At 67.2% G+C, this 47,785-nt stretch carries 41 protein-coding genes (1 of these 41 only partly in view); 22 read left to right on the top strand and 19 right to left on the bottom strand.

Annotated features, from left to right (window positions below; genetic code table 11):
• Positions 1 to 230: hypothetical protein (locus tag EB75_RS29755; protein WP_217267722.1), on the bottom strand; the 230-nt coding region annotated here is incomplete at its 3' end.
• A 384-nt stretch (positions 231 to 614) separates the two neighbouring features.
• Between EB75_RS29755 and EB75_RS29405 the strand changes: the two genes are divergently transcribed.
• From EB75_RS29405 to EB75_RS21875, 3 genes are read left to right on the top strand one after another with little or no spacing between them, the layout of a single operon-like run.
• On the top strand, positions 615 to 1,160 hold the full coding sequence (locus EB75_RS29405) for a tyrosine-type recombinase/integrase (RefSeq protein WP_286150282.1): 546 nt from the start codon (positions 615 to 617) through the stop codon (positions 1,158 to 1,160).
• A 47-nt stretch (positions 1,161 to 1,207) separates the two neighbouring features.
• Entirely contained in the window at positions 1,208 to 7,438 is a 6,231-nt protein-coding gene (locus EB75_RS21880) for a DEAD/DEAH box helicase (RefSeq protein WP_073697357.1), read from the top strand.
• The gene (locus tag EB75_RS21875; RefSeq protein WP_073697356.1) at positions 7,438 to 9,630 is read left to right on the top strand and encodes a UvrD-helicase domain-containing protein; all 2,193 of its coding nucleotides are present in this window, start codon (positions 7,438 to 7,440) and stop codon (positions 9,628 to 9,630) included. Before EB75_RS21880 ends, EB75_RS21875 begins: the two co-directional genes overlap by 1 nt.
• Positions 9,631 to 9,645: 15 nt before the next feature.
• On the opposite strand, the gene EB75_RS21870 is transcribed toward EB75_RS21875, so the two are convergent.
• Genes EB75_RS21870 through EB75_RS21860 form a run of 3 tightly spaced genes read right to left on the bottom strand, consistent with a single transcriptional unit; the run spans position 9,646 to position 12,718 of the window.
• Entirely contained in the window at positions 9,646 to 10,359 is a 714-nt protein-coding gene (locus EB75_RS21870; protein ID WP_073697355.1) for a type 1 glutamine amidotransferase, read from the bottom strand.
• On the bottom strand, positions 10,356 to 11,582 hold the full coding sequence (locus EB75_RS21865; RefSeq protein WP_073697354.1) for a Mur ligase family protein: 1,227 nt from the start codon (positions 11,580 to 11,582) through the stop codon (positions 10,356 to 10,358). Before EB75_RS21865 ends, EB75_RS21870 begins: the two co-directional genes overlap by 4 nt.
• A gap of 56 nt (positions 11,583 to 11,638) precedes the next feature.
• Positions 11,639 to 12,718, bottom strand: a complete 1,080-nt coding sequence (locus EB75_RS21860) for an SDR family oxidoreductase (RefSeq protein ID WP_217267721.1) — start codon at positions 12,716 to 12,718, stop codon at positions 11,639 to 11,641.
• Between the two features lie 123 nt (positions 12,719 to 12,841).
• On the opposite strand from EB75_RS21860, the gene EB75_RS21855 reads away from it, so the two are divergent.
• Both EB75_RS21855 and EB75_RS21850 read left to right on the top strand, forming a co-directional pair.
• Complete coding sequence (locus EB75_RS21855) at positions 12,842 to 13,840, top strand: DEDDh family exonuclease (protein WP_073697353.1); 999 nt, start codon at positions 12,842 to 12,844, stop codon at positions 13,838 to 13,840.
• 98 nt (positions 13,841 to 13,938) lie between these two features.
• Positions 13,939 to 15,345, top strand: a complete 1,407-nt coding sequence (locus EB75_RS21850) for an HNH endonuclease signature motif containing protein (RefSeq protein WP_073697352.1) — start codon at positions 13,939 to 13,941, stop codon at positions 15,343 to 15,345.
• A gap of 59 nt (positions 15,346 to 15,404) precedes the next feature.
• Here EB75_RS21850 and EB75_RS21845 read toward each other — a convergent pair whose 3' ends face one another.
• The 5 genes from EB75_RS21845 to EB75_RS21830 all read right to left on the bottom strand — a co-directional run bounded on the left by EB75_RS21845 (position 15,405) and on the right by EB75_RS21830 (position 20,597).
• Complete coding sequence (locus EB75_RS21845; RefSeq protein ID WP_073697351.1) at positions 15,405 to 16,856, bottom strand: carotenoid oxygenase family protein; 1,452 nt, start codon at positions 16,854 to 16,856, stop codon at positions 15,405 to 15,407.
• A 69-nt stretch (positions 16,857 to 16,925) separates the two neighbouring features.
• Complete coding sequence (locus EB75_RS21840) at positions 16,926 to 18,206, bottom strand: hypothetical protein (RefSeq protein ID WP_073697350.1); 1,281 nt, start codon at positions 18,204 to 18,206, stop codon at positions 16,926 to 16,928.
• Positions 18,203 to 18,613, bottom strand: coding sequence for a hypothetical protein (locus tag EB75_RS21835; RefSeq protein ID WP_073697349.1), 411 nt, complete (start codon positions 18,611 to 18,613; stop codon positions 18,203 to 18,205). The genes EB75_RS21840 and EB75_RS21835 overlap by 4 nt, the downstream gene beginning before the upstream one ends.
• On the bottom strand, positions 18,610 to 18,777 hold the full coding sequence (locus EB75_RS29400; RefSeq protein ID WP_168176090.1) for a hypothetical protein: 168 nt from the start codon (positions 18,775 to 18,777) through the stop codon (positions 18,610 to 18,612). Before EB75_RS29400 ends, EB75_RS21835 begins: the two co-directional genes overlap by 4 nt.
• The gene (locus tag EB75_RS21830) at positions 18,774 to 20,597 is read right to left on the bottom strand and encodes a hypothetical protein (RefSeq protein WP_073697373.1); all 1,824 of its coding nucleotides are present in this window, start codon (positions 20,595 to 20,597) and stop codon (positions 18,774 to 18,776) included. Before EB75_RS21830 ends, EB75_RS29400 begins: the two co-directional genes overlap by 4 nt.
• Positions 20,598 to 20,735: 138 nt before the next feature.
• Between EB75_RS21830 and EB75_RS21825 the strand changes: the two genes are divergently transcribed.
• Positions 20,736 to 21,377, top strand: coding sequence for a TetR/AcrR family transcriptional regulator (locus EB75_RS21825; RefSeq protein WP_073697348.1), 642 nt, complete (start codon positions 20,736 to 20,738; stop codon positions 21,375 to 21,377).
• 62 nt (positions 21,378 to 21,439) lie between these two features.
• Positions 21,440 to 24,196, top strand: a complete 2,757-nt coding sequence (locus EB75_RS21820) for a helix-turn-helix transcriptional regulator (RefSeq protein WP_083612492.1) — start codon at positions 21,440 to 21,442, stop codon at positions 24,194 to 24,196.
• A 45-nt stretch (positions 24,197 to 24,241) separates the two neighbouring features.
• Here the strand turns inward: EB75_RS21820 and EB75_RS21815 are convergent, their stop codons facing one another.
• On the bottom strand, positions 24,242 to 25,945 hold the full coding sequence (locus tag EB75_RS21815; protein ID WP_073697347.1) for a hydroxysqualene dehydroxylase: 1,704 nt from the start codon (positions 25,943 to 25,945) through the stop codon (positions 24,242 to 24,244).
• 98 nt (positions 25,946 to 26,043) lie between these two features.
• Here EB75_RS21815 and EB75_RS21810 point away from each other — a divergent pair, with 98 nt between their 5' ends.
• On the top strand, positions 26,044 to 26,493 hold the full coding sequence (locus EB75_RS21810) for a hypothetical protein (RefSeq protein WP_073697346.1): 450 nt from the start codon (positions 26,044 to 26,046) through the stop codon (positions 26,491 to 26,493).
• Between the two features lie 3 nt (positions 26,494 to 26,496).
• Entirely contained in the window at positions 26,497 to 27,069 is a 573-nt protein-coding gene (locus EB75_RS21805) for a TetR/AcrR family transcriptional regulator (protein WP_073697345.1), read from the top strand.
• Here EB75_RS21805 and leuA read toward each other — a convergent pair.
• The gene (gene leuA / locus EB75_RS21800; protein WP_073697344.1) at positions 27,066 to 28,904 is read right to left on the bottom strand and encodes a 2-isopropylmalate synthase; all 1,839 of its coding nucleotides are present in this window, start codon (positions 28,902 to 28,904) and stop codon (positions 27,066 to 27,068) included. The genes EB75_RS21805 and leuA overlap by 4 nt on opposite strands.
• Positions 28,905 to 29,153: 249 nt before the next feature.
• Between leuA and EB75_RS21795 the strand changes: the two genes are divergently transcribed.
• Positions 29,154 to 29,654, top strand: a complete 501-nt coding sequence (locus EB75_RS21795; RefSeq protein WP_286150281.1) for a hypothetical protein — start codon at positions 29,154 to 29,156, stop codon at positions 29,652 to 29,654.
• 31 nt (positions 29,655 to 29,685) lie between these two features.
• On the opposite strand, the gene EB75_RS21790 is transcribed toward EB75_RS21795, so the two are convergent.
• A complete protein-coding gene (locus tag EB75_RS21790; RefSeq protein ID WP_073697343.1) occupies positions 29,686 to 30,282 on the bottom strand; it encodes a nitroreductase family protein in 597 nt (198 codons plus the stop codon).
• A gap of 106 nt (positions 30,283 to 30,388) precedes the next feature.
• Between EB75_RS21790 and EB75_RS21785 the strand changes: the two genes are divergently transcribed.
• From EB75_RS21785 to EB75_RS21775, 3 genes are read left to right on the top strand one after another with little or no spacing between them, the layout of a single operon-like run.
• A complete protein-coding gene (locus EB75_RS21785; protein ID WP_073697370.1) occupies positions 30,389 to 31,654 on the top strand; it encodes an aspartate kinase in 1,266 nt (421 codons plus the stop codon).
• A 34-nt stretch (positions 31,655 to 31,688) separates the two neighbouring features.
• The gene (locus EB75_RS21780; RefSeq protein WP_073697342.1) at positions 31,689 to 32,723 is read left to right on the top strand and encodes an aspartate-semialdehyde dehydrogenase; all 1,035 of its coding nucleotides are present in this window, start codon (positions 31,689 to 31,691) and stop codon (positions 32,721 to 32,723) included.
• A 2-nt stretch (positions 32,724 to 32,725) separates the two neighbouring features.
• Entirely contained in the window at positions 32,726 to 33,838 is a 1,113-nt protein-coding gene (locus EB75_RS21775; RefSeq protein ID WP_073697341.1) for a DUF4185 domain-containing protein, read from the top strand.
• 1 nt (position 33,839) lies between these two features.
• Here the strand turns inward: EB75_RS21775 and EB75_RS21770 are convergent, their stop codons facing one another.
• Both EB75_RS21770 and EB75_RS29630 read right to left on the bottom strand, forming a co-directional pair.
• Entirely contained in the window at positions 33,840 to 34,115 is a 276-nt protein-coding gene (locus EB75_RS21770; protein ID WP_073697340.1) for a barstar family protein, read from the bottom strand.
• Positions 34,112 to 34,576 carry a guanyl-specific ribonuclease gene (locus tag EB75_RS29630; protein ID WP_083612491.1) on the bottom strand — a complete coding sequence of 155 codons (465 nt, stop codon included), beginning with the start codon at positions 34,574 to 34,576 and terminating at the stop codon, positions 34,112 to 34,114. The genes EB75_RS21770 and EB75_RS29630 overlap by 4 nt, the downstream gene beginning before the upstream one ends.
• A 162-nt stretch (positions 34,577 to 34,738) precedes the next feature.
• Here EB75_RS29630 and EB75_RS21760 point away from each other — a divergent pair, with 162 nt between their 5' ends.
• Entirely contained in the window at positions 34,739 to 35,179 is a 441-nt protein-coding gene (locus EB75_RS21760; protein ID WP_073697339.1) for a hypothetical protein, read from the top strand.
• Positions 35,180 to 35,241: 62 nt separating this feature from the next.
• On the opposite strand, the gene EB75_RS21755 is transcribed toward EB75_RS21760, so the two are convergent.
• Positions 35,242 to 35,859 carry a TetR/AcrR family transcriptional regulator gene (locus EB75_RS21755; RefSeq protein ID WP_286150279.1) on the bottom strand — a complete coding sequence of 206 codons (618 nt, stop codon included), beginning with the start codon at positions 35,857 to 35,859 and terminating at the stop codon, positions 35,242 to 35,244.
• Between the two features lie 118 nt (positions 35,860 to 35,977).
• Here EB75_RS21755 and EB75_RS21750 point away from each other — a divergent pair, with 118 nt between their 5' ends.
• The 7 genes from EB75_RS21750 (at position 35,978) to egtE (ending at position 43,457) form a co-directional block, all read left to right on the top strand.
• On the top strand, positions 35,978 to 37,159 hold the full coding sequence (locus EB75_RS21750; protein ID WP_073697337.1) for an NADH:flavin oxidoreductase: 1,182 nt from the start codon (positions 35,978 to 35,980) through the stop codon (positions 37,157 to 37,159).
• A gap of 47 nt (positions 37,160 to 37,206) precedes the next feature.
• Positions 37,207 to 37,851, top strand: a complete 645-nt coding sequence (locus tag EB75_RS21745) for a sensor domain-containing protein (protein ID WP_073697336.1) — start codon at positions 37,207 to 37,209, stop codon at positions 37,849 to 37,851.
• A 180-nt stretch (positions 37,852 to 38,031) separates the two neighbouring features.
• A complete protein-coding gene (gene egtA / locus EB75_RS21740) occupies positions 38,032 to 39,321 on the top strand; it encodes an ergothioneine biosynthesis glutamate--cysteine ligase EgtA (protein WP_073697368.1) in 1,290 nt (429 codons plus the stop codon).
• Positions 39,318 to 40,625, top strand: a complete 1,308-nt coding sequence (egtB, locus tag EB75_RS21735; protein WP_073697335.1) for an ergothioneine biosynthesis protein EgtB — start codon at positions 39,318 to 39,320, stop codon at positions 40,623 to 40,625. The genes egtA and egtB overlap by 4 nt, the downstream gene beginning before the upstream one ends.
• Positions 40,625 to 41,308 carry an ergothioneine biosynthesis protein EgtC gene (egtC, locus tag EB75_RS21730; RefSeq protein WP_073697334.1) on the top strand — a complete coding sequence of 228 codons (684 nt, stop codon included), beginning with the start codon at positions 40,625 to 40,627 and terminating at the stop codon, positions 41,306 to 41,308. Before egtB ends, egtC begins: the two co-directional genes overlap by 1 nt.
• A gap of 23 nt (positions 41,309 to 41,331) precedes the next feature.
• Entirely contained in the window at positions 41,332 to 42,327 is a 996-nt protein-coding gene (gene egtD, locus EB75_RS21725; protein WP_073697367.1) for an L-histidine N(alpha)-methyltransferase, read from the top strand.
• Positions 42,324 to 43,457, top strand: a complete 1,134-nt coding sequence (gene egtE / locus EB75_RS21720; RefSeq protein ID WP_073697333.1) for an ergothioneine biosynthesis PLP-dependent enzyme EgtE — start codon at positions 42,324 to 42,326, stop codon at positions 43,455 to 43,457. The genes egtD and egtE overlap by 4 nt, the downstream gene beginning before the upstream one ends.
• Positions 43,458 to 43,461: 4 nt before the next feature.
• On the opposite strand, the gene EB75_RS21715 is transcribed toward egtE, so the two are convergent.
• Genes EB75_RS21715 through EB75_RS21705 form a run of 3 tightly spaced genes read right to left on the bottom strand, consistent with a single transcriptional unit; the run spans position 43,462 to position 45,653 of the window.
• Positions 43,462 to 44,157, bottom strand: a complete 696-nt coding sequence (locus tag EB75_RS21715; protein ID WP_073697332.1) for a class I SAM-dependent methyltransferase — start codon at positions 44,155 to 44,157, stop codon at positions 43,462 to 43,464.
• A gap of 10 nt (positions 44,158 to 44,167) precedes the next feature.
• Positions 44,168 to 44,911 (bottom strand): class I SAM-dependent methyltransferase, encoded by a 744-nt coding sequence (locus tag EB75_RS21710; protein ID WP_142239752.1) that lies wholly within the window; start codon positions 44,909 to 44,911, stop codon positions 44,168 to 44,170.
• Between the two features lie 19 nt (positions 44,912 to 44,930).
• Complete coding sequence (locus tag EB75_RS21705; protein ID WP_073697331.1) at positions 44,931 to 45,653, bottom strand: PadR family transcriptional regulator; 723 nt, start codon at positions 45,651 to 45,653, stop codon at positions 44,931 to 44,933.
• Between the two features lie 145 nt (positions 45,654 to 45,798).
• Between EB75_RS21705 and EB75_RS21700 the strand changes: the two genes are divergently transcribed.
• Positions 45,799 to 46,944 (top strand): cation:proton antiporter, encoded by a 1,146-nt coding sequence (locus tag EB75_RS21700; protein ID WP_073697330.1) that lies wholly within the window; start codon positions 45,799 to 45,801, stop codon positions 46,942 to 46,944.
• Here the strand turns inward: EB75_RS21700 and lfrA are convergent.
• Positions 46,941 to 47,785, bottom strand: the 3' portion of a protein-coding gene (gene lfrA / locus EB75_RS21695; protein ID WP_073697329.1) for an efflux MFS transporter LfrA. The gene runs 676 nt beyond the window's last position; 845 of the gene's 1,521 nt are visible here — the last part of the coding sequence; its start codon lies off the right edge, out of view; the stop codon is at positions 46,941 to 46,943. The genes EB75_RS21700 and lfrA overlap by 4 nt on opposite strands.

The following is a 47,785-nucleotide window of genomic DNA, read 5'->3' as shown; positions in this document are numbered from 1 at the left end:
TACGTGACGGACAACCCCTCAAACCTGGGGAAATACGTGACCGCTGACACGAAAGTTGGATTGCGCTCTGAGCCGTAGATGCTCACCCCATAGATCTTGTGGTGTTCGATCTCGAACAATTGCAGTTCGTTGATGAACTGCCAGTGCCGCCGCAGCCGTCGGTACGTCGCGGCCCTCAGCAAACCCGCCTTCTCGTCCGTGAAGTGCGATTCGAGGGAAATCAACCCCACAGCCGAACCTGTTGTTCCGGCTTCGATTAGGTGGGCGTCTGTCGGTACAGGCGACTTGCCGCCTGTTGGGGCGTGCAATCAGTCATGACTACTACCCAACCTTCGATCGCACCGTTGTGGACCTCCGAACTATCCGCCTGGCAGTTAGCTCTCCAAGCGATGCGGCAATCGCCCCAGACCATCGAGCTTCGGATGTATCACGTGCGGAGACTCGGCAGAGCAAGCCAGTCTGGGTCTCCCTGGACGTTGTGCCCCAGCGATCTCCTGGAGTGGGCTGGCGGCCACCAGTGGGCACGAGAGACAGCCCGCGCTGTCCGGTCGTCGCTGCGCCGATTCTGGGCTTGGGGGGTCGAGACCGGTCGAACTGATGTGAACTTGGCCGACGTGCTGCCACCGATTCGTCCCGGTCAACCGTTGCCACGTCCCGCAGCACCCGCGGTTGTCGTCGGCGCGATCAGTTCTGCGGACGGCAGGGTTGGCATGATGCTCCGGCTCGCGAATGAAATGGGCATGCGCCGTGGGGAAGTCGCGCAGGTCCGCCCTGAGGACGACCTCGTCCACGACCCCGTTGGATGGTCCCTCGTCGTACACGGCAAGGGCACGAAGAACAGGGTCCTGCCGCTCCCGGACGACTTGGCCGATGCGCTGCGCGGTGCCCCGACCGGCTACCTCTTTCCGAACCAGACCGGTGGGCATTTGTCGCCACACTGGGTTGGGACGCTGGTATCCCGCGCGCTCGCAGATGGCACGACGATGCATCAACTTCGGCATCTGTGTGCAACCGAAATCCACGACGCGACTCATGATCTACGCCTCGTTCAGACGCTCCTCGGCCATGCGTCCGTGGCGACCACGCAGCGCTACATCGCCGTCGACGATTCCAAGGTGCGGGATGCGATTCTCGAGCGGTCCCGCAAATGGCGGCCATAGCGTGAGACTGGCAATTGCCTGTCAGACCGCAGACGTAGAATCCGGCGATGCGACAGGCGCAATCTGGCACCTCCACCGACACAGACGCCGACGTGGACGCATTTGAGCTGCTCCCGATCTCACAAGCCGCGTCGATCCGGGACAGTCTGCTCGATTACCTGGGAACGACGTTCGCGCTTGCGGATCCGGACGCGCGCTATGCGCTGGAGGAATTTCTGCAGCATCCGGAAACCGGGTTGTTCCGGGGACCATATGTGCGTCTCCGCCTGCCGTTCGGTCCCGCCGATCCAGGATGGCGCGACAGTCTGGAGTGGTACGAGGGATTCACACCCTACGGCCATCAGGCGGCGGCCTTTGACCGGTTGAGCAGTTTCAACCTCACGGCCGACAAGCCCCGTCCTTTACCGACGTTGGTCACGACGGGCACCGGGTCGGGTAAGACCGAGTCGTTTCTGTATCCGATCCTCGATCACGTTCAGCGCGCCAAGCGTCAAGGCATCACCGGGACGAAGGCGATCATCCTGTATCCGATGAACGCGCTGGCCAACGACCAGGCGAGCCGTCTGGCGTCGATGATCGTTTCCAACGAGCCGATCAGCGGCGTCACCGCGGCCCTTTACACCGGCCAGGAGGGTCCCGAGCGCTCGAAAGTGAGTGCCGACGGCCTGATTACGAGCCGCGACATCATCCGCGACTGCGCACCCGACATCCTGCTCACCAACTACAAGATGCTCGACCAGCTGCTGCTTCGGCACGCCGACGCAGGCATCTGGCGGCAAAGTGCGCACAGCCTGCAGTACCTGGTGCTCGACGAGTTCCACACCTACGACGGCGCCCAGGGCACCGACGTGTCAATGCTGTTGCGCCGTCTCGGGTTAACGCTGAAGAGCTACTGGAACGCCGCCGATCAGAGCCTGACTGAGGACGACTGGAAGCGGCCGCTGGGCCGCATCACACCGATCGCGACGTCGGCGACCTTGGGGGACAAGGGCGATCCACGCACCATGCTGGACTTCGCTGAAACCGTATTCGGCGAGCTGTTCGACCAGTCGGCAGTCGTCACCGAGTCGCGGTTCGGCATCGACGAATGGGCGGCGGGTGCACCTCCGCCGTGGCCTCCGAATGATGTTGACGCATCGGTGATTCGCGAGGTTGCTGACCAGGTTCGGGCCCTTCCGAAGCCGACATCTCCCGCCGCTATTGCGGTTGAAGTCCTTGCAGCGCTGTATGATTCGGCGCCGCGTGAGGCGATCGAGGACGTTGACGCTGATGCGTTGCTCAGCCTGGCCAAACAGCATCCGTTGGTCCAAGCGGTCGTTTCGGCGTCGGGAGATGCGATCTCGTTGGCTGACCTCGCGGCGGCGACCGTGAATCCTCGCGAGATCGCGGTGGCCAAGCCGGCCGATGTTGAGGTGTTTTTCGAAGCGGTGCTGGCGATGCTCAGCCACCTGCGCAAAGAGTGTGGCCGCGAAGCTGTTTCGGTCGAGGCCCATCTGTGGATCCGTGAGCTGACCCGTGTTGGGCGCGAGGCGGCCGGTTCGCCGCGACTGATCTGGGAGGACGACGGGGTCGTAGCCGACGCCTCGGGTCACGCGCTGCCGACGTTCCCGGCGATCTACTGCCGGCACTGCCACCGGTCCGGCTGGGGAGTGATCCTGGCGCCCACTGGCTGGGAACTGGAATCCAGCGATGACGCGACCCGCGCGAAGCACATGAAGGGCGACGAACGGTTCCGGCCGCTGATCCACGCTCCTGCTGAAGGGGACCGGGAGTCGGAAGCAGGCGAAGATTCCAACCTGATGTGGTTCGACGTCGAGGCGCGCCAATTGGTACCGGCGTCCGGCGGCGGCGAAGAGTCCGTCGTCCTTCCGGTGCTGACGCATAAGGGAGACAACGCGGGAGAGCTCTCGAAGAAGGACACCTGCCCGTCATGCCTTCGTGCGGAGGGGATTCGGTTCCTGGGTTCGGCGATCGCGACCATGTTGTCGGTGTCCCTGTCGGGGCTTTTCGGTACTCCAGGGTTGGATCCGAAGGAGAAGAAAGCCCTGGTGTTCACTGACAGCGTGCAGGACGCGGCGCACCGGGCTGGTTTCGTCCAGGCCCGTTCGCACGCGCTGACTCTGCGCTCGCTGGTGCGCCAGGCGATCGGCGACGACGACATCGACCTCGCGAAACTGGCCGCCCGCGTCGTGGACCTGGCCGGCGATGACCAAGGCAAGCGCTATCGCGCGCTGCCGCCCGAACTCGCCGCGCGGGAGAAGTTCGAGCAGTTTTGGTCGGCGCCGACTCTGCGGCAGGTACCTCGCCAGGTACTTGGCTGGGTGGAGAAGCGGCTGCTGCTCGACATCGAGCTGGAATTTGGTTTACGCTCGAATGTGGGTCGCACGCTTGAGCTTTCGGGCAGTGTTGTCGCCGGACTCGATGCGAACAGTGGCCTCCTGACGCGCTGCGCGCGCGCCGCGTGGGAGGCCGCCGCGGGAACGCAGTCGAGCATCATCGATACAACCGACGATCTGCTGCTGCGGTGGGTCGTCGGCGTCATCGAGCGGATGCGCACTCGTGGCGCGATCGACCACGAATGGTTCGCCAAGTTCCGGCAGGAGGACGGGAACCGCTGGTGGATCACCGGTGGCCGCAAACGCCAAGAAGGCATGCCCGGTTTTGGCAAGGGCAACTCCACGCCCGGCTTCCCGGTGGCGGGCAGGCGAGGCAGTGGTGATACGGATCTGGAACCAGTGGGCTCAGTCCGGGGTTGGTACTCCGCCTGGACCAAGAAGGTTCTCGGCCTGGACACCGCCAACGATGGCGCCACCCTCTCTCGCCTGCTGTTCGAGCAATTGGCGGATCGTGGCGTCATCGGAACCGTCACCTCCAAGTCCGGTGCCACCACCTACCACCTCGATCCGCGCGCCGTGATCGTGCGCGCTGTCATACCCGAGGAGATGACGGGCGGCGAAGTGGCGCTGCAGTGCGATGACTGTCACGCGGTGACCGTGGCCGCGCCGGATGCGGTGGCCCGGCTGGCCGGCGGCCCCTGCTTTGTCCCGCGCTGCGCCGGTTCGCAACGCGCCTTTGCATTGCAGGACAACTTCTATCGCCAGATGTACGAATCGTCCGACATTCAGCGGGTGGTGGCACGCGAGCACACCAGCCTCTTGGAGGACAAGGTTCGGCTGGAGTACGAGAACCAATTCAAGGCAAACAATCCCGCGCCGGATGCGCCCAACGTTTTGGTTGCGACACCCACGCTGGAGATGGGCATCGACATCGGCGACCTGTCGGCGGTCATGCTGGCGTCACTGCCCAAGACCGTCGCCAATTACTTACAGCGAGTGGGCCGGGCCGGCCGCATCACCGGCAATGCGTTCAACCTCGCGTTCGTGACCGCCCGCGGCGACCAGTTACCGAGGTTCTACCGGCCGCTGGACATCATCAACGGCACGGTGCGACCACCCGCCACTTACCTTGACGCCGAAGAGATTCTGCGCCGCCAGTTCGTCGCGTCGGTCGCCGATCGCCTAGCCCGCGACAAGGACATGCCGCACCCACGCAACACCGTGGAGGCGTTGTCATCCACCGTCGCCGGGACCTATCTCGGGACGCTCGTCGACGAGGCCGAGACCAACCCCGCACTCATCGACGCATTCGTCGGCGGGTTCGGCTCACTCGATCGTGATGTGGTCGAGCGGTTGCGCGAGTGGGCCACGCCCGGCGGCGGCCTCGGGGACCGCTGCCATCAAGCATCGTTGGCGTGGTCGAAACGCCTTGAAACACTAGGACATCGGCGTACCCAGGTTCAGGGTGTGCTTCCCGCGTTGCAAGAAAAAGCGAATTCTGCGGCCGCCACCGAAGACGACCGACGCGAATACCGCACCGCGCTCGCAGCGTTGAACCTGACCAACCGCCAGATCAGCGATCTGCGCAGCGAATACTGGATCAGTACGCTGGAAACGTTCGGGCTATTCCCGAACTACACACTGCTCGACGACTCCGTGACCCTCGCCGTGTCGGTGTCGTGGATGGACCCCGAAACTCAGTCCTACGACGACACCTCCTTCGAGCTCTCCCGTGGATCGGCAGCCGCGCTACGCGATTTTGCGCCCGGCTCAACGTTTTACGCCAACGGATTCGCGATCGCGATCGACGCCATCGATTTGGGCGTCGAGGGTGAGGCGATCCGGGCGTGGGCGTGCTGCCCGGACTGCGGATTCATCGACGAGGAAGCCTCGCCCACGATGTGCCCACGCTGCCAGGCCACGGGTATCGCCGACGTCGGGCAACGAATTCCCGTGGTGGAGTTGACCGCGGTGTCTTCGGCGATCCGCCGCGAAGAAGCCACCATCGACGATGTGCGCGATGAACGCACCCGCGAGCGCTTCGACATCGTGTTCGCCGCCGACATCGACGGCGCCGGTACGTCACGCACCTGGTATGCCGACGATATCGGCTTGGGGGCCAAGCACATTCGTGGCCTGACTCTGCGGTGGCTCAACATCGGCAAGACTCACGCGCCGGGCACTTCGCGGTTCATCGCTGGGGACGAGTGGAACGCGGCGATGTTCCGGCTGTGCTCCGAGTGCGGCAAGCTCGACCTCGCCACCGGCTCGAACTCGCCCCGGGAGCACCGGCCGTGGTGCTCGTTGCGTACGGCTCAGAACGAGAAGACCGTCAGCATCGCGCTGGGCCGCAAGATGGTCACCGAGGGGCTTGTCATGCGACTGCCCATCGAATGGACCGTCGGCGCAGACCCTTTCGCGATTCCGTCCATGACCGCCGCGCTGCTGCTCGGGCTGCAACAACACATCGGCGGCGCGCCCGACCACCTGCAGGTCCAGCCGATCCGCGATCCCGACAGCGGAGCCCGTACACTCCTGATCCACGACATCGTCCCGGGCGGGACCGGATATCTGGCCGAGCTCGCCAACCCGGAGATTGTGTGGACGATCCTGCGGTTGGCACTCGACGTTGTCGCGGCGTGCCCGTGCCAGGATGACGGCAAGCTGGCCTGCGACAAATGCCTGCTGCCGTTCGCGTCGCTGCATCAGGTGAAGTACACCGACCGTGCGTACGCGGAGAACCGGCTGCGCGAACTGCTCGGCGCCCCCACCACAATGACGTGGAACTTGAAGGAAGAGTGGCCGGACACGAAGTCCCACGAATCGACTCTCGAACTCGAATTCCGTCGGGTACTGGAAGAACGGCTCAAGACTCTCGGCGCCACCATCGAACCGTTCTGGACCGGCTCTGGCATCGCGTGGAATTTCTCGCTGGGAGCCGGACGAGAGTGGACACTTCAGCCGCAGCAGAACATTTCCGGGTGCAAGCCCGACTTCGTGCTTCGGTCCAAAAAGCCCGGCGTGCCGCCGGTCGCGATCTTCACCGACGGATTCGACTTCCACGCCAGCATCACCAATAACCGACTGTGGGACGACGCCGAGAAGCGGCAAAATCTGCGCGGCCAAGGATATTTCGTGATGGCTTTCACTTGGGATGACCTCAAAGAGGCGAAACCGCCGTCGTGGTACTCGGCGCAGACCGTGTCCCCGGTGTTGGCCGCAGCCGGCGACAAGCTGTCAGCGAAAGCGGTGGACCTCATTCCGCGCGGGCCGATGGAATCCCTGTTGGCCTGGATTCAGGCGCCCTCGGCAGACGAGCGTCGAGACCTGGCCCACTGGGTGCCGTTCTTCCTCGTCCCCGACGGTGTCACACAATTGCCAATGCGGTCGGATGCCGACCTGGCGCAGGTGGGTCTTGACGTCCTCGATGGGGGTGCGCCTGCGGCAGGCGATGCCGTCGCCACGGTATGGCGACGCGACCGACTGGCCGTCGTCCTTCGTCACGTCGACCAGGCAACGTTCACATTCGCCACCGCCGTCGTGCTCGACGACGCGGAAGCCGGACCCGACGGCAAGGCCTCCTGGCAGGAATGGCTCTGGCTGTCCAATCTGCTCAGCCTGCGGCAAGCCGAAACCGTCATCACCACGCGTAACCACATGAAGCTCGGGTCGGTTGTGGTGCCAGAGGCGGAAAATGCAGACGGTGCAACAGAAGTCGAGGCCAGGCTGCTGGCGCGGATCGACGAGTTGAAGCTGCCGAAGCCGACCGTCGGCGCCGAGGTGGAAGGAATAATGACCAGCATTGCGTGGCCCGAGTACAAGATCGCTGTGGACTTGGAGCTGTACGACGAGGACCGCACAGATTTGGTCGATCTCGGTTGGCGGCTGGTTGCAGCCGAGGCGTCAGAGATTTCAGCGGTGATCGGAAAGGTGTCCTCGTAATGCCGCAGATCGTTTTCGGTCCCCAACTCGGTGATGTCGACGGCAGTACCCAGAAGGCGGTGTATGCGTTTCTGGCCAAACTCCAAAAGGACGACACCGCACCGGGACTGCACATCGAGCCGATCAACAATTGCATCGACCCGAGAGTACGAACGGGCCGAGTCAACGACTTCTACCGCGCAGTTATGGTCAAGGTCCAGGGCTCTGGCGCCGAGGCACACTACGTCTACCTCGGCACCCTTCCGCACGACGACGCGATCGAGCAGGCGCGCAAGGTCAAGGTGTCGATCAACCCGCGCAATGGAATTGCCGAGCTGATCAAAGCCGACCAGGACGCCGAGGCGGCGGCACCAAAGCCGCCGACGCCCCAGCCGGCGACGACCGAAGTTGTATCCACGGTCGAAAAGTCGTTGCGTGAACGGGAATTCACCGTCGATATGTTCACCGACCTCGGCATCGACGCCGACTTCGCCGAAGGCGTGCTCGACATCACCGACTCTTCAGAACTTCTCGACTATGCAGCCACAGCGTCTGCCAAGTGGCAGGGCGAAGCGCTGCTCGACATCTACACCGGCAAGCCACTGTCGGACGTCCGCGACGCCTACTCGATTCGTGACATGAAGACCGATGACGAATCAGACGACGACCTGCTCGAGGCGTTGAAGCATCCCGCGGCCCAGATGGAGTTCGCGTTCATCAACGGTGACGACGACTCGCTGCGGGACATCCTGGAGAAGAACGACTTTCATGCATGGCGGGTTTACCTGCATCCCGAACAGCGGATGTTCGTCGACAAGCCCTACAACAGCTCCGCTCGATTATCCGGTGGCGCCGGAACCGGCAAGACCGTCGTTCTGTTGCATCGAGCCCGTGCGCTGGCCAAGGCGAATCCGTCTGCACGAATCGTGCTGACAACGTTCAACAGAACACTCGCCGATGGATTGCGCGACCAGTTGAAAGTGCTCGACCGTGACCTGCCAATCGCCAGTGCGCTGGGGGAGCCCGGTATCTATGTTGGCGGCGTCGATGCGATCGCGCATCGTGTGCTGACGATGGCCGACAGCGCTGCCGTCACATCGGTGCTCGGCCCACGGGGCGCGGATGTTCTGGGTGTCGTCGGTGACGGGGAGTGGGCCAATGCGGCGGCGGGGTCGGACCTGTCGGCAGAGCTTCGTTCGCCGGGTTTCTTGGCGGCCGAGTACGGAATGATCGTGCTGCCCAACCGAATCACCTCGCGTGAGCAGTACTTGAAAGTCCGCCGACCCGGGCGCGGCGTTGCGCTCGACCGCGGCAAACGTGGGCAGGTCTGGGACATTATCGAGGCGTACCGTTCCACCGCAGCCGCCAACGGCGCGACCGACTGGGACGAGCGGGCCGTCATCGCCGCGACCTACCTGGACACGACGGGCCTGCGGTTCGCTGACCACATCCTGGTCGACGAGGCGCAGGACCTCAGCCCGACCCGGCTGATGCTCTTGCGGGCTCTGGTGGCCCCCGGGCCGAATGATCTTTTCCTGGCAGAAGATTCGCATCAACGGATCTACGGGAACCAAGTGGCACTCAAGCGGTTCGGCATCAACATCGTCGGGCGGTCCAAACGACTCACCTTGAACTACCGGACGACTGACCAGAATTTGCGGTACGCGCTCGGGATTCTCAGCGGCGAGCAATTCGTGGACCTGAACGAAGAGGCCGTGTCATCTGATGGCTATCGGTCTGCGCGCAGTGGGCCGAAACCGTTTGTTGTGCAATGTGAATCGCTCAGCGCGCTCTATGAGCGGGCAGCGGGCTTCGTGAAGGAGTGGGGCGATGCCGTTGGTCCGGTTGGCCTGCTCGTGTCGACGCGCAATGAAGGTGAGCGACTGCCGCGGGTGCTGGCCGAACACGGCGCCGAGGTGCGGTTCGTCGACCGCGACGGCCAGGCCGCGTCTGGGAAAGCTGCTGTGATGACCATGCACCGCTCGAAGGGCATGGAATTCTCCCGGGTGATTCTGGTTGGCGTAGGGAAGGACAGTCTGCCGTCGGAGTACCGGCTGAAGTCGCTTCCGGAAGCCGAACGCGCAGATGCACTTCGGCGTGAGCGGTCGCTGCTATACGTCGCAGCCACTCGCGCGCGAGATGTGTTGGTGGTCTTGCACACTGGGGCTCCGAGTGAGCTACTGCCGGATACCGGTGCGCCATCGGTCGGCTAACCTGCGCGGCAGGGATTAAGCGCGACGGGGCGCGGCCAGGCGCTCGCGGCGGAGCAGGTCGACCTCGGGCAGGTCCAGGGGCGGCAGGTCGCCGACGACCTGGGCCAGCAGGTAGTCGGCCAACTCCGGATTGCGGGCCAGACACGGGCCGTGGAGATAGGTCGCCACGACACTGCCCTGGACGACGCCGTCGTAGCCGGAGCCCGCGCGGTTGCCTGCACCCTTTTCGACGCGCGCCAACGGTTTGGCCAGGGGGCCGAGATCGGTTCCGCCGCGGTGATTTTCGAAACCGGTGAGCTTCTGGGTGAGGCCGTCGACGACCGGAACCGACGCCACCTCCCCGATGGTGCGCTCGGGCTGCGGCGACGTCGTCACGTCCAGCAGGCCGACGCCGTCGACGCGCTCGCCCGACGACGTCTCGTACCAGTGCCCCAGCACCTGGATGGCGGCGCAGATCGCCAGCACCGGAGCGCCGCGCTCGACCGCCCGCTGCAGCCCCGGATACTGCAGCAGATGCCGCGTCGCCAGGCGCTGCGCGTAGTCCTCGGCGCCGCCGAGGGTGTACAGATCCATTGAATCCGGCACCGGGTCGTTGAGCGTGATCTCGACGATCTCCGCGTCAATTCCCCTGAGCTGCAAGCGCTGTCGCAGGACGACGGCATTGCCGCCGTCGCCGTAGGTGCCCATGACGTCGGGCAGCACCAGACCGATACGTACGGGCGAGCTCATGCCAGCTCCCGGCTCAGCTGCAGGAACGCCGTGTAGTTCGCGATGACCTCGACGTGTCCGGGCGGACAGGACTTGATGGCAGCCAGCGTGTCGTGCACCAGTGTGTGGTCGACGCCGGCGTAGCCGAGGCGGACGGCAAGGTCGGTGCCGCGTTCGCCGGCCGACACGATGGGCGCCGGGAAGTTGACGAAGTGCTCGAAGTTCACGTCCCACAGCCAGGACAGGTCTTCGCCGTCGGGCACCTGGCCGTTCACCGAAATAACAGCTCCCGCAACATTACTGGATACCATCGACAGCGCCTCCTGCCAGCCGGCGGGGTTCTTGGCCAGCAGCATGCGCACGGTGTGCTCACCGACCTGCAGGGTCCGGTAGCGGCCGGCGACCTCGTCGACCGTCGACACCGCCGCCACCGCGGCGGCGGGCGACGCGCCCAGCGCGACCGCCGCGGCCACGGCCTGCGTCGCGTTGCCGCGGTTCACCGTACCGGGAAGGGCCAGCGTCATGGGTGCGGTAAAGCCTTCGGGCCCATAGATATTGGTCTCGTCGTACCACCACTGCGGCTCGGGGCGCGCAAAGTCGGCGCCGGTCGAATGCCAGTGCCCGTTCTCCCGGACGATCACCTCGCCACTGCGCGGACAACTCACCGAGTCGCCCGACCAGCCGCCGCCGGCGGCCACCCACACCACGTTGGGACTGTCGTACGCCGCCGACGTCACCAGCACGTCGTCACAGTTGGCCACGACGACGGCCTTGGGATGGCGGGCCAGCCCGGCCCGAAGCGTCCGCTCGATGTGGTTGATCTCGCCGACCCGGTCCAGCTGATCGCGCGACAGGTTGAGCAACACGATCACCGACGGGTCCACCGCATCGGAGACATGCGGCACGTGCATCTCATCGACCTCGAGGGCGGCCAACTCCGCCTTGCGTGAGCCCGCCAAAGCTGCGATGAGGCCCGCGTCCATGTTGGCGCCCTCGCTGTTGGAGGCCACCGGCCCGATGGTCGCCAGCGCCGCGGCCGTCATCCGCGTCGTCGTGGACTTGCCGTTGGTGCCGGTGACGACGACGGAACGCCGCCCGGAACCCAGCTGTCCCAGGATCGACGGGTCCAGCTTCATGGCGACGAGCCCGCCGATCATGGCGCCGGCACCACGGCCCGTCACGCGCGACGCCCAGCGGGCGGCAGCGCCCGCGCCCAGCGCCACGCGTCCTCGTGCGGTGATCATCCCCGGAAGTCTAAGAGGGCCGCCCCGGATGTGACGACACGTGTGAGGGTGCCCACTTACGGCAGACGGATGCTCGGCCGCTTGCGCACGATGCCGTCGTCCAGCATCTGCTGGAAGTGGTCGATGACAGTTTGCTCGATGGGCCGGTACACCAATCCCAGCTCGCTCTGGCTGCGGCTGGCATCGAAGACCAGCGGGTATCCCACGTTGGTGTCCACGAACTCACGCGTCAGTCCGAGGACCGGCGCGACGGCCTTCACGGCCACCTTGGGCACGTTCAGCCACGGGAACGGGTAGAGCACGCCGAACTCGCCGCGCAGGATCTGGCCGATCTCCAGCAGGCTCAGCGAGGCGGCGTTGACGAGGTAGCGGTCATGAGCCTCGGGGGTGAAGCCGGCGCGCACGTGGGCGTCGGCCACGTCGCGGACGTCGACGACGCCCGAGGTCAGCTCCGGTGCCCCGGTCAGCATGGTGCCGTCGGCGAACTGCTTCATGGTGGCCAGGCTGGCCGAGTCGCTGGCGCTGGTCAGCGACGGTCCGAGCACCAGGCCCGGGTGGATGGTGACCAGGTCCCAGCGGTCCTGTGCCTTCTGGTACTTCCAGGCCTCCTGCTCGGCCACGGTCTTGGAATACGAATACGGCTGGTGGTCGACACTGCTGGTCGTGTTCCACTGGTCCTCGGTGAAGACGCCGCCGGGGACGTCGCGGGATTCGCGGGCGTCACCGTAGATCGCCACCACGCTGCTGGTCAGCACGACGCGCTTGACGCTCTCGGTGCGGTTCACCGAATCCAGGACGTTGCGGGTGCCCTCCAGCGCGGGGCGGACCAGCGCCTCGGCCGCGTCGGTCACGCCCTGGAGCAGGAACGGCGACGCCGTGTGCATGACGAGTTCGCAGCCGGCCATGGCCTCGTCGAAGCTGCCGGTGTCGAGCAGGTCCGCCTTGAAGAGCTTGAGCTTGCCGGGGTGGTCAGCCGACAGCTTATGGAGGTGCTCCAGGCCCGTCGGCTTCTGTGGATTGCGCACGGTGCCGTGCACGGTGCGGCCTGCTTCGAGCAGATAGCGGACGATCCAGCTGCCGATGTACCCGCTGGCGCCTGTGACGAGAACCGGTGCGCCCGGGTCGATCGTGGTCATGCCCGTGACGATAGCCGCGACCACATCGCCGAGGGGGACCAACGCCTGATTCGCGCGGCGACACGCTGCGAGGGCCCACCGAAACTGGCTCGACTTGTCGGGGGGCCGTGCCATCCTTGCCACGTGGACGAAACCAACCTCGGCTGGGGCCGACCGGCCACCGAGCCGGGGGCGGGTTGGGCTGTCGTCGACGTCGAGACATCGGGCTTCGACCCCGGCCACGCCCGGGTGATCAGCGTCGCGGCGCTGGCCCTCGGTGACGACGGCAACGTCGAGCACTCATTCAGCAGCCTGCTCAATCCGGGTGTCGACCCCGGCCCCACCCATGTGCACGGGCTGACTCCCGAGATGCTTGCGGGCCAGCCGACCTTCGGTGACGTGGTCGGCGACCTCGCCGCAGTGCTCTCGGGCCGCACCCTGGTGGCCCACAATGCCGGGTTCGACTACGCCTTCCTGGCCGCCGAATGCGAGCGCGTCGGCGCCGTGCTGCCCGTCGACAGCGTCATGTGCACCGTCGAGCTGACACGTCGGCTCAACCTGGGCACCGAGAACCTGCGCCTGGAGACCCTGGCGACGCACTACGGCGCGACGCAGATTCGTCCGCACGACGCCCTGGACGATGCCATGGTGCTGGCCCAGATCCTCAAACCGGCACTGGCGGCGGCGCGCGACCACCGGCGCTGGCTGCCGATCCGCAACGTGGGCCGCAAGCGCTGGCCCAGTGGCGCCGTCACGCACGACGAACTGCGGCCACTGAAGGTCCTGGCGGCCCGGCTGCCGTGCGCCTACGCCAACCCTGGCCGGTTCGTCACCGGCCAGCCGTTGGTGCAGGGCATGCGGGTGGCGCTGTCGGGGGAGATGCTGCGCACCCACGAGGAGATGATCGAGCGCATCGTGCACGCGGGGCTGTCGTACTCCGACAGTGTGGACGCGCACACCTCGCTGGTCATCTGCAACGACCCTGCGCCGGCTCAGGGAAAGGGCTACCAGGCCCGCGAACTCGGCGTGCCGCTGGTGTCCGACGAGGACTTCATGACGCTGCTGGGGCACGTCGTCGGCGGCTCGGATGTCGAGGAATTCGTCGACCGGACCCCGGCCGGCGATCAGTTCATGTTGTTCTAACTGCTGCTCGCTCAAAAACCTGCTGCTCGCCCAAAAACCCTGGTCACTTCGGCACACCGGCGACCAGTTTTGTCGGTGGTTCGTACTAGTGTTCGAATATGGACATCGCCAGCACGCTCACCGTCGACGAGGTCTACGTCGGCCTCGACACGGCGCTGGCGCAGGTGGCGTCCCTGGACTACAGCCGATTGTCGGTGCCTGAGTTGTTGGCGTTGCAGTCCCGTCGCGAACAGCTGCGCTGCGCCGCCGAAGCCGTGGACCACGCGATCGTCGCCGCCACCCAAGCCCAGACCACCGCCACGGCGATCGGGGCGAAAAACTGGGCCGACGCGCTGCGGTTCCGGGACCGGCTCAGCAGCGAGGAGGCCCGCCGCCGGGTGCGGCACGCCGAACTGCTGGGGCCGCGGCGGTCGTTGACCGGGGAACCGTTGCCGCCGCTGCGGCCGCATGTCGCGGCCGCGGTCGCCGAGGGCGCGATCAATGGTGATCATGTTGATGTCATCGAATCGTTCTTCGCCAAACTGCCCACCTGGGCCGACCTGGCCAGCCTCGACGAGTGCGAACAGGCGCTGGTGGCCGCCGCCCGCAATCTCACGCCTGAATCGCTGCGGTCGGTGGTCCGGCGCAAGCTCTACGAGTTGGATCAGGATGGTCCCGAACCTGATGACCGGGACCCGGAACCCCACCGGGACCGGGCGCTGGTGGTGTCCAAGCAGGCTGCTGATGGCACGTCGCAGTTGCGTGGGGTGCTGACCCCGACCGCCCGCGCCGTCTACGAAGCGTTGATGGCCAAATACGCCGCGCCGGGCATGTGCAACCCCGCCGACCCGGTGCCGTGCACCACGGGCACACCGACCCAGGAGCAGATCGACAATGATCACCGCACCCTGGCGCAGCGTCAGCATGATGCCTGGGAAACCATCGGCCTGCTGCTGCTATCCACCGATCTGGGGGAACACAACGGTTTCCCGGTGACCATCGTGGCGACCTGCACCCTCGAGCAGCTCGAGCAGCGGGCCGGGGTCGCCGTGACCCACACCGGCAGCCAGCTCCCCGTCAAGGACCTGCTGAACCTGGCCGCCCGCACCGGCGCATCCTGCTACCTCACGGTGTTCGACAACCATGGTGATGTGCCGCTGTACCTGGGTCGGGCGCGGCGCACCGCCACCACCGGCCAACGCCTGGCCCTGTTCACCCGCGACCACGGCTGCACCCGCCCCGAGTGCACCGTCCCGGCCGCGGGCTGCCAGGCCCACCACATCCCCGGATGGAGCCGCGGCGGACAGACCGACATCACCGCCATGGCCCTGGCCTGTGGCTGCGACAACCGCCTGGAAGACACCACCAGCTGGAGCACCACCATGAAAAACGGCCGCCCCCACTGGACCCCACCACCACTGCTCGACACCGGCCAACCACGCACCAACCAATACTGGCACCCCACGCTCTACCCACCCGAGAGCGGAGGCGACGATGACGGCGAAAGTGACAGTCCCGCAGTCTGATTCACTGCCGCTGTCACCGATCGGGGTGCAGTGTGGCGCGCGGCTGCCGGGAACCGGGTTCAGCCCGCGATGCGCCGGCTGAACGTCCCGTGGAACCCGATGGGCAAGTGGTGTTCCAGATGCGCGGTGGCCAGTGGCCCGTCCTCGATGGTGCGGGCGTCGAAGATCACCAATTGCGAACGATGGCTCCGCAGATCGTGATTGAGCACCAGCAGCCAGCCATCGTCCTCGGCGGCCGTGCGCGAGCGGGGCACGAACAACGGCTCGCCGGTCTGGGCCAGGCCGAAATCGAACGTGGTCTGCGCGCCGGTGCGGTGGTCGATGCGCGTCACCGCGTTGTAGTGGCCCACGTCCTCGGTGGCCTTGCAGGCGTACGTGACGTTGTGCTCCAGTGTCGAGCGGCGCCAGTCATATTGCGGGAATTCCATTGGCGCCGTGGCTGATAGCACGGTCTCGGTGATCCGTCCGGACTTGCTGATGCGGAAGCGCGAGAGGTGTCCGCGCGGCCACTCATCGATGGTGAGGTGCGCGCGGGGGTCGGTGGGATCGGACGGGTCCTGCCACGCCTTGCCGAGCTTGCCGAAGATGTCGGAGTCCTCGAACCGGAAGAACTCCACCACGGTGTCGGAGCCGTCTTCGAAGGCATTGGTGACGTGGACGTGCGTCAGCGCCTCGTGCTCGATGATGCGGGGCTTGGACCCGTCGCGCGGTACCAGGGCGAACCGCGTCGACCCGTTGCGGGTCTGGTATTCCAGGGCTTTCGCCAGCGAGCGGGTGCGCAACAGCGTCGGGATGTTGGGCCGCAACGGATCCAGGACGAACACCATGTGGTTCTCGGTGAGCGCGAAGTCATGGTTCCACACCATGTCCCACAACTTCAGCGAGCTGATCTGGTGGCTGCGCCCGGCGCGGTCCACCTTGAAACACCGCAGCCGGGGCGTGGGCAGCAGGTCGAGGCCGAAGTTGTAGACCTCCCCGGTGTGCGGATCCCACTTGGGATGGGCGGAGAACGAGCCGAGGTAGCCCAGCCGGTCACCGTCAAAACGCTTGTAGCCCAAGGTGTCCAATGAGTCCGGATCGATCTTGTAGGGCGGGCCGCCCTCCCACAGGGCGAGCAGTTCGCCGCAGATGGTGGCCATGTTGGTGTTACCGGTGTTGGCCGGCGGCAGCAGATTGCCGCGCAGGGTCGGGGCGTTGGTGGTGATACCGCGCTGGCTCATCACATCGCCGCCGCGGTACTGCTTGGTGCGTACGTAGCGGTTGGTGAAACGCACGGACTGCCCGTCGAGGACGAAACGGGAGACCATGCCGTCGGCGTCGAACATGGTCTTGAGCACGGTGTCGCCGACCTCGAACTTGCCGGGGCCGATGCGGAACAGCGTGCCGGTCAGCTCAGGTGGCAGGGTGCCGTCGATGCGGGAGACCTGGTAGTCCATCTCGTCGTAGAGGGATGCGAAGGCGCGGCCGTGCAGCTGCTTGAGCGTCGGTTCCGCGGGCGCTGTGGCTGTCATTCAACCTCCATCTGAGGACGTGTGTCCTCAGTTTTGTGCCGCGCCCCGGCGATGTCAAGGTTTCGGGCGTTAACCGCCGAAGAGCAGGTACAGCCCCGTAAAGGTGTAGCCGACCATCACCAGCATCATCGCCAGCTGACCGGTGAGCTGATGCCGCTTGGGCAGGATGCGCAGCGCGCAGTCATGCGCCGCGACCACGCCCGCGATATGCCCGGCCACCACGAACAACACTTTGGTCGTGGCCAGCACCGAAGGGTGCATGGACAGCACGTAATACACGTGCCCATCGGGCATTCCCAGGAGCTGGAAGACGGTCTGCTGACCCTTCTCGACGAGATAGGTCAGGTAGTGCGCGAAGACGTAGCCGATGACGATCGGGATGAGGGAGTGCGCCATCAGTCCCGGCAGCTGCCGGCGCCGGGCCCGGTCGACGCCTCCGGTGGCGCGGGCGGCGAGGCTGAACGACAGTGCGACCGTCGTGACAAACACCGCCAGCCCAACGGTTTTCAGCCCTGTGGCCTGCCAGGTGCCGCTGGAATGCGCCTCGACGAAACCACGCCAGGCCGGCGTCGCCGAGAAGCTGTCGAACGCCGTCGAGCCCAGCAATACCGCGAGCACCGTCACTGTCGCGGGCCGTACCGGCAATGTGGGCAGGTGATTGAACGGGTTGCCGACGGCGACCTGCCCATCGGCGTTGCGGCGCACCGGCGCGCACCGGGAGGCGACGACGCTGTACACCTCGAACGGGTCGGCGTGCGAGCACCAGCGGGTGCCGCACACGACCGCCCCGGTCAGCGTCACCGCAAGGTAGATCAACAGCCAGATCCGCACCGCGCCAACCGAACCCGGGTCGGGGCTGGCCAGCTCGAGCCAGACGAACGCGAACAGCCCGGCCGCCGCCGGCCAGTAGCCGAGCCGTGTGGGATACGCGTCCCGGCCCAGCCGCAGCAGCCGGGCGATGGTCCGCACCGGTGACAGCACCCGCCACACCGGGCCGAAAAGCACTGACAGCGCGACGATTCCGACCCACAACAGCACGTAGAACGCACCCGGCAGCGGGTTGCCGGACCCGGTGGGCCTGACGACGGATGCCACCGCGACCCACCCCGCGAACGCCAGGGCCAGCAGCCCGGCCGTCCACCGCGTGGCGGGCGCGTCGACGGCTGCCGTCACCCAGCGCGGCAACGGGCGTCCCGGCGTTTCCGGATCGAACCGCGGCTTGCGCCAGGCCAGTGCCACCACTGCGAAGGTGAAGGTCAGCGCCCATGCCGCGCCGATCAGGGCGTACGTCACGGGGATGGGCAGATCAGTCGATCCGCCCAGCCCGTGTGCCAGGACCGAAGAGGTCACTGCACCGTGATGGTGGCGACCGTCTTGTCCAGATGGTGCAGTTCGACGTCCACCTTGCCCGGCACGTCAACGGTGAACTGGAACTGCTGATCCTTCTCCGGCTTGACGTTGAAGGTGTGCTCGGGATTCGAGTGCACGTGCAGCTGGTCCTCGGTATCGCTGTTGACGCGGATGATGATCGGCTGGCCCCGCTTGGCCTGCACCTGCTGGTTGAGCGGCTTTGCGGTGCCGCCCGCGATGGTCAGGTCGACGTAGACGCGTGCCGGTGGGGCCTGCGGGTTGCTGAGTTGCGTTGTGGCCGTTGACGTGCCGCTCGAGGAGCTGCCGGCTGACTTGTCGTCGCTGCCGCAGCCGGCGAGTGCCAGGGCCACGGCGCCCACCGCGGCGAGCGTCTTCACAAAGGTCACGCGGAACCATCCTCATCGGTCGAATCTGTTGTCTGCGAGCCGGTTTCGTCTCCATGGGAGCGCCGGTCTTTCATGGCGACCCAGGCCACCACCCCGGCCACGACGAACGCGGGGGCAAACGCCGGCAGTGCCAACAATAGCGAGTGATCGGCGAGATAGGTCACGGCTGCCCGACGGGTTCCCTCGTCTCGGTGGCGCTGAACTGCTCGCGCGAATTGATCCGTCCCGCACCCCAACTCAGCAGTGCGATCAGGATCAGCGAGCACGCCAGCACGACCAGCGACGCTGCCGGGTACAGCCACGACGGCACGTCGAGGTTGCGTTCGCGCTGCAGGACCTTGATCTCCTCCATGAAGTCGCGCGTGGTCGAGAGCGCCGGCGTCTCCTCGGCGCCGATGCCCGGATCGGCGGGCAGGAAGATCGGCACGGCGGCCATGGTGCGTCCATCTTGCACGCGCAGCACCGTCTTCCAGGTACCCCATACCGGGATCGGGCGGGTGGAGCGGTAATGGCCGGGTCCGACCTGCTTGAGGTGGTCGACCACCAGGCCGCGGTCGTTGGCGAGCTTGCCCTGCCACGCCATCAACGTCACCCACTCGGGATTGTCGCTGATCAGGTTGGCCGGCGTGATCTGGATGTCGGCGTTCACCAGCCGCTCACCGGCCGGGCTCGGTGCTTCGCTGAGGGTGATCTGCGCGCGGGCGTGCTCCGGGACCGTGACATTCAGGCCATTGGTGACGGCGGCGCCGATCACCAGGACAGTGGCGACCACGATGCCGATACCGATCGGCCGCGCCGGCAGGCGCTGACCGGACAGCACGATGGCCAGCAGCGCGCCGCACATGCCCATGCCGATGGCGACGGGCGTCGACATCGTCAGCGCCTCGCCCCACATGCTGCTGGGCCATGGGGTGCGGAACATGGCGTCGACCCAGAACGATTCCAGCCACATGCCGACGGTGCCCACGCCCAGACCCGCGACCGCACCGAACAGGATGGGGCGGTTGGCCAGGGGCGTCAGCCCGATCAGTTCCACGAAGACGGCCGAGCCGAGGTAGAGCGCGAACCAGCTGTAGGGCGAACCGAGAATCGGCCCGACCGCCAGGATGACGAGGCCCCGGATGAACCAGGAGAAGGCGATGGCGCCGAAGGTGGAGAACCGTCCGAGCGTGAGCCGCGTGGCCACCAGCGACATGGCCGCGGCGGCGGCGATCAGCATGGGGTGCAGCACCAGCCGGAACTGCTCGACGCCGAAGTCGTATTCCACCGGGAACACCGACAGGCCGATCACCAGACCGCCGAAGGCCAGGTACGGCAGCACCTTGTTGCGGGCGGCCGGGGCGTCGGAGCCCATCGCGATATCGCCCTCGCGCTCGAGGAGCAACGTGGCGACCAGGGACAGCCCGGCGCCACCGATGAGCATCAAATGTGTTGGGCCCCAGAGGGTGACGTCCTGACCGAAGATGCGGTGCCAGATGTCGTCGAGCGGGAAGCCGATGAGTGCGTACAGACCGCAGCCGGCCATCAGCACGCCGCCCACGGGCGCGTACCAGGTTTTGGTGATCTTGATGGCGGCCGGGCCGGGTTTGTCGTACGGCAGGATGATCGACAGCGAGCCGGCGATGAACAGCAGGAACAGCCCGACCAGGATGAAGTAGTGCGCCGGGTTTGCCAGTGGGCCCGCGTCACGGCCCTTGCCGATGTGCAGGCTCACGTCCCAGATGAAGCCGAACATCGCGCAGATGATGGTCGAGATGAACAGCAGCGAGGGCAGCGCGACCCAGCTGGGCCGGTTCATCTTCTGACCGGCCTTGTCGGCCAGGTCCTTCAGCCAGGTGATGCGGCGTTGCCGATGCAGATAGCCGATCCACAGCAGCCCGGCGGTGATGATGCCGGTCGCGATGGACATCCCGAGAACCTGGTCGAGGGCGGCGCCCCCGCCTTCGGTTCCGGCCGCGGCCAGTACGGCGAGCTGTGCTGCCATGTTCCACCCCACTATGTAGATGAACCCTGAACCTTACTCGTCGGTAATATTGCCAGAAGACCGCGTTTGAAACCGGTGTCCGTCTTCCTTCTTCGGATTTTGACATCATGTGGCAGTCGGAGGGAGAGGTTGCGCCAGATGGCTGACGACGGCAGTGCGCCGCAACGTAGATACTCCGGCAGGTCTGCAGAGGAGCGCCGCGCTGATCGGCGGCGGCTGCTGCTGGACGCGGCCGAGGAGCTGTGGCGCGAAGGCGGGTTGACGTCCTTGAGTGTCCGGGCCATCGCGGCGCGCGCCAAGCTGACCGACCGTTATTTCTATGAGCAGTTCGCGGGGCTGGGCGCGCTGATCGGCGCGGTGATCGACGACGTGCTGGAGGGGCCTTTCGCCGCCATGCTGGCCGGTGGCAGTGCGCCCGAGTCGGCAAGTGTCCAGACCCGGCTGACGCTGGGGCTGGCCGGGTTCATCGAGCACGCCGAGGGCGACCCGCTGGCCGTCCGGATTTTCCTGACCGATGCCCGGCACATCGAGTCGGTGGCCGAGCACATCCGGATCGCGCAGCACCGCGTGGCCGCCGCGATCCTGGCATTGCTGCAGCCCGACCGGGACGCCGACCGGGAGAGCTTCGACGCCGCGCTGTTCTGCGTCGGCGGTGTCGCCACCCTGATCAACGAGCGTCTCCTCGACGACGTGAAAACCGTTACCGCACAAGACTTTGCGGCGCAGGCCGTCGGCTGGTGCGCCCGGGTGCTGCAGGTGACGGAGGGGTCCGGGGCCTGACTGGCCCAGGTGATCGCGTTGTTGGCCCTGCTGGAGGACCCGCCGGCTGTCATGATGACGGCGTGAGGCACGGTGCCATCGCTCGCCCCGAGGCGCAACGCGCCCTGGATGCCTTCGTCGACGACGTTCGCACCGGACCGCACGTCCTGGTCATCGAAGGCGACGCGGGTATCGGCAAGACCACCGTCTGGATCCAGGGCTGCGACACCGCACAACGCGGCGGACTGACGGTCCTGACGGCGCGCGTGGGTCAGGCCGAATCCGTGATGTCCTACGCGGCCCTCGCCGATTTGCTGGGCGCGGTGGACCACGCCGTCATCGACGCCCTGCCGGAACTGCAACGACTCGCCGTGCGCCGCGTACTCCTGATGGCCGACGACGGTGGCCCCGCTACCGATCAGCGCATCGTCGGGGCGGCATGCGTGGCTGTCCTGGAGGCGCTCGCTGCCGACGCGCCCGTTCTGATCGCGATCGACGACGTCCAGTGGCTCGACTCCGCAAGTCAGGCGGTCATCGCGTTCGCCGCGCGCCGCATCACCGGCCGGATCGGTCTGCTGGTCAGTGAACGCTGCGAACCCGGCAACGGCACCGCCCCCACGTGGTTGCAGGTCAACACCCCTGGGCGGGTGAGGCAATTGACCGTCACGCCGATGACCCTCGGCCAACTGCAGCTCCTGGTCTCTACCGAACTCGGACACTCGCTGCCGCGTCCGACCATGGTGCGAATCCACGAAGTGGCAGCGGGCAACCCCCTCTATGCGCTCGAACTCGCGCGACACGTGCCGTTCTCGGACAGACTGCCCGGCAGCCTCGCCGAGCTGGTGCGCCTGCGCATCGCCTCGATAAGCCCCGAAACCCGTGACGTTCTGCTGACCGCCGCGGCGGCGGGCGCACCGACGGTCGAACTGCTGGCCGCGGCGCACGACACCGGGGTGGAACAAGTGGTCGAGGCTCTCAAACCCGCCGAAGACAAGAACATCATCACCCTCGACGGACATCGCGTGCACTTCACTCATCCGCTGCTGTCCAGGGGCATCTACACCGGCGCCGTCGCTGCCCGGCGGCGTGCCGCCCACCGCGCGCTGGCCCCGCACGAGCCCCAGCTGGAGGTGCACGCCCGGCATCTGGCTCTGGCCAGCGTCAGTGCTGACAAAACCACGCTCGCCGCGCTGGATCAGGCCGCTGACTCGGCGCGTACGGCCGGTGCGCCGTCGACCGCCGCCGAGCTGCTGGAATTCGCGATCAGGCTTGGTGGCGACACCCCACTGCGGCGACTGCGCGCCGCCGGCGACTACTTCCAAGCCGGCGACACCGCGAACACCCGCGCCCTGCTCGAGCCGCTGCACCGCGAGCTTTCCGGTCCACTGCGTGCGATCGCCCTGAATCTGCTGGCGGCGATTCACATTTACGACAACGACTTCGCCACCGCTCGGCAGCTCCTCACCGAGGCGGCCGAGCACGCCGAAACGGCTCCGCCGCTGTTGGTGCAGACCCTGATCTCCCTGGCGTACGTCGAATTCACCGACGGCGCGGCGCCGGCTGACAGCTACGGACTGGCGCTCGAGCACGCCCGCAAAGCCATGGAACTGGCACTCATGATGCCCGGACGCTCACTCGCCGGCAGGGCGCTGGCGATGTGGGTACACACGAACTTCGCGTACGGGAACGGTGTCGACCAAGCGAATCTGCAACGGGCACTCGAACGTGAAGGCAGACACGACGACGTCGCCCTGCCGTTCAGTCCCTCGGGGGTGCGGGCATTGATCCTGGCCTGGACGGGAGAACTCGCCGAGGCACGTGAGCAGATGCGTCAAGTGCACCGGCGCTACCGGGAACGCGGCGACGACCGCAACACGATGGGCGTCACGGCGTACCAGGCCCTCATCGAGTTGTGGAACGGACAGTTCGGCGCGGCAACATCTTTCGCGGACGAAGCGGTGCAACAGGCAGATCAGCTCGGCGGCGGTCACATTGCGATCATTCCGCTGAGCGTCCGCGCGACAGTCAATGCTTTCGCCGGGCGGGAACAGTCCGCCCGCGACGACATCACCGTCGCGCTGGAGTTGGCCGATCAATGCGGCGCACCCCGAATGGCGGAGTGGCCCAACATGTGTCTCGGCTTCCTGGAGCTGTCTCTGGGCAACCCTGCCGCTGCGGTCGCCGCACTGGAGCCGCAGTGGACCCGGTTGGCGGAGCTGCCCGGCTTCGAGATCATGCACTGCTGGTTCCTGCCCGACGCCGTGGAGGCGATGATCGCGATCGGCAGGCACGACGACGCCGTGCCACTCATCGAGGCGCTGGAGGAGCGCGGCACACGCCTCGACCGGGCCTGGATGCTCGCTGCGGGTGCCCGCAGCCGCGCCCTGTGGTTGTCAGCCCAGGGTGAGGTGCAGGCCGCGCTGGAGGCTGTGCAACAGGCGATCACCCACCATCATCGGGTGGCAATGCCCTTCGAGCAGGCTCGGACCGAGCTTCTGCTCGGCCAACTCCAGCGGCGGACGCGCAGCAAGGGCGAGGCGTCGGCAACGCTGCTGACGGCGTTGACGACGTTCGAGCAGTTGGGGTCGCCGTTGTGGGTAGATCGGGCCCGAGCGGAGCTGGCGCGCACCAACGTCACCGGTGCCGGGAACCCATTGCTCACCCCGACCGAGCAGCGTGTCGCCGAACTGGCCGTCCAGGGGATGACCAATCGGGACATCGGCTCGGCGCTGTTCATCAGCCCAAAAACCGTGGAGGCGAACATGACTCGGATATACCGTAAGTTGCAGATCCGCTCGCGGGCCGAATTGGGCCGCAAGATGGCGCGCCTCGACACGTAAACCGCCAACAACCTGTAGGTGATGCAGGAGCGCTACCGCCGACCGTCAGTGCGGCCACCACCGCGCGGCTGTCAGCAGCGCGCGTGCCGCGAACCCGCCCGGCACCAGGGCGCCGTCGAGACCGACCGTCACCGGGGGTTTGGCCGGACCACGGCCGAGCCGCCACCGGATGCGGTCCAGCGCCCGGAACGGCCCCAGCACCGCCGGCTCCCGCAACTCCCAGACGCCACAATGCTTTTGGCTGGATCCGCTGGCTACGAGGATGCCGTTGACGGCGCGTCGGGCGGCTTCGTTGGCGGCCTCCATGGTGGCCAGGTCGGTGTGGGTCCGCACGAAATCCGCGGCGAGGAAGAAGTTCTTGATGGCAGTGCCGGCATCCGGCCGGTCCGCCCACGATCCGGAGGTGTTCACCAGCAGCGGCTCGGCGTTGACCGCCGGACCCGGATTGGGGAACGTGACCGCTGGGTCGATGAACCAGGCTTCGATGTTGTCCTCACGCAGGGACCCGTCGTCGATGGCGTCGGTGAGCTGCCCCCACACCTCGGTGCGGATCTCGTCGGGGGTGCAGGCTGCCGCCACCTTCCCGGTGCGCCGCCCGGGTCGCTGCCATTCCGAAACATCCACGGACAGAATGCCTCTGACGCGCCCGTTGCCCCGATCGGCGAGGTCGACGCCGGCCCAGAACTGTTGCTGTGAAATGGCGGTGAGGGCCCATTCCGAGTCGATGAACAGGGCGTGGCCGGGTTGCAGCGGCACATCGTGTTTCAGATAGAACATCACCCCGTTCATCCACCTCGTCACGAGGCGTGGCAACCGGGCCAGCCGGGGGTCGGCGGCCCGCAGCTCGGGGGACAGCAGTTCGCACAGCCGCTCGACCGGCATCGCCGCGATGTAGTAGTCCGCGGTGACAGACTGCGGCCCGTCCGGCCCGTCCACCGTGACGCCGGTGATTGTGCCGCCATCGCAATGGATTCCGGCCACCCGGTGGTCGGGGCGCAGTGTGACGCCGGAGCCCCGCAGGTGGTCGATCCAGGGATCGATCCACACCTCGCTGGTGGGACCGTCGAGTACCCGGTCGAGGCGACTGTCGATGCGGGCCATGTCGAACATCAGTTGGCACAGGATGGACCCGCCGGTGCGCGCCGACATCTCCCGCGCCCGGGCCGCGACCAGCGTGCGGGTCATCCCGTCGGCGAGGAACTTCCGGTAGGTCTCCGAATGCTGTTCCGCGCCAACGAATTCCCACCAGCTCTGCTTCTCGTACTGGCCCAGCCGGCGCTCGTCGCACGCGGTCATCAGGCCCAGTAGGCGATTGGCGAAGTCGGCCAGCTCGGCCGGGGACAACCCGACCTGGGTCGCGAATCCCCACATGAACCGCACCACGGTGGCGAGGTCGTCGATCGAGGCGGGCAGCTTGGCGGGCGCGATCAGCTCGGCGCGACCGCCGGACTGTGCCATCAGGATCCGGGAGGCCTGGACGAGGTGCCGGTCGGCGGTCGTCGCACCCGACGGTATCCGCGCCATGGTGTCGATGACATGGCGGTAGAAACCGGGGAAGAATCGGAAGCCGTGTTCGGCCGGGAGGTCGGCGCGGCCGTCGGTTCCCGACCCCGGGACCGGTATGGACCGGGCCTTGCCGCCGAACACGTCCCTGGCTTCGTACACCGCCACATCGAAGCCGCGCTCGGCCAGTTCGTGAGCCGCGCTCAGTCCACCTACGCCGCCGCCGAGCACCGCTACCGATGTCACGGGCCGACGATACCGTCCACCGTCGCGCGTCCCACGGTTTTGCGGCCGCATGCAGCCGGCTCTTGTAACCACTACGTCCGTAGTGATAGCGTCAGCTCATGACAACCACTACCGATGTAGTACATCGATCTTTCCGGCAGCTCTTTCGTGACCGCGGCTACTTCTTCCGCGAAGCGGCGATGCTGACCATCGCCATGGGCGTCTGCCTGCACCTGTTTCGCGTCGTCTATGGCGACGCGGCCACGTTGCGGTACGCCGTGACTCCGCTCACCGATGCGATCCTGCTGGTGCCGATGACCTATGCGGCGGTCACCGGCATCCTGGCCCGGCCGCGCATGGTGTTCGTCAACCGGCCGCACCTCATCGCGGTGACGGCCGCCATCGCGTACATCAGCGTGAGCGTCCCGCTACACCTGTACGTGCTGCTGGTCCTGAAGGACGTCTCGTTCTATGTGGGTATGGCCGGGCCGTGGTTCAGCTATCTGCTGTTGTGCGCCGTCTACCCGGTGTTCTTGGCGATGCTGTGGCGGGTGCGGTACAAGAACTGATCAATGGCTCCCAACCCTGAACGACGCGCCCAACTTCTCGATGCCGCCATCGAGGTGCTGGGCGACGTCGGCGTCGGCGGCTTGACGCACCGCGCCGTCGACGGCAGAGCCGACCAGCCGGCGGGCACCACGTCCAACTACTTCCGCACGCGCGGTGCGCTTCTCGAGGCGACGGCGCAGCGCATCGTCGACCTGCAGTCGCAGTACGTCGGCACCCTGCAGGCGCGCCTCGGACCACTCACCCGCGACACCCTGGCCACCCTGATGACCACCATGGTCTCCGACCTGGGCGGGGCCAACGGCCGCCGGCAGCTGGCCCGCTACGAGCTGTTCAACGAAGGCGTACGCCGCCCCGAACTCAGGCCGCTGATCGCTGAAATGCAATCGGGTGCACTGCGTTTCGCGCGGATCATCCTCGAAGCGGCAGGTCTGACGCCGTCCGATGAGCAGGTCGGTGAGATGGCGCGATTGCTCAACGGACTGGCCTACAGCAACCTGACCTATACCGCGGACCAGCCGGGTCGCGAGGACCTGGCCGGTCTGATCGAGCGGCTGCTGACGACGGTCTTCGGTTAGCCCCGCGCGGCCCGGTTCACCGCGGAGACGACGGCCCGCAGCGACGCCGTGGTGATCGACGGCGCGATGCCGACGCCCCACACCGTCTTGCCGCCGATCGAGGCCTCGACGTAGGCCGCGGCCTGCGCCTCCTCGCCGGCCGACATGGCGTGCTCCGAGTAGTCCAGCACGCTGACGTGGAAACCGACGGCGCCGATCGCGTCGATGAACGCCGCCAGCGGGCCGTTGCCCGCACCGACGATCTCGCGCTCTTCACCGTTGATCTTGACGATGGCGGTGATGGTGTCGGTGCCGCCGTCCTCTTCGGCCGCGTCGACCTTCTGCCGCATACGCTCCAGCGGGGTGATGGGCGTCAGGTACTCCTCGTTGAAGACGTCCCACATGACCTTCGGCGAGACCTCGCCGCCCTCACCGTCGGTGAGCTTCTGGATCGCCTGGCTGAACTCGATCTGCAGCCGGCGCGGCAGCACCAGCCCGTGGTCGGCCTTCATGATGTAGGCGACGCCGCCCTTGCCGGACTGCGAGTTCACCCGGATGACGGCCTCGTACGTGCGGCCGACGTCCTTCGGGTCGATGGGCAGGTACGGCACCTGCCACAGGATGTCGTCGACGTCGGCGTCGGCGGCATCTGCGTCCACCTTCATCTGGTCCAGACCCTTGTTGATGGCGTCCTGGTGGCTACCGGAGAAGGCCGTGTAGACCAGGTCACCGCCGTAGGGGTGCCGCTCGGCGACGGGCAGCTGGTTGCAGTATTCGACGGTGCGACGGATCTCGTCGATGTTCGAGAAGTCGATCTGCGGGTCCACACCGCGGCTGAACAGGTTCAGGCCCAGCGTCACCAGGCAGACGTTGCCGGTGCGCTCGCCGTTGCCGAACAGGCAGCCCTCGATGCGGTCGGCGCCGGCCAGGTAGCCCAGCTCGGCGGCCGCGACGCCCTCGCCGCGGTCGTTGTGCGGGTGCAGGCTCACGATGATCGAGTCGCGCGGCGCCAGGTGCCGGTTCATCCACTCGATCGAGTCGGCGTAGACATTGGGCGTGGCCATCTCGACGGTCGCCGGCAGGTTGATGATCAGGGGCCATTCCGGGGTCGGCTTGATGACGTCGGCGACCGCGTTGCACACCTCGACGGCGTACTCCAGTTCGGTGCCCGTGTACGACTCGGGGGAGTACTGGAACCGCCACTGCGTGCCCGGGTACTTCTTGGCCTCTTCGATGCACAGGGCGGCGCCGTCGGTCGCGATCTTCTTGACGGCCTCGCGGTCGGCGCGGAACACCACGCGGCGCTGCAGGATGGACGTCGAGTTGTAGAAGTGCACGATCACGCGCGGGGCGCCGTCGCAGGCCTCGAAGGTGCGCTCGATCAGTTCGGGCCGGCATTGCGTCAGCACCTGGATGGTGACGTCGTCGGGGATGGCGCCCTGCTCGATGATCTCGCGGACGAAGTCGAAGTCGGTCTGGCTGGCCGACGGGAAGCCGACCTCGATCTCCTTGTAGCCCATGCGGACCAGCAGGTCGAACATCCGGCGCTTGCGCTCGGGGCTCATGGGGTCGATCAGGGCCTGGTTGCCGTCGCGCAGGTCGACCGCGCACCAGCCGGGGGCGACGGTGGCGACCTTGTCGGGCCAGGTGCGGTCAAACGGGATGTTCGCGGTACCGAATGCCGGGCTCCCGCCCGGCACCTCGTCACCGAAGCTTCGGTACCGGCTGACCGGCATCGACGAGTTGCGCTGCGTGTTCCACGAGGGCTGGCCGTCGCGGCGCGGCCCGGTCGGGGTGGTGATGGTGCGTACCGACGAGAAGGAGTCGGCAGAAGAATCGGGAGAGTAAGTGGTCACGGTTTTTTGCTCCGGTCTGTCTGGATGGGACCTTGAAGGTCAGGACCGGCACATCTCAAACACCCGCGACGGGAGGCCGGTCGGATCAGACCCCGTCGCGGCGTCCGAGGAGGAGCACCCGCGCGATAAACACCACTGGTGAGTTTACTCCGGCCGACCAGATCGCCAAAACCCGGTCGCCCGGTCCCATGCCAAGTCCCTGGCCAGGAGCAATGGGCGCGGCGCACCCGGTGCCGATACAGTTCGACCGTGTTGACACGATGGTTGTTGAGCCTGGACCGCAGCTGGAAGATCGGCATCGCGGTCGCGCTCGCCGTCGTCATCGGCCTCGTGGTGTGGCAGACCGAATTCCGCGGACCGACACCGGAATGCAAGCCGGTGCGCGACATGCTCGACTACAACAAGGCGCAGGCCGCGCAGATCGAGTCGAAGATCGACAAGAACGGCAACGGAGTCCCGACCATCGCCGAGGAGACGGCCTACCGGGCCTGGGCCGACGGCATGGCCGACCGGGCGCAGAAGGTCACCGGCGACAAGGTGGCGGTCCATGCGGTGCAGCTGGCCACCCTGGCCGGGCAGTTCGCCTCGGCGCTCGACGCCTACCGGATCGCGGCCCAGGGCCGCGCGCCCGGCGCGCCCGCACCGACCGAGGCCTACCAGCTGTCGGCCATCAATGCGCAGATCACCGACGAGATGAAGGCGCTCACCGACGCCTGCCCGGCGCAGCGGAAGCTGACCGACATTTTCTAGCTACGAGCGATTTGTGCACGATTTTCCGCGCTCACCGCGGATTTTCGTGCACAAATCCCCGTAGAACGACCTGGTCGAGCGGCAGCCGCTCGCGGGGCCTGCCGTCGCGTTCGGTGATCTCGGGACCGGCCTCCGAATAGTCACCGAGGGTGCCGACGGCGATGACCATCAGCGGGCGCAGGGTTTCGGGCAGCTCGAACGCCGCGGCGGCGCCGGGCACATCGAACCCGGCCATCGGGTGCACGATCAGGCCCCTGGACACCGCCTCGACCGACAGATTGGCCATCGCCGAACCGGCGTCGACCTTGCTGTACAGCGCGGTCTTCTCGTCGGGCCCCTCATCGGAACAGAGCAGGATCAGCGCCGACGCGGCCTGCGCGTAACTGTTACCGCGTCGGAGCAGGCCGCTGAGAGTGATGAAGGTCTCGTCGCCCCGAAGACCCACGACGAAGCGGACGGGTTGGCGCCCGCCCCAGGTGGCCGCCCACCGCGCCGCCTCCAGTAACGCCGTCAGATCCTCGTGCGGCAGTTCGGCATTGGGGTCGAAGGCGCGCGGACTCCAGCGGGCGGCGATGTCGGGATGGATCGGGACCGACGTCGCGGCGAGTCGATCAGGCGTGCGGTGCACGTCTGCCAAGCTACCGGGCAACAAAAACCGGTTCGTGCCTCCCTTATCCTTGTGGGCAGCATTGATGCGAATGCTTGCTGCCAATTCAGAGAAGGAAACGCGAACAGTGGCGCTCGTCGTCCAGAAGTACGGCGGATCCTCGGTGTCGAACGCCGAGCGGATCCGTCGAGTCGCCGAACGGATCGTCGAGACCAAGAAGGCCGGCAACGACGTCGTCGTCGTGGTCTCGGCCATGGGCGACACCACCGATGATCTGCTGGATCTGGCCCGCCAGGTGTCCCCGGCGCCGCCCGCCCGTGAAATGGACATGCTGCTCACCGCGGGTGAGCGCATCTCGAACGCGCTGGTCGCCATGGCCATCGAGTCGCTCGGCGCGCAGGCCCGGTCGTTCACCGGCTCGCAGGCCGGCGTGATCACCACCGGCACCCACGGCAACGCCAAGATCATCGACGTCACCCCCGGCCGCCTGCGCGACGCCCTCGACGAGGGCCTGATCGTGCTGGTCGCCGGCTTCCAGGGTGTCAGCCAGGACAGCAAGGACGTCACCACGCTGGGCCGTGGTGGTTCGGACACCACCGCCGTGGCGCTGGCCGCCGCGCTGAACGCCGACGTCTGCGAGATCTACACCGACGTCGACGGCATCTTCACCGCCGACCCGCGCATCGTCCCCAATGCCCGCCACCTGGACACCGTCTCCTTCGAGGAGATGCTGGAGATGGCGGCCTGCGGAGCCAAAGTGTTGATGCTGCGCTGCGTGGAATACGCCCGCCGCTACAACGTTCCGATTCACGTCCGGTCCTCGTACTCCAACAAGACCGGCACCATCGTCAAAGGATCGATCGAGGACATCCCCATGGAAGACGCAATCCTCACCGGAGTCGCGCACGACCGCAGCGAAGCGAAGGTCACCGTCGTCGGTGTGCCCGACGTACCGGGCTACGCCGCCAAGGTGTTCCGCGCGGTCGCCGATGCCGACGTGAACATCGACATGGTGCTGCAGAACATCTCGAAGGTGGAGGACGGCAAGACCGACATCACCTTCACCTGCTCGCGCGAGAACGGCCCGGGCGCCGTCGAGAAGCTGACCTCCCTCAAGGACGAGATCGGTTTCTCGCAGGTGCTGTACGACGATCACATCGGCAAGGTGTCGCTGGTCGGCGCCGGCATGCGCAGCCACCCCGGCGTCACCGCCAAGTTCTGCGAGACGCTGGCCGAGGTCGGCGTCAACATCGACCTGATCTCGACCTCCGAGATTCGAATCTCGGTGCTGGTCAAGGACACCGAGCTGGACACGGCCGTCGCGGCGCTGCATGAGGCCTTCGGCTTCGCCAGCGAAGAGGCAGCTGTGGTGTACGGCGGGACAGGGCGGTAAGTCGTGGGGCGAGCGAAGCGACGGGGTAAATAACATGGTGAACATCGGTGTGGTGGGCGCGACCGGTCAGGTCGGCCAGGTCATGCGCAAGCTCCTCGAGGAACGCAACTTCCCGGCGACGTCCGTGCGCTTCTTCGCCTCGGCGCGGTCCGAGGGTAAGAAGCTGACGTTCCGCGGCCAGGAGATCGAGGTCGAGAACAGCGAGACCGCCGACCCGTCGGGTCTGGACATCGCGCTGTTCTCCGCCGGCGCGACCATGTCGCGGGTGCAGGCGCCGCGCTTTGCCGCCGCCGGCGTCACGGTGATCGACAACTCGTCGGCGTGGCGCAAGGATCCCGATGTGCCGCTGGTGGTTTCGGAGGTCAACTTCGACCGCGACGTCCGCGGCAAGCAGCTAGCCAAGGGCATCATCGCCAACCCGAACTGCACCACCATGGCCGCCATGCCGGTGCTCAAGCCGCTGCACGACGAGGCCGGTCTGACCCGGCTCATCGTGTCGAGCTACCAGGCGGTGTCCGGTTCGGGGCTCGCCGGTGTCGACGAGCTGGCCTCGCAGGCTCGCGCCGTGATCGCCGGCGCTGAGGAACTGGTGCACGACGGATCGGCGCTGGAGTTCCCGGCGCCCGTGAAATACGTTGCGCCCATTGCCTTCAACGTCATTCCGCTGGCCGGCTCACTCGTCGACGACGGCTCGGGTGAGACCGACGAAGACCAGAAGCTCCGCAACGAGAGCCGCAAGATTCTCGGTATCCCGGAGCTGGCCGTGAGTGGCACCTGCGTGCGCGTGCCGGTGTTCACCGGACACTCGCTGTCGATCAACGCCGAGTTCGCCCAGCCGCTTTCGGTTGAGCGCGCCCGCGAGCTGCTGGCCGACGCGGCCGGGGTGTCCCTGGTCGACGTGCCGACGCCGCTGGCCGCCGCCGGCGCCGACGACTCCCTGGTGGGCCGCATCCGCCAGGATCACGGTGTGCCCGACGGTCGTGGCCTCGCACTGTTCGTCTCGGGTGACAACCTGCGAAAGGGCGCGGCGCTCAACACGGTCCAGATCGCCGAGCTGCTCGCCCGCTGATTTTGCGGGCGGCCACCGCGTCTGTCGTGGCGCTGGCGCTCGGGCTGGTTGTGCCGACGGCGCAGGCGGACCCGCCTGCGCCGGTGCCCACACCGGTGCTGCGTCCGCTCGTCGTCGGTGAGGTGACGCGGATCGGCCCGGTGGCCGGAACCGGCACGCCGACAGCCGATTACGGCATCGGGGCGACCGATCTCTGCGAGTTCATGGAGTTCCCCAGCGGCATCCTGCAAATCTGCGGCGACAGCTTCGCGGGGCAGGGTGTCGGATTCGGCGGCTGGTATGCGCCCGTCGCGTTGCACGTCGAGACCGACTCCATCAATTCACCGGACGGCCTGCGGTACCGCGGTGTCATGGGCATCGACAAGCCACTGTTGGCCGACCCCAAAGTTTCTGGCACGTCTCAACTTCCGGCCGGGGTGGTGAACATCAACCGGGAGAACTACCTCCTGATCACCACCACACGCGACCTGAAGCCGGTGAGTTCGCGTTTGGTCAAAGCGGATCCGTCGCGTGGGAGTTGGCCGACGGTGCCGGGGTCGGTGCGGCCGGCCGGCTACGCCGGGGGAGCGCAGAGTCAGATCACCGGTTACTACGACCCGGTGCCCACCGCGGACTCGTCGCGAGGCTGGGTGTACATCGCCGCCAACAACTTTGATCGCAGCAGCCCGACTTTCCTCTACCGGGCGACGCCACAGTCCTTCACCGACCGGTCCAGCTGGCAGGGCTGGTCTGCCACCGCGGGCTGGGGCAAGGCGCCGACCCCGTTGTGGGGCGACCTGACCGGTGAGATGAGCATGAAGCAGGTCGACGGCAAGACGGTGCTGTCCTACTTCAACAGCAGCACCGGCAACATGGAGGTCCGCGTCGCGAATGCGCCGACGGAACTCGGCGCCGCGCCGGTCACGACCGTTGTCGTGGCAGGCGGCTGGCCGGAGCAGGCCGACGAACTGCCTGAGCCGCAAGACAATCAGCTGGCGCAGCCCTACGGCGGCTATATCTCCCCGGGTTCGACGCTCGACGAACTGCGCATCCTGGTCAGCCAGTGGAACACCAAGCCTCGCGACACCGCGCCGTACCGCGTCATCCAGTTCGCGGTGAATCCGGTGAAGCCCTAGGTCAGCGCAGCACCAAGTCGATTCCGGCGCTGTCGAACACGTCGAGCAGCCCGGTCCAGGTGTGAGAATCCAACGCCTTCTTGGCTTTTGCACTGTCGGTCAGCACGAAGCGGAACGGCTCGTCGTCCGGGGTGCCGTAGCTGCCGCCGAGGCAGTCGGCCAGCGCGTCGAGATTGCTGCCGAAGTAGCCGCCCGCGCCGTTGACAGCGTGGCCCAACTCGGTGAAAAGGTCTGCGCGGGAATGGATTCGCGCACCACGCACCGTGAAAGTCTTCACGCTCCTCCGATCTGGCAGAACGTCTCGTAGTGGTCGCCGGTGTAGTAGAACTCCGGCGGGCTGGTCGGCGGCTCGCCGCCGGTGATGACTCGTCGTGCGCCGCGGGTCTTCGCGCCGGGCGTCGGCACCGTGTACTCGTGGTAGTACCCGCGCTGCTGGTTCGGCAGCCGGCGCTCGAAGTTGCCGAACACGATGCCGTCCCGGTCGTAGGGGAACGGGCCGCCGCGGTGGATCAGGTTGACGGTCGTGGTGGCCTCGGCCGGCAACGACGACAGCTGGCAGACGGGTAGCCCGGACTTGCTGCGGGTGGTTGTCGACGGGGTGTGCGAGACGGCGGTCGGCGACGCTGTCGGTGCCGGCCCGGTGAGGGTGGCCGACTGCTTCGCACACGCCGGAGTGAGGGTCAGCAGCAACGCGGTGCCGCAGGTGAGGACAACGGCGCGCAGGGTGGTTCTGGACATCGCACCTTTTCTGCCGCGTTCTGATATCGGAGCTTCGGCCGGCCCCCAAAGCCCGGCCGATGCCCCGGTACACAGGCCACGCTACCGCGTCCGAGCGGCTCATAGCTGATTCTTACGCGCAACCTAGCCACCGCAGTGGTTGCCGCATGGATTATCGATGACATGAGTGACGACACCCCGAAAGCGAACCCCGAGACGCCGGACACCCCGACCGACTCGTTCCCGCCCGTTCCCGCAGCTACCGCGGTGGCGGCCCCCGCCGCGCCCGTCGCGCCGGCCGCAGAGCCGAGAACCAGCAAGCTCAACAAGGTGCTGGCGTGGGTCGGCATCGTCGCCGGCATCGTGTTCATCGTCGCGACGATCTTCTTCTCCGGTTTCATCCTCGGTGCGCATTCGGGCGGCGGTCATCACGGCGGCTGGCACAAGCACCACCGTGGACAGGACATGTCGGAGTTCCGCGAGGGCCGCCACGGCCCGGGCGGCGGCATGTGGCACCCGATGTTCCCGGGCGGCCCCGGTTGGCAGGGTCCGGGCGGTCAGGGCCCCGGCGGTCCCGGCCCGCAGGCCCCCGGCCAGCCCGCCCCCACTCAGCCTGGCCGCTGACCGAACCAGTCCTGCATCAAACGAGAGGCCGTGCCCGATCAGGGTGCGGCCTCTCGTCTTTCCTAGTCCTGCCCGTCGGTCGCCGTGCGGTTGGCCGCCGCTGCCCGATACCCGGTGGTCAGCAGTTCGACCATGCGCTCCTCGAGCTCGGCAGAGTCGTCGTCGGCGGCGATGGTGGTCAGGTACATGGCGGCACCCGCAGCCATGATCAGCACGGCGCGCGCGTCCAGCTCCGCACTGTGCCGTTCCTCGGTGGTCTGTGCTCCGACGTCGTCGGCGAACAGCTCGACCGCCGGCCCGGTGAACCGATTCCACAGCGACCGTCCCAGTGTCTTGTCTTCGAGCAATGCCAGGGTCAGGTCGGGCGCCGCTGCTTTCATGTCCGGGCGGTTGAACAGCGCGCGGCTGCCCCGGACGACGAAATCAATCCAGCCGTAGACATCAGTGCCGGCGAACGGCGTCAGATCAGGTGTCACACCCATGACCGCATCGACGACCAACGCTGCCTTCGATGGCCAGCGCCGGGCCAGGCTGGCGCGGGTGACGCCGGAGCGCTGCGCGACGAGGCGCATGCTCAAGTCCTGAAACCCGCCCTCTGACAGGAGCTCTCGGGTCGCGGTGAGTACGCGATCGTCGATGCTCGAGTCCCGCGGCCGACCGGGGCCTGACTGACTGCTCACGGGTCCATCATCACAGCACCTGAGTAGGGACAGGGTCATTGACGCCAAGCCTGCAATTAGTGTACCACTGGATACTTAATTGCTCGGGTCGAGATTTACCGAAAGGATCACTGAAGCCATGGGGACCGATCCCTTCCAGCCGGCCAAGCTCGGTCCGATCACGTTGCGCAACCGGGTGATCAAGGCCGCGACGTTCGAGGCGGCCACCCCGGATGCTCTGGTCACGGATGACCTGATCCGCTACCACCAGTTGCCCGCCGCGGGTGGCGTCGGGATGACGACCGTCGCGTACTGCGCGGTGTCCCCAGGTGGGCGTACCGACGGCTGGCAGCTGTGGATGCGCCCCGAAGCGCTCCCGGGCCTGCGGAAGCTCACCGACACGATCCACGGTGAGGGTGCGGCGATCAGCGCGCAGATCGGGCACGCCGGGCCGGTGGCCAACCCGCGCACCAACAAGGCCAAGGCACTGGCCCCGGTGCGGTTCTTCAACCCGCTGTCGATGCGCTTCGCCAAGAAAGCCACCCGCGCCGATATCGATGGTGTGATGGCCGCGCACGCGGGCGCCGCGAGGTTGGCGATCGAGGCCGGGTTCGACGCTGTCGAAGTCCATCTGGGCCACAACTACTTCGCCAGCTCGTTCCTGTCGCCGTTGATCAACAAGCGCCGCGACGAGTTCGGCGGCTCACTGCACAACCGCGCCAAGGTGGCCCGCGGCACCGTGCAGGCCGTCCGCGAGGCCGTCGGCAATCAGATCGCGGTGATCGCCAAACTCAACATGAGCGACGGCGTCCGCGGCGGCATCCCGATTGAGGAGTCGCTGCAGACCGCCAAATGGCTCGAAGAGGACGGGGCGCTGGATGCCCTGGAGCTGACCGCGGGCAGTTCCCTGGTCAACCCGATGTACCTGTTCCGCGGCGACGCCCCGGTCAAAGAGTTCGCCGCGAACTTCCGGCCACCGCTGAGCTGGGGCATCCGGATGACCGGGCACAAGTTCTTCCGCGAATATCCCTACCGGGAGGCCTACCTGCTCAAGGAGGCCCGCCAATTCCGCGCCGAACTCACGATGCCGCTGATCCTGTTGGGCGGCATCACCAACCGGGAGACCATGGACCTGGCCATGGCCGAGGGGTTCGAGTTCGTGGCGATGGGCCGGGCCCTGCTGGCCGAACCCGATCTGCTCAACCGGATTCAGGCAGAAGACAGTGCAAGCCCCGTCAAATCCGCGTGCACACACTGCAATCTGTGCATGCCCACCATCTACGGCCGCACCCACTGCGTGGTCACGGGCAAGCCGTACTGAGAAATCGGGCGGCCGAGCAGGTTGGCCGCAACTGGCATCATCGAAACATGACTGCGTGCCCCGTCTGGTTCACAGCCTGCGTCACCGGTGCCCTCGCCCTTGCTCCGGTCGCCGCCGCCAAGCCGTCGGACCCCGGTGTCGTGTCATATGCGGTCCTCGCCAAGGGATCGGTCGGCAATGTGGTCGGCGCGCCGATGGGCTGGGAGTCCACCTTCACCGCGCCGTACCAGGGCTTCTTCGTCGACCTCCCCGTGTGCAACAACTGGGGAGACATCGGGCTGCCCGAGGTCTACGGCGACCCGGACCTGGCGTCGTTCAACGGTGCCGTGGCGCAGACGTCGGCCACCGACGACAGCCACTCCGCCAAACAGGCCGTGGGTGTGTTCGCCACCTCCGAGGCTGCCGCGCGGGCCTTCCACCGCGTCGTCGACCGCACCGTCGGGTGCTCGGGACAGACCACCGCGATGCACCTCGAGAACGGCCGGACCGAGGTCTGGAGCTTCGCGGGCGCGCAGGCCAGCCCGATCGACGCGGCCTGGGTCAAGCAGGAGGCAGACACCGATCGGCGCTGTTTCGTCCAGACCAGGCTCCGCGAGAACGTTCTGCTGCAGGCGAAAGTCTGCCAATCCGGCAACGCCGGCCTGGCGGTCAACGTGCTGGCCGGGGCCATGCAGAACAGTCTGGGGCAATGACGATGCGCTGGGGTGGGCAGGCGCCGCACAGATATTGCGCAGATTTTTGTCGGTGCCTCATGGCATCGTCGGACGAACACGTAATGCTCGGGACGCGTCTGCCTGTGTAACGCAGACTTGGTCCGGGAACACCAACCAACGGATGCGGGGATGGCCCGGATCCCGGAAGGGGATGTTCAGATGGGCACCGCCACCGCCGTGCGTCGTCCGCACGCCGATTACCCCGAGTTGTCCAGCGCGTACAGCGCTGCTCTGCTGGCCGGCGGAGGTTGCCTGCAGGACGGGCCCGTCGGCCGCGTCGGCCTCGAACTCGAGGCGCACTGCTTCGACCTGTCCGACCTGACGCGGCGGCCGGGTTGGGACGAACTGACGGTGGCCGTCGAGTCGGTGCCGCCGCTGCCCGGTGGCAGCGCGATCACCTTGGAACCCGGCGGGGCCATCGAACTGTCAGGGCCACCGCTCGACGGTGCCGGGGCCGCCGTGGCGGCGATGCAGGCCGATCAGGTGGTGCTGCGCGAAGCAATGCGGCGACGTGGGTTGGGCCTGCTTCAGCTCGGTGTGGATCCACTCCGGCCGCAGGCGCGCGTCAACCCCGGCGGTCGGTACCGGGCCATGGAGGCATTCTTCGCCGCGGGTGGCACGGGCGCGGCCGGGGCGGCGATGATGACGTCGACGGCCTCGCTGCAGATCAACATCGATGCGGGTCCACGCGACGGTTGGGCCGACCGGGTCCGGCTGGCGCATGCTCTGGGGCCGACCATGATCGCCCTGTCGGCGAGCTCGCCCATGCTCAGTGGTGACTTCACCGGATGGCAGAGCACGCGGCAGCGCATCTGGGGTCAGCTCGACACCGCCCGCTGTGGGCCGATTCTCGGTGCCAGTGGCGATGATCCGGCCAACGACTGGGCGCGCTACGCCCTCAAGGCCCCGGTGATGCTGGTGCACACGCCGGAGGCGGAACCCATCACCGAATGGGTGCCATTCGCCGACTGGGCCGACGGGCGCAGGCTGCTCGGCGGCCGCCGGCCCACCGAGGCGGACTTGGACTATCACCTGACCACGCTGTTCCCGCCGGTGCGGCCGCGGCGCTGGCTGGAGATCCGCTACCTCGACGCATTGCCCGACGCGTTATGGCCGGCTGTCGTGTTCACCTTGGTGACGTTGCTGGATGATGCCGGATTGTCGCAGATCGCCTGGGAGACAACCGAATCCGTGGCGACGGCGTGGGACCAGGCGGCTCGGGTGGGGCTGGCCGATCCGCGGCTGCAGGCCGCGGCGGTGCGGTGCGTCGAAGCGGCGGCCGCCGTCGCGCCCGCCGACCTGGCCGACGCCATGGACCGACTGCTGTGGCAGGCGCAGCACGGGCGCAGCGCTGCCGACGATTTCGCCGATCGGGTCGTCGAGCACGGAATCGATTCGGCGATCACCGGGTTGGCACTTGATGACCGGCGGCTGAAAGGTGAGGTGTGAGCACGCGCGAACTGTTGGCCCGAGGGCTGACCAGAGCCCGGGACAGGACTCTGGCCCTGGTCGAGTTCGACGACGCCGAACTGCTGCGCCAATACGACCCGCTGATGAGCCCGTTGGTGTGGGACCTGGCGCACATCGGTCAACAGGAAGAACTGTGGCTGCTGCGTGGCGGGGACCTGAACCGACCCGGGCTGCTGGCGCCGGAAGTCGACAGCCTCTACGACGCGTTCGTGCATTCCCGTGCCAGCCGCGTGTCCCTGCCGCTGCTGCCGCCGACCGACGCGCGCGCCTTCTGTCGCACCATTCGGGCGAAAGCCCTTGACGCGCTGGACCGGCTGCCCGACGAGGCCGGTGCAGAGTTTCCGTTCGCGCTGGTGATCAGCCACGAGAACCAGCACGACGAAACGATGCTGCAGGCGCTGAACCTGCGCAGCGGCCCACCGTTACTGGGACCGGGTGCCGCCTTGCCGCAGGGGCGGGACGGCGTGGCAGGTACGTCGGTGCTGGTGCCCGGCGGACCGTTCGTGCTGGGCGTCGACAGCTCCGATGAACCCTTCGCGCTCGACAACGAGGGACCGGCACACGTCGTCGACGTGCCGTCGTTCCGGATCGGGCGGGTGCCGGTCACCAATGCCGAATGGCGTGAGTTCGTCGTCGACGGCGGCTACGCACAACGCCGGTGGTGGTCGGCGGCCGGCTGGGAGCACCGGCAGCAGGTAGGGCTGGTGGCCCCGCAGTTCTGGAGTGCCGACGGCACGACACGGGTGCGCTTCGGGCACATCGAGGCGTTGCCGCCCGACGAACCCGTACAACACGTGAGCTTCTATGAGGCCGAGGCGTACGCCGCCTGGGCCGGCGCGCGGCTGCCCACCGAGATCGAGTGGGAGAAGGCCTGCGTATGGGACCCCGCGGTGGGCGCCCGGCGTCGATTCCCCTGGGGTGCAACGGAACCGGAAGCGCACCGGGCCAATCTCGGTGGGGATGCGCTGCGCCCGGCGCCGGTGGGGGCGTACCCGGAGGGCGCCTCGGCGTACGGCGTCGAGCAGCTGCTGGGCGACGTGTGGGAGTGGACCACCTCGCCGCTGCGGCCGTGGCCGGGATTCACGCCGATGATCTACGACCGTTACTCGCAGCCGTTCTTCGAAGGCAGCGGCAGCGGCGAGTACCGCGTGCTGCGCGGCGGATCCTGGGCGGTGGGCGGTGACATCCTGCGGCCGAGCTTCCGCAATTGGGACCACCCGATCCGCAGGCAGATCTTCTCGGGTGTGCGGCTCGCCTGGTCTTGTGACGGGGAGCGCGGCTGATGTGTCGCCACCTGGGCTGGCTCGGCAACCCCGTGTCGGTGTCGTCATTGATCTTCGAACCGGCGAATGGTCTTCTGGTGCAGTCATATTCGCCGCGTAGACAGAAGCACGGCTTGCTCAACGCCGATGGCTGGGGTGTCGGCTTCTTCGATGGTTCGACGCCGCGACGGTGGCGCAGCGCCGCCCCGTTGTGGGGCGATGCGTCACTCGCGTCGGTCGCGCCGGCGCTGCGCAGCGGGTGTGTGGTGGCAGCCGTCCGCTCGGCAACGGTCGGGATGCCCATCGAACCGTCGGCATCGGCGCCGTTCAGCGATGGCCGGTGGCTGCTGTCGCACAACGGCCTCGTCGACCGGGCAGTGCTGCCCACGTCCCGGACTGCGGAATCGACGGTGGACAGCGCGCTCCTGGCCGCCCATATCTTCGCCGAGGGCGTCGACAACCTGGGGGTGACCGTGGCCAGGGTGGGGGCAGCCGACCCGGGGGCGCGGCTGAACATCCTGGTTGCCAACGGTTCTCGCATGCTGGCGACGGTGTGGGGCGACACGTTGTCGGTGTTGCGCCGCCCGGACGGTGTGGTGCTGGCCAGCGAACCGTATGACGACCACCCGGACTGGCAGGACATCCCGGACCGCCATCTCGTCGAGGTGACGGCAGCCGGCGTCGCCATGACGCCATTGACCTGAAGAAGGGGACCCCGATGACCGCAATGAATCGGTGCAAGACGGCACCGCTGCTGACGAATCACCTCGCCGCCGACTGGGCGCCCCACGCGTTGCGGCGCGATGTCCGTGAGGGCTTGTCGCAGTCGCCCAGGTCGTTGCCGCCCAAGTGGTTCTACGATGCCGTCGGCAGTGACCTGTTCGACCAGATCACCCGCCTGCCCGAGTACTACCCGACCCGCACCGAGGCCCAAATCCTGCACGAGACGGCCGCGGCCATCGTGGCGGCCTCCGGCGCGGACACGCTGGTGGAGCTGGGCAGCGGCACATCGGAGAAGACACGCATCCTGCTCGACGCCTTTCGGGACGCCGATGCGCTGCGCCGCTTCGTGGCGTTCGATGTCGACGAGAACGTGCTCGCCGCGGCGCTCACCCAGCTCTCCGATGAGTACGACGGCATCGAGATCAGCGGCGTACGAGGCGATTTCGAGCAGCATCTCGGTGAACTGCCGGTCGTGGGCCGGCGGCTGATCGTATTCCTCGGGTCGACGATCGGCAATCTGACGGAGGGCCCGCGGGCGGAGTTCCTCGCGAGCGTGGCCGACACGATGCGGCCGGGGGACACGCTGCTGCTCGGCACCGACCTGGTGAAGGACACCGCCCGGCTGGTGGCGGCCTACGACGACAGCGCCGGGGTCACCGCGCAGTTCAATCGCAACGTCCTGGCGGTGGTGAACCGGGAGCTGGACGCGGATTTCGATCTCGACCGCTTCGAACATGTGGCACGATGGAACACCGAACACGAGCGTATCGAGATGTGGCTGAGGTCTGTTGCCGCACAACGCATTCAGATACGTGAGTTGGATCTTTCGGTGGAGTTCGAGGCGGGTGAGGAGATGTTGACCGAGGTGTCGTGCAAGTTCCGACCCGACGGAGTGGCAGCCGAGCTGGCGGCCGCCGGGCTGACGCAAACCGACTGGTGGACCGATCCCGCCGGAGACTTCGGGCTGTCACTCGCGGTCAAGCCGGAACTGCGGACGTGAGCGGAGCCGACCCAGCCTTCGCGCACCTGTGGCGCGCCGCCCGGCCCACACCGCTGGGTCTGCATTTCGACAACGCCGCCTGCTCGCGGCAGAGCTTCGCCGTCATCGACGCCGCCGCCCAGCACGCGCGACTGGAGGCGCAGGTCGGAGGCTATGTGGCCGCCGAAGCCGCGGAGCCGGTGCTGGAAGCCGGGCGGGCCGCGGTGGCCACGCTCACCGGGATGGCCGCCGGCGACGTGGTGTTCACCACGGGTTCCAACAACGCACTCAACCTCCTGCTCAGCAGCTGGGACGGGGAGAAGACCATCGCCTGCCTGCCCGGTGAGTACGGCCCGAACCTGGTGGTGATGGCAGCCAACGGCTTCACCGTCCGCGAGCTTCCGGTCGACGAGCAGGGACGCGTCGACGTCGAGGTGGCCGTCGCGCTCCTGCAGAGCGATCCTCCCGCGCTGGCCCATCTGACGGCGCTCGGCAGCCACCGCGGGTTGGCGCAGCCGCTGTCCGAGTTCGTCCAGGCCTGCCACGCCATCGGCGTGCCGGTGGCGGTGGACGCGGCGCAGGCGCTGGGCCACCTGGATTGCGCGGTGTCGCCCGACGTCATCTATGCCTCGTCGCGCAAGTGGCTGGCGGGGCCGCGCGGTGTCGGGGTACTGGCCATCAGTTCGTCGGTGTCGCACCGGCTCCGGCCGCGGATTCCGCTGCCGGAATGGGGTACCCCGTTGCCGGTGCTGAAGCGATTGGACCTCGGCGAGGCCAATGTGGCTGCGCGCGTGGCCTTTTCGACGGCACTCGAGGAGCATCTGGTGGCCGGTCCGGAACTGGTGCGTGCCCGGCTGGCCGAGGTCGGCCGGCTCACCAGGACCGCGCTGGCCGCGCTGCCGGGCTGGCGGGTCGTCGAGGACATCGACGAGCCCACCGCCATCACCACACTCGAGCCGACGCGCGGTGCCGACCCGAATACCGTGCGCGCCAGGCTGATTGCCGACCACAGCATCGTCACCACAGTGGCAGGCGTGGACCGGGCGCCATTCGAGTTGAAGATCCCCGTGCTGCGGGTATCGCCACAGGTCGACGTCACCGGCGAAGAACTCGAGTCCTTCGCCGGTGCGCTGACTGCCGCGTCGACCTAAGCCGTCAGGCCTTGTGGGCGGTGAGCAGGAACGCCGGCATCTTCAGGCGGCCCTTCTCGTCGAGGGCATGCGGCGGCATCTCCAGCGGAGGCTGTCCCGGGACCGGGGGCATTGCCACCATGCCGGCGTGGATGAACGCCGGCCGAATCTCGTCGATGGCCCAGTACTTACCGACGGCCCCGCGCAGCTCGTCCTCGGTGACCTCGTTCGGCTTCATCTCGGCCTCGGCCGGGAAAGCGCCCTTGGCGAAGACCAGGATGTAGTACTTGGCGCCCGGTGCGGCCGCGCGGAACACCGCCTGCTGGTACGCGTCGCGGGCCTCCACCGGAATCGAGTGGAACAGCGTCGAATCCATGATGGTGTCGAAGCGGCCGTCGAACCCGGTGAATGTGGTGATGTCATCTTCCACGAACGTGGCGTTGGTCAGATTCCGTTCGGCGGCAGCCTGTTTCGCCGCCGCGACGGCGGTGGGGGAGAGCTCGATGCCCACCACGGTGTGGCCCGCGGCGGCAAGCGCCAGAGCCAGCTCCGCGTAGCCGCAGCCGGCGTCGAGCACCTCGCCGGTGACCTGGCCGGCCTCGATCAATGCCGCCAGCTCGGGCTGCGGTTCACCGATGTTCCATGGCGGCGGACCCTCGAATCCGCCTTCCTGCCGGTAGACGCTGTCCCAATCCATCACTTCGTTCGACGAGTCGGTCATGGGTTCAAACCTACGCGGAGGACCGCCGGGTGGCGATGGCGATCTGCGGTGTGCACAGGCCACCACGCAACTCGATGTCGACGCCGGCATGGTCGGCCAGGGCCCGCAGCGCGGCCGGGCTGTAGGCCCGGAGCGAACTGATGACCCCGTCGTGCACGAACGGCACGAACGGCGCCAGCGGCAGCATGGTAGCCAGCCGCATCAGGTGCAGCGGCGACGGCGGCCGGGGCAGGTCGATGATCAGCAGCTTGTCCGCGACCCGGGTGCCTTCGGCGAGGACGCGAACGGCCGCTGCCGGCGGCAGGTGGTGGAAGGACAACGCGAAAACCGCCAGGGCGTAGGCATTGTCGGCGGCGTCGATGGCGGTGGCATCCATATGGCGCACCGTCACCCGCGGATCGGCACCCAGATCGCCGGCGGTGATGGCGGCGACCGAGTCCGGTTCCAGGTCGGTGACCGTCACCGTCGCCGTGGGGTGCATCTCCAGCACCTTCTTCGACAACCCGCCGTGGCCGGCCCCGAGCTCCAGGATGCGGGGATCGGGGACGTCGGCCATCTCATCCATGGCGATCAGCGCGAACCGCTCGTGCAGGCCGAACCAATCGCCGACGAGTTCGAGGGCCCGCACCACACTGCGTTTGACCGCAGGGTCGACGTCGTCACGGTCGAGATACTCGAGCTGGTCGGTCTGCAACACGCGGTCCAGGCAGGAGGCCTGTGGGCCGCCGCGCGGCATCCGGTCGAGGTCGCTCATGGGTTTCAGGCTATGCGACCTACTCGGACTCGCCGAGAATCTGGTAGATCTCGCGACGGGCGTTGTTCACGATGTCCAGGATGCGTTGCTGCTGTTCGTCATTCGCGGAATGCACCGACTGGCCGACGGCCCCGAACAGCTGACCGAGGGCGTTGCGCAGGTTCAGCGCGGCAGGGTCGGCGCCGTCGGCGATCTCTTCCCAGGGCGCCGTCTCGATGGCATCGGCGACGGTGCGTCCTTCGTCGGTGAGCTCGAAAGTCTTCTTGCTGCCGCGACTTTCGGTCGGTGTGATCAGGCCCTCGTCCTCCAACAGCTGCAGGGTCGGGTAGATCGACCCGGGGCTGGGCTTCCACAGGCCGTCGCTGCGTGCGGCGATCTCCTGGGTCATCTCATAGCCGTGCATCGGCCGCTCGGAGAGCAGCTTGAGGATGGCGGCGCGGACGTCACCGCGCCGGCTGCGGCCACTGCCGCGTCCGCGGCCACCGTGACGTCGACCGCGGGGGCCGCCCGGTCCGAAGGGGCCGGGACCGAAGCCCGGTCCGAAGCCGAAACCAGGGCCGAAGCCCGGGCCGAAGCCGAAACCGGCGTCACCGCGGTGTTCCCGCAGGTGAGCGCGGAACTGTTCGCGCATCTCTCGGCGGCCGGGGCCGGCGGGGGAGGCGAATGGGCCGCGATGCTGTGGCGTGAAACCTAAACCGGCTCCGTCGAACGGGCGGCCGGGTGGGGTGAATGGGGTGTCCATAGATGTGTTCTCTCTTTCGGGCGGGAGACGTCAGATGCGCCTCCGATGCATTAACGATATATCGGAAGCTATCGGAAGGCAACAGGCTGCTGAGAGTTCGCTGCGTCACACCCGCCCCGGACCGGCCGAGAATAGGGTGTGACCGATGGGTGACTTCGGATTTCACGCGCTGGCGCTGCTGGCTGCCATCGGCCTGGTGGGGCCGCTGTTGGCGGCGGTGCCCCGCCTCCGCGTACCCGTGATCGTCGGCGAGCTGGTGGCCGGAATCGTGGTGGGGCGGACCGGGTTCGGCATCGTCGACGCGGACAACCCGACCTTCGTCTTGCTGGCGGACATCGGCTTTGCCCTGGTGATGTTCATCGTCGGTACCCATGTGCCGGTGCGCGACAAGTCATTACGCGCAGACCTGCCCACGGCGCTGGCGCGGGCCATCGCGGTGGGTGCCGCGGCAGCGGTGTTCGGCGTCGTCATCGCCCATCTCTTCGGTACCGGGCACGCCCCGTTGTATGCGGTGCTCATGGCCTCATCGTCGGCGGCGCTGGCGCTGCCGGTGATCCAGTCGCTGGGGCTGGAAGGGCCACCGGTGCTGTCGGTCACCGCCCAGATCGCCATCGCCGACGCCGCGTCGATTGTGTTGCTGCCGTTGGCCATCAACCCGGCCGGTGCACCGCGCGCGGCCGTCGGGGCGCTGGCGATCGCCGCATGTGCGATCCTGCTCTACTTCTTCCTGCGCTACGAAGCCAAACGTGGCTGGCTCAAGCGGATGCACAAGTACTCACACAGCCGGCACCTGGCATTGGAGCTGCGGATCAGCCTGATCATTCTGTTCGGCCTTGCGGCGCTGGCGAAGTCGACGCACGTGTCGATCATGCTCGCGGGTTTCGCGCTGGGACTGTGCCTTTCGGCGGTCGGCGAACCCCGCCGACTGGCCCGTCAGCTGTTCGGCATCACCGAGGGGTTCTTCGCACCATTGTTCTTCGTATGGCTGGGTGCGTCCCTGGAGGTGAGAGAGTTGGGGGAGCATCCGGATCTGATCGGGCTCGGTGTGGCGCTGGGTGCGGGTGCGGTGCTCGCACATCTCAGCGGCCGGTTGTTCGGGCAACCGCTGTCGCTCGGCGTGCTGGCGGCGGCACAACTGGGGGTACCGGTGGCCGCCGCCACGCTGGGGACCCAGCAGCATCTGCTGGGTCCCGGGGAGCCGTCGGCCCTGATCCTCGGCGCGTTGTTGACCGTCGCGGCGACGTCAGTGGCCGGCGGCATCGCCAAGCGCCGGCAGCACGCGGTCGCCTAGCTGCGGCCCCGGAAGGCCGCGGCCACGATCGCCGCGGCGATCAGCGCCAGTGCCGCCGCGGTGGCTGCGGTGGCGCCGATCCCCGAGTCGAAGGCGGCGCGCGCCGACTCCATCAGGTTGTTGCCCAGTTCGGTCGGCAAGGTCCGGGCCACCGAGATGGCGCCGCCGATGCTCTCCCCGGCGTCGGCGGACTGATCGGGTGAAAGCGCCCCGGGCAGTTCGACATTCGCGCGGTAGAACGCCGTGAACATGGTGCCCAGGCCGGCTGTGCCGAGCACCGCACCCAGCTCGTAGGCGGTCTCCGACACCGCCGACGCCGCGCCGGCCTTCTCGGGCGGCACCGACGCCACGATGGTGTCGTTCGAGATCGTCTGTGACACACCGACACCCAGCTCGAGCACGGTGAACGAGGCGATGACCCCGACCATGGTGAGGTCGTGGCGGAACGTCAGGATCAACAGGAAGCCGGCGGCCACCAGGAGCAGACCGGTCACGATCAGCGTCTGCGGCGCGAACCGCTTGGTCAGCCGCACGACGCCGATACCCGCGATGGTCGACGCCGCCGCACCCGGCAGCATGACCAGTGCCGCGGTCAGCGGATCCAGGCCGAGCACCAGTTGCAGGTGCTGCGAGACGAAGAACAGGAACCCGATGAGGCCGACCATCGACAGGAAATTGGCCAGGATCGACGCCGTGAACGGGCCGTGAGCGAACAGTCGCATGTCGAGAATCGGTGTGGCACTGCTGTTCTGCCGGCGCACGAACCAGGTACCTGAGGCGAAGCCCAGTGCGACGGCCGCGAGCGTCAGCGTGGAGAGGCCGTCGTGCGCGGCGGTCTTGA

This window comes from Mycobacterium sp. ST-F2 (assembly GCF_001905655.1).
Taxonomy (GTDB): Bacteria; Actinomycetota; Actinomycetes; order Mycobacteriales; family Mycobacteriaceae; genus Mycobacterium.
This window is presented reverse-complemented; position numbering and strand designations above follow the sequence as displayed.

What these genes read in the sequence shown, in the direction of transcription:
- EB75_RS21880 (WP_073697357.1), top strand. Translation starts at nt 1,208, where the DNA reads ATGCGACAGGCGCAATCTGGCACCTCCACCGACACAGACGCCGACGTG.
- EB75_RS21875 (WP_073697356.1), top strand. Translation starts at nt 7,438, where the DNA reads ATGCCGCAGATCGTTTTCGGTCCCCAACTCGGTGATGTCGACGGCAGT.
- EB75_RS21870 (WP_073697355.1), bottom strand. Translation starts at nt 10,359, where the DNA reads ATGAGCTCGCCCGTACGTATCGGTCTGGTGCTGCCCGACGTCATGGGC.
- EB75_RS21865 (WP_073697354.1), bottom strand. Translation starts at nt 11,582, where the DNA reads ATGATCACCGCACGAGGACGCGTGGCGCTGGGCGCGGGCGCTGCCGCC.
- EB75_RS21860 (WP_217267721.1), bottom strand. Translation starts at nt 12,718, where the DNA reads ATGACCACGATCGACCCGGGCGCACCGGTTCTCGTCACAGGCGCCAGC.
- EB75_RS21850 (WP_073697352.1), top strand. Translation starts at nt 13,939, where the DNA reads ATGGACATCGCCAGCACGCTCACCGTCGACGAGGTCTACGTCGGCCTC.
- EB75_RS21845 (WP_073697351.1), bottom strand. Translation starts at nt 16,856, where the DNA reads ATGACAGCCACAGCGCCCGCGGAACCGACGCTCAAGCAGCTGCACGGC.
- EB75_RS21830 (WP_073697373.1), bottom strand. Translation starts at nt 20,597, where the DNA reads ATGGCAGCACAGCTCGCCGTACTGGCCGCGGCCGGAACCGAAGGCGGG.
- EB75_RS21825 (WP_073697348.1), top strand. Translation starts at nt 20,736, where the DNA reads ATGGCTGACGACGGCAGTGCGCCGCAACGTAGATACTCCGGCAGGTCT.
- EB75_RS21810 (WP_073697346.1), top strand. Translation starts at nt 26,044, where the DNA reads ATGACAACCACTACCGATGTAGTACATCGATCTTTCCGGCAGCTCTTT.
- EB75_RS21805 (WP_073697345.1), top strand. Translation starts at nt 26,497, where the DNA reads ATGGCTCCCAACCCTGAACGACGCGCCCAACTTCTCGATGCCGCCATC.
- EB75_RS21780 (WP_073697342.1), top strand. Translation starts at nt 31,689, where the DNA reads ATGGTGAACATCGGTGTGGTGGGCGCGACCGGTCAGGTCGGCCAGGTC.
- EB75_RS29630 (WP_083612491.1), bottom strand. Translation starts at nt 34,576, where the DNA reads ATGTCCAGAACCACCCTGCGCGCCGTTGTCCTCACCTGCGGCACCGCG.
- EB75_RS21760 (WP_073697339.1), top strand. Translation starts at nt 34,739, where the DNA reads ATGAGTGACGACACCCCGAAAGCGAACCCCGAGACGCCGGACACCCCG.
- EB75_RS21750 (WP_073697337.1), top strand. Translation starts at nt 35,978, where the DNA reads ATGGGGACCGATCCCTTCCAGCCGGCCAAGCTCGGTCCGATCACGTTG.
- EB75_RS21745 (WP_073697336.1), top strand. Translation starts at nt 37,207, where the DNA reads ATGACTGCGTGCCCCGTCTGGTTCACAGCCTGCGTCACCGGTGCCCTC.
- egtA (WP_073697368.1), top strand. Translation starts at nt 38,032, where the DNA reads ATGGGCACCGCCACCGCCGTGCGTCGTCCGCACGCCGATTACCCCGAG.
- egtC (WP_073697334.1), top strand. Translation starts at nt 40,625, where the DNA reads ATGTGTCGCCACCTGGGCTGGCTCGGCAACCCCGTGTCGGTGTCGTCA.
- egtD (WP_073697367.1), top strand. Translation starts at nt 41,332, where the DNA reads ATGAATCGGTGCAAGACGGCACCGCTGCTGACGAATCACCTCGCCGCC.
- EB75_RS21715 (WP_073697332.1), bottom strand. Translation starts at nt 44,157, where the DNA reads ATGACCGACTCGTCGAACGAAGTGATGGATTGGGACAGCGTCTACCGG.
- EB75_RS21710 (WP_142239752.1), bottom strand. Translation starts at nt 44,911, where the DNA reads ATGAGCGACCTCGACCGGATGCCGCGCGGCGGCCCACAGGCCTCCTGC.
- EB75_RS21705 (WP_073697331.1), bottom strand. Translation starts at nt 45,653, where the DNA reads ATGGACACCCCATTCACCCCACCCGGCCGCCCGTTCGACGGAGCCGGT.
- EB75_RS21700 (WP_073697330.1), top strand. Translation starts at nt 45,799, where the DNA reads ATGGGTGACTTCGGATTTCACGCGCTGGCGCTGCTGGCTGCCATCGGC.